The sequence below is a fragment of the Nitrospiraceae bacterium genome (genome assembly GCA_019637075.1).
Classification (GTDB): Bacteria; Nitrospirota; Nitrospiria; order Nitrospirales; family Nitrospiraceae; genus JAHBWI01.
Genome location: JAHBWI010000003.1, coordinates 346029 through 403699, shown reverse-complemented (window position 1 = coordinate 403699; position 57671 = coordinate 346029). Strand labels below are relative to the sequence as shown.

Genomic DNA, 57671 nt, shown 5'->3' with positions numbered 1-57671 from the left:
TTTCTTGGCGCCGCGTCGCAGGCCGGCCAGCGTCTCGATGACCTGTTCCATTCGCATCCCGCGGGACGCTTTCACCAACACGACGTCGCCCTGTCGCACCATCGTCTTGAGCATCGCGCCGCCCGCAGCGGAATCCGGCAGCTCGACGATCCGATCGGACGACAGCCCGGCCTGCCTGGCCCCTTCGGCGATCTCCTTGCCCAACGCACCGCAGGCCAGCAGGCGATTGATCCCCTGTGCAGCCACGAAGGCCCCGACCTCCCGGTGCATGCGCTTGCTTTCTGGCCCCAATTCCAACATGTCTCCGACGACGGCGATCGACCGCTTCCCTCGCCCCAACTCGGCCAGCAGCTGCAAGGCCGCCTTCATCGAAGCAGGGTTCGCGTTGTAACAGTCGTTGATCACCCGGACGCCGTGCATCATGCTGATTTGCGAACGCATGGCTGCCGGGCGAAACTTCCCAAGCCCTTCGGCGATCGCGCTCCCCGAAAGCCCCAAGGCATGCCCGACCGCCGCCGCCGCCAGAGCATTGCCGACGTTGTGCGTGCCTTGCGTACAAATGCGAACCTGCGTCTGACGGCTTTTCCCTGGAAGCACCAGCCCGAACACCGTCCCGCCCTTGGCGTCGGCAGCGATGCCTACTGCGCGCACATCCGCCTTCGGAGACTGGCCGAACGAGACGACCCGGCACTGGGCTCGCGCGGCCAAGTAATCAAAATACTCATCGTCGGCATTCAGGATCACCGCGCCGTCCTCGGGAAGCTGCTCGAGCAACTCCGCCTTGGCCTGCGCCGATCCCTCCATGCTGCCGAAAAATTCCAGGTGATCCGGCCCGATATTCGTAATGAGGCCGACCGTAGGCTCGGCGATCTCGCAAAGCTTGGTGGTCTGCCCCTGCTGGTCCACCCCCATCTCGATCACGGCCGCCTGGTGGCGCGGCGTGAGAAGAAACAAGGTCTGAGGCACCCCGATCCGGTTGTTGAGATTGCCCTCGGTTTTCAAGGTTCGCCAACGTTGCGCCACCACGTGCGCCACCATTTCTTTCGTCGTCGTCTTCCCATTGCTCCCTGTCACGGCGATGACCGGAATCGGGAAGCGGCTCCGGTGGTAGGTGGCCAACTTTTGATAGGCCTCCAGCGTGTCCTTCACGCCTATCAGTACAGGCGACTCGACGGTTCGCTTGGACGGCGGCGGCGTATAGTCCTCCTGCACGATGGCAGCCACAGCCCCCTTCCCGAACGAGGCAGGAACGAAGGCATGCCCGTCGAAGCGATCCCCTTGGAATGCCACGAACAGATCGCCTTTTCCGACGGCCCGGGAATCGCTGATCACCCGCTTGATCCGCTTTTTCAAACAGGCGGGCGACCTGCCGGACAACAGTCTGGCGCCCAGGACCTCCAAGACCTCTTCAACGGTAAACAGCGACGTCATCTCGCGCCTATCACTTGTCCTTTGTTCGACTCATCGCTACAGGGGCGTTCGCCGACGGACAATCGCGTCCCGCGCGACTTCCCGATCGTCGAAATGGTGTTTCGTCGTCCCCACGATCTGATAATCCTCATGCCCCTTGCCCGCAATCAGCACCATGTCGCCTGACTTGGCTTCCACAACGGCCGTCTCGATAGCAGCCTTGCGATCCGCAATCATCCGGTACTGCACATGGCCCCTGACCGCCAGCGCCTCTTTCACGCCGACTTCCACCTCGCGCAGGATCGCGGCTGGATCCTCGGTCCGTGGATTGTCTGACGTCAGCACGACCACATCGCTGTATTGGACCGCCGCGCGGCCCATTTTCGGACGCTTCGTCCGGTCACGGTCGCCACCGCAGCCGAACACCGTGATGATTCGTCCGGTGCGCAACGCTTGTGCGGCAGTCAACAATCGAATGAGCGCATCCTCCGTATGGGCATAATCCACCACGACGGTGAAATCTTGGCCGGCTTCGACACGCTCGAACCGTCCCGGCACGTTGGTGACGCGAGCAACTGCTGAATGCACCTGCTCAAGGGTCATGCCCTCGTGCAACACCACGCCGATCGCAGCGAGGAGGTTATAGACGTTGTGTTCGCCGACCAGACGGCTCTCGATGTCGATATCGCCCACCGGCGTACAGAGCCTGAAGGAGGTGCCTTTCGGCGACAGAGTTAACCGCTCCGCCCGCAGATCGGCAGGGGAATGAAGACCATAGGTCCAGACCGGAGCCGTGCAGGCATCCCGCATCCGTCCTCCCCACGGGTCGTCCAAATTGATGACGGCTCGTTTTCGTCCCGGCTTGGTTTCGCCTTGGCCCAGCTCGGAAAACAGTCGACGTTTCGCCTGAAAGTAACTTTCCATGTCGACATGAAAATCGAGATGGTCCTGCGTCAGGTTGGTAAAGACCGCCACATCGAATTCCGCGCCCGCCGTCCGATCCAGCGCAAGCGCGTGGGAGGACACCTCCATCACCGCACTATCGAGCTTCGCCGTGACCATACGGGCAAACAAACTCTGCAATTCCAGGGCGCCGGGCGTGGTATGGGAAGCGGGAATGGTTTCGGATCCCACCAGATATGCGACGGTGCCGATGAGCCCCACATGCCGGCCGACCGCCTCCAGCATGCTCTTCACCACATAGGTCGTCGTCGTCTTTCCATTGGTGCCGGTCACTCCGATCAGCCGCAACCGAGCGGAAGGATTTCCGTGGAACCGGGCCCCCAGGAGGCCCAACGCCGCGCGTGAGTCCTTGACCATTACGATGGGAATCGATCCGAGCGACACCGGCCGTTGGGCGACGACCGCCGCCGGCTGTTGCTTCGCAACGGCGTCCAGAAAATCGTGGCCGTCAACCCGCTCCCCCTTCACCGCAACGAAGAGTGCTCCCGGCTTCACCTTGCGGGAATCGTCCGTCACATCGGCGATCGTCACGCGCTGATCTCCGGTCCGTCCCTGCACACCAAGGAGCCCCTGGATGGGGCCGATCAATTCATCGAGGGTCATGTCTCACGATTCAAAGCCCGCCATCGCGAGCTTGACAGGTTCGTCCACCGCCACTCCGAGATAGTTGAGGACTTGCTCTCCCACCCGCCGGAATACCGGCGCCGCCACCACGCCGCCCCACCCCTCGCCGTGCGGCTCGTCGATCACCACGATCATGGCCAAACGCGGATCTTCCGCCGGTACGTAGCCCAAGAACGAACCGACCAGCAGCGTTGAGGAATAGGCTCCGGTCCGTGGATCCACTTTCTGGGCCGTTCCCGTCTTGCCTGCGACGCGATACCCGGGAATGGCCGCTTTGCCGCCGGTTCCATTCGTCACGACCCCTTCAAGAAGGTGTGTCAGGGTGCGGGCGGTGTCCTCGGAGATCACGCGGCGTCGAGCCTGCGGCATGGTCTGCGCGATCAATTGCCCTTTGGCGTTGCGAATTTCAGAAACCAGGTGAGGCTTCATCAAGACGCCGCCGTTCGCAATCGCCGAAATGGCCGTGACCATCTGTAGCGGTGTCACCCCGACCTCTTGGCCCATTGAAATCGAGGCGAGCGAACGCTTGCCCCACTCCCGAGGGCTCTTGAGGAGACCGCCGGTTTCCCCCGGCAGATCGATGCCGGTCTTATCCCCGAAACCGAACTCCTTTAAATAATCAAACACACGCCATTCACCGAGCGCCATGCCCACTTTCGCCGCGCCGATATTGCTCGACTTTTGAATCATCTGAGCGAAGGTCATCCATCCCATTTTTTCATGGTCGTGAATGACGGTCTTGGCGATCTGAAATTGCCCGTTTTCACCATAGAGCATGGAGTCGGGCCGCATCACCTTTTCTTCGAGCGCCGCCGCCGCAATTACGGTCTTCATCGTCGAGCCGGGTTCGTACGTGTCCGTCAGCGCCCGGTTCCGCCATCGGTCCGGAACCAATGCACCCACGGTATTCGGATCAAATCTTGGACTCACGGCCATGGCCAAGATGCCGCCCGTTTTGGGATCCATCACGACGATCGTGCCCGACTTCGCGCTGGAGCGGCTCACCGCTTCGTCGAGTTCCTTTTCAGCGATGTACTGAATCACTTCGTCGACGGTCAACGTCAGGCTGTGGCCGCCCGCAGCGCCCTCCTCGTTGAGCCCCTTCGGGAAAACCGCCCGGCCCAAGGCATCGCGTTGCAGCACCACGTTGCGCTTCTCGCCGCGCAGATATTGCTCATACCTCAGCTCGATCCCCTCCAAGCCACGGTCATCCATGCCGGCGAAACCCAGCACGTGGGACAACAGCGGCCCCTTAGGATAGAAGCGTCGTCCTTCCATCACGACCCCGACCCCGTCCAGCGAAAGTTGCTCGAGGCGACGACCCTGCTCGGGCTCCAGTTTGCGCGCGAGCCATACGAAATGCTTTTCCTGCTTCAGTTTCTTTTCCAACTCTGTCGCTTTGACGTGGAGAATCGACGACAAATTCCGGGCGGTGCGGCGAGGATCCTCCAGACTCGTCGGCACACCGAACACGGACGGCACTTCCACGTTCATCGCCAACACTTTGCTGTTCCGGTCGTAAATGGTACCGCGAGCCCCCTCAAGCGTCACGTTCTTTTGATGTTGGCGATCGGCTCGCTGGGTCAGCTCCGCCGACTGCTGCACCTGGAGGTTGACCAGGCGCACGAGCACGACACAGAACCCGGCGGCCAACAGGCCGGCCACCACGAATCGGCGACCTCGGAAGGGGACGGTTGCCACTACCGGTTTCTCCGGAATACGACGTTCTTCGCGAGAGTCATCTCACCCTGCCGCTCGGCCAGCACCGGAACCGTAGGGACTTCCGGCTCCAGATGTACGACCACCACCTGCCCCTTGTCCGGCTGAATCATGCCCAACTTGTCCGTAGCCATCCTGGCGATCCGTTCCGGTGCAGTGAGGGTCGACAGCTTGACGCGCAGTTCGTCACGTTCTCGCTCGAGCACCACTTTCTGCCCTTTCAATCGTTCGATCTGGTATCCGATCCGAACAATGTCCACACGCTCCCACACGAAGAGCAGGACCAAGGACGTGATGGCGGCGAATGCGATGGCTTTCATTGCGTACGCTCCTTAGGAAAGCCGCTCTCCGACCCGCAACTTCGCGCTGCGCGATCGGGGATTTCGGCAACATTCAACCTCAGAGGCCATAACCGGCTTCTTCGTGAGGATCTGCAACGATGCGTCGGGACCAGAGGCCAGAGCACGGAAGGTCGTCTTAACGATACGGTCTTCGAGCGAATGAAACGAGACGGCGCACACGCGTCCGCCCGGCGCCAAAATATCGACGGCATCGCGGAGCGCCGGCTCAAGCACTTCCAGCTCCCGATTCACCGCAATGCGCAGCGCCTGAAAGGTCCGCGTCGCGCAGTGAATCCGTCCGTGACGGTAAAATCCGGGAACGGCGCGCTCCACAATTGCGGCCAGACGCCCCGTCGTCTCAATCGACGCCTCCCGGCGAGCCTGCACAATGGCGCGGGCGATTCGCCGCGAGTATCGCTCTTCGCCGAGGTGGTACAACACGTCCGCCAACTCGCTTTCGGGCAACTCGCGAACCAGATCGGCTGCGGTGCGGCCCTCCGCTCGATCCATCCGCATGTCGAGCGGACCATCTTCACGAAAGCTGAAACCGCGGTCGGCACGATCGAGCTGGGGAGAGGACACGCCCAAATCGAACACGACACCATCCACACGCGAGAATCCGAACTGCGACACGACCGATTTCAGGTCACTAAAGTTTCCGTGGTGCAACCGCGCACGAGACTCAGCCGTCGCCAATCGGTGACGCGCCGCATCCAGGGCATCACGATCGCGATCGATCCCGACCAGCACTCCGGACGGGGCGCTCTGATCGAGTATTCGAATGGCTAGCCCTGCATAGCCGATCGTGCAGTCCACGTAGACTCCACCGGGTTTGCACCGCAGCCAAAAAAGTATTTCTTCAATGAGAACTGGCTCATGGGCAACGCGGGCGACATCTGTTTTTCCATTTTCACCCACTTTTACCCACTCGATGGTCGGAGTATACACCCAACCAAACCCTTGTCAACAGAATTTACCTTGAAATATCAGCATTATTATTTGTTATTCTGCCGAGTAAAATGGAGACGCAAATTCATCACTATCCACAACTGTGGAGAAGTCTGTGGGAAACTATCCCACCTAGCAACAAATCTGATGGAAGAGGGCTGCACAGTCCTGAGAAATGGACAGTCAGGCGTCGGAAACTTTGAAATCTGGGGAATGTCCCCGGCGGCCATTCGCCGGGGACCGTGGAGAGCGATTACGGGTAGAGCCGATAGAGCATGCGGGGGAAAGGGATGGTTTCTCGGACGTGCTCAAGGCCGCAGATCCACGCCACCGCCCGTTCGATTCCCATGCCGAATCCCGCATGAGGAACGGAACCGTACCGGCGCAAATCGAGATACCACTGGAAAGCCTCGAGCGGCAGATGATGTTCGTGAAGTCTCGCCAACAGCTTGTCGTATTCGTGAATGCGCTGCCCACCGCCGATAATTTCACCGTAGCCCTCTGGCGCGAGCACATCCATGCAGAGCGCGAGATCTGTCCGAGCAGGATCCGTTTGCATATAAAAGGCTTTCAACGCCGCCGGATATCGATGCACGATTACGGGCCGATCGAATTCATTCGAGAGAATCGTCTCCTCATCGCCGCCGAAATCGTCACCCAACTTCGCAGGATTACCTCGGCGCTGCAGCAGCGCGATTGCGTCTTCATAGGTTATGCGCGGGAATGGCGCCACCACCCGTTCCAGTTTGGCAATATCGCGCTCAAGAATTTGCAACTCGCCGCGACGATGACGGAGCACGGCCGCCACGATATGCGATAGGAATTGCTCTGCCAACTCCATCATGTCGCTCAGTTCGGCAAATGCAACCTCCGGTTCCACCATCCAAAACTCCATCAGATGCCGGCGTGTTTTGGATTTCTCCGCACGAAAGGTCGGACCGAAGCAGTACACTTTCCCAAACGCCGCAGCCGTGGCCTCGCTGTATAGTTGCCCGCTTTGGGTTAAGTATGCCGTCTCATCGAAGTACTGAGTTTGGAACAGCGTCGTCGTGCCTTCGCAGGCATTCGGCGTGAAAATCGGCGCATCCACGAGCGTGAATCCCCGATCATCGAAAAAATTCCGGCAGGCGCGAATGATTTCGTGACGCACCCGCAGCACAGCGTGCTGGCGGCTGGACCGTAACCAAAGATGTCGATGCTCCATCAGAAAGCCGGTCCCGTGTTCCTTCGGCTGTATCGGGAATGGCTGGGCCACCTGCAGCACGTCGAGACGCCGCACATCCAGTTCGAAGCCGCCTGGCGCACGGACATCCTGACGCAACGTACCGGTGAGGACGACGCTCGACTCCTGCGTCAATTCTGCAGACCGAGCGAATTGCTCGTCACCGACGGCAGCCTTGCTGACCACCGCCTGCAAATCGCCCGTACCGTCTCGCAGGATGAGGAAATGCAGCTTCCCCTTGTCTCGCCGACTGCGCAGCCAGCCGCGGATCGTGACTTCCTGGCCCGCGTGCGCGCCGGCCTCATCGATATAGATCACAGGCATGGATACACCCTTCTGTATTGGTCAGTTGCACGGCTCTCTCGCGGGCGAGCCTAGCGAACAGCGCAGAGGTTTGCAAGGCACGCGCAATTCGCTCGTTTCGTTGACACATCCAGGACCCGGGCGCAGAATCGGTTCACTATGATGAAATCACTCGGCTGGCATACGGCGCCTCTTCTCATGCTGCTCATCGGCTGGTATCTGCTCCACCAACCGTTGGTCGGCCACGCAGGCGAGTTCCGCTCCAACAATCCCTTGAATCAACCGGGCAAGGTCTATTGGTGTCCCGACCGGACATCAGACAAGCAAATTTCCGCCACCGCGGACGGCGATTGTGCCGCCCTCTACGATGCGGAGCGAGACCGCAAAAAGCCGAAACGGTACGGCCGACAGGAAGAAGATGTCCAGCAGGATCCCCCCAAGGAACCGCTCAAAATCCTTGAAATTCAGAACGAAGCCTCAAAGTTTACGAAGGAATATCGGGCGTTCCTCGACTGTTGCGTCACTGACATCGATTCGCTGGAAAAAATCGACGAGCTCCTGGACCATGCCAACCATATTCTCATGTCGGTGCAACAGAAGGGCATCTACAACAGCGCCGGCTTCGGTAGAGGATCGGGACTGAGTGGGCTCGACGGCGGCGCCGGAAAATCTCCCAAACTGGGAACGTTCGCCCGGCAGTGGACGTTGAGCGAGATCGTCGGCACCGTCGCCAGGGCTCGAGACGACCTGCACAAGATCGAAGCTAAACTCACCGACATCATCGGCCGGATGGAAAAACTCGACTCATTGGGCTACGAAGAGCGAGGGATTGAGACCAGGCGTATCGAGGAGGACCGTGACGACCTGCAGAAACAATTCCACAGCCGCAAGCTGCCGAATTCCGCCCCCACCGGCATGGACATTCATGACACCACGCTTCCGGTCCGCATCGGCGGCGATATCGAAAACACCGAGCTGAACCAATCGCTGAATCCGAGCTTCGGGGCCGACATCGGCGCCACCGTGTCTCCCTACAGCAATGTGAATGAATCGCTGAAGCCCAGGCGGGGGGAAGACGCGAGGGATAGCGCGCTGACTGATCGGGTCGGTCCCCGCACCCAGGACACCAACCTGCCGAACAGCTTCGGCTTCGATATCGACAAATCCCAGAACGCGCAAGGCTCCGGGGTGCAAAACCGCGGCGTAGGCCCGGCGATCGGAGACTCTTCCCTCAACAACCCGTCGCGACGGTAGCGTAAACGCGACTCGGTCGGAGTCCCAGCCGCAACCTCGAGCGTCGTTTCATTCTTTCGAAAACGAGGACGGAAGAGGCTCCCACTTCATTCCCCCGTCACCGCTGCGGTAGAGACCACTACCGTTCGTTCCGGCATAAAACAGCTTAGGGTCTATCTGGCTCTGGGCCAGCGAGCGGACATTCGTCGAGGCCAGCCCCTCGTTGAGCGTGACCCAGCTTGCCCCGGCATCCTCACTCCGATGTACCCCATCGCGACCCGCCACATACAACACCCCTTTGCGTGCTCGGTCGACCACCATCGCGATGATCATCTGATCGGCAAGCGACTCCCCGATTCGCGCCCAACTCGCCGCTCCATCAGTCGTCTTGTACAGACCGGCTAGAGTCGCGGCATAGACTATTGAAGAATCGAACGGATCAACCTGGATGGACGTCACATTCAGCGCACGCGAGGTCTTCACCATGTCCGGAGGCACGAGGCCGTTGTTCACCTTCTCCCAATGTCCGGCCTGATCGGTTGATTTGTACACGCCGCCGCTCGTCCCGGCGTAGAGTACGGAAGGGTGGGCCGGATCCATCCCCAAGGTGATGACCATCAACACTTCCTTCATCCCATCCATCCGCTTCGACCAATTCTCTCCGCCGTTTTTGCTCTCATACACCCCCATGGTGGTCGCGAGCAAAATGTGCTGACTGTCCAGCGGATCAAATATGAACTGGTTCACCACAGAAGAAATGGTGGCATCATCGAGGCCGGCCCGCATAGAAGCCCAGCGCTGCCCGCCGTCGTAACTCTTGTAGACGGCGTCACCCTTCGTGCCGGCATAGACGGTGGCTGGATAGGCCGGATCGACCGCCATCGCAATCACTCGCGAATGGCTCATGCCTTTCGTGAGATTCGACCAGGTCTTGCCCCCGTCTCGCGTCTTGAAGATGTAGTCGTTGGTGGCGATGTAGAGGATGTCGGGATTCTTGGGATGGAGTTGAATGACGACGATCGGATCGCTGCCACCGCACCCTGGGAGGGTCAGAACAATGCAGCACAGCAGGCATAAAAGGAAGCGCTTCACACGTGGCCCCTCGTCAGGCCCACCGGACGTAAACCAGTACCGGCAACGGTGCACTCCGTGGGAAATAGCGGGCGCTCGTCAGGCAAGCCAACCGACCGACGCCCTCGCCCGACTCACCGAAAATTCGTGTATTGTAGATCGATGCCGAAATCTTTCCCCTTCAAGAAGGCGATCGTCGACTGCAGTTCGTCTTTGCTCTTGCTCAGCACCCGCACCTGTTCGCCTTGAATCTGCGCCTGCACCTTGAGCTTGGAATCCTTCACGGCCTTCGTAATCTCCTTGGCCTTCTCGGATGCGATGCCACTTTGGATTTTGGCAACCTGACGGACGGTCCCGCCCAGCGCTTGCTCGATGGCGCCGTAGTTGAATGCCTTGAGGGACACGCCGCGCTTCACGCACTTGCCTTTGATGATTTCTTGCACCGCCTTCAGCTTGTACTCGTCGTCTGACACCACCGACAATTCCTTCTCTTTTTCCTTCAGCATGATCTCCGTCTTCGAATCCTTGAAATCGAATCGCTGTTTGATTTCCTTGGTCGACTGATCGACGACGTTCTTCATCTCCTGCATGTTCACTTCAGATACGACATCGAATGAAAATTGATCAGCCACGGTAACCTCCTGATTGTCGTTGTCGGCCATTCGTGAAACACGCGGCGTGGAATGCTTCAGGCACATCATATGAGTAGGCATGAGGAGTCGAGAGCGCCGACGCGTCTATCCGATCAGCAGCATCCCCCGCCCGGAGGAAGCTTGAACCCCTGGTTCGCCCCATGGCGACAAATAGTGGAGCGTCGATGACCGGCCGTTCCACCGCCTGCCGTCACGAACACCTCGCTGCTCGTAAACGGTCTCTTCAGGACGACATAGCCATACCACTGCTTCAGGCTGTCGCTCAAGACGATGACTCCCAACAATGCCACCACCGCCACGAGCACCGCATCTAGGTACAGAGCGAATGCCTGCCCCGCCGCCAAAGTCGCCGCCTTCCTCATGAACATGCCGAACATTTCGTACGAGCCCGTCAGGGTGATGAGTCCCACGAACAGCATCGGCAAGGCCGTCACCCACAGGTACGGAGACTTCCACATCTTGATCAACACCGTCGTCGCGATACAGAGCGCCAAGGTGCCCAGCAGCTGGTTTGCCGCGCCGAACATCGGCCAGATCGTCGAGATGCTGCCCGTCCCGATGAGATAGGCCCAGGAGCCGACCACAAAAGCGCTGCTCAACAGAACGCCGGGCAGCCAATTCATCCGGCGAAACGGCGCATAGACCCGGCCGGCCATTTCCTGAATGAGGTAGCGTGCGACACGAGTCCCGGTATCGATCGTGGTCAGAATGAACAGGGCCTCAAACACCAACGCAAACTGATACCAGTAGGCCATCAATCCCGACATGCCGGGCAATGCGGCGAAGATCGAGGCCATACCCACAGCCAAAGACACCGCGCCTCCGGGACGTCCCGCCACATCCACTTCGACGAGTTGCGAGAGTTCGGCGATTCGGGACGGCGCAAACCCCATGGCGGCCAATTTGTCCGGCGAGAGCGTCGTGTTGATCGCCAAATAGTCGCCGGGAATCAGGACGGAGGCCGCAATCAGCGCCATGACCCCGACAAAGCTTTCCAACAGCATGGCCGCATATCCGACCACAGCTTGGGATTCCTGCTCGATCATTTTCGGCGTCGTTCCGGACGATACGAGCGAGTGAAAACCGGAAACCGCGCCGCAGGCAATCGTGATGAACAGGAACGGGAACAATGTGCCGGGAATGATCGGCCCGCCACCGTTGGCGAATGCGGTAACCCTGGGCATTTCTATCGTCGGAGCCATGAGGATGACTCCGAAGCCGAGCAGAAACACCACGCCCAACTTCATAAAGGTGGACAAGTAGCCGCGCGGAACCAGCAGCATCCAGCCGGGCAACACCGAGGCCAGAAATCCATACCCTGCAAGCAGCCAGACCAGCGCCGGTTTCTCGAACTCGAACAGCCACGCGTAGGAAGACTGACCGACGACCCGGCCGAACATCACAGCCGCGATCAAGAGCACCACGCCCAGAACCGACACCTCTGCCACCGCACCAGGTCGAAACCTCTGAAGGTAGAAGCCCATCATCAAACCGATCGGGATCGTCATCGCAATCGTGAAGGTTCCCCAGGCGTTGTGATGGAGCGCATTGACCACCGCGAAACCCAGCCCGGCCAATGCCACCACCACGATAAAGAGCACCGCCACTGCCGTCGCGGTGCCGGTAATCGACCCCAGTTCGTCGTGGGCGATCTCAGGCAGCGAGCGCCCGTTGCGACGCATCGAGGCGACCAGGATAATGAAGTCCTGCACCGCGCCCGCAAGCACCGCACCGATCACCAGCCAAAGGAACCCGGGAAGAAAACCGAATTGCGCCGCAAGGACCGGCCCAAGAAGCGGACCGGCCCCGGCAATCGCAGCGAAGTGGTGTCCGAAAAGCACGACCCGGTTTGTGGGATGAAAGTTCACCCCGTCGTTCAGCCGCACGGCAGGCGTCACGCGCTGGTCGTTCAGTTCGACGACCCGTCGGGCAATCCAGCGCCCATAGAAACGATAGGCCAGCACATATATGCAGGCGGCAGCCACGACGAGCCACAGACCATTCACTTTTTCGGAAGGGTTGACGAGACCGACGACGTGAGCGAGGGATACGGCGCCGAGAATGGAGAGGACGGCCCACAAGGCCTGCATGACAGCCGACATGCGCGGCATCCTATCACAAAAACCCCGAGGTACGTCCGTCTGGCAGCGCCGAGTCCCCACCGACTTTGCTATACTTCTTACCACTATGTCACTGGACAGGCCCCACTCGCAGCCGTCCGCACAAGATCGCCGCGACTATTACCGCATCACCGTGACACTTCCCGTGAAGCTCGAAGCCGCCAACGGTGGCAAGGAGACGCTCTTCGTCGAGAAATCGATCAACATCAGCGGCGGCGGCATCGGCATGACGGTCGATGCGCCGTACCAACCCAACGACACTCTTACGCTCACGCTGCAGTTGCCGGACCAATCGGTATTCACCTCACCCATCGAGGTGCTACGACTCAACCCCCTCACCGCAGGCGGCTATCGCCTGCATGCCCGCTTTGTGAAACTCACCACGCAAAACCGCGAGTTGCTGATCAGGCACATCACCCGCTTCCAGCGCAGTAATCTCCAAGAGCACTATTCGGCCTGAGTCGAGCGGAGGCCGGTCACTCGCCTCTGGGTACAAGGCCGGCCGTGACCTGAGTGTGAGCGCTCTCGCCCGATTTATTGTTTGACGCAGGTCTGGTTACCGTGGACAACGAGGATTAGATCGGGGCCGGCCGATGCGGCACGGAGGCACATCAAGCGGCTCAGTCGACTACCGGCTGGGGATGCCCGCGAGGCGGACTCTCAACATAGCTACCGCAGACGAGACACACAGTCCCCCCCGTCGGCACTGCTTGCTCATACTCCGGCTCGACGGACGGGTGAAGGCAGAGATCGTTGCCCTGCCGCTTCCAGGCTCGCCTCAGGAGGATTGCCGTCAGTTGCTGCATGGGGGGCAACCTTTCTCGAGAGAAATGGCCCTGACGAAAATCATTATAGACATTTCCCTATTTCTGTAAAGCATTTTTCCTAGGCACCAGCCTGTCGTCCAAACACCTGCATGGCGAAGGTGACGCAAGCAGGAGTTGGGAAGGGACACAATTAAGGAGTCACTGCAGGCACCCGAGCACGCACTCGTTCGTAAACCTGATACCGGCCCACCCGATGGAGCAACTTCAGTTGTCCCTCGTCGACGAGCGATTGGTAGAGGTTGGCCCAGCGACCGAACTCACCCACGACCACGAAGGCCGGATCGGCTTGCAGAGGGTCGTAGGTCAGATGCCGTTGGGCATGCCATCCTTGCCTGATCAAATCTACGTTCAATTCAGCGGGCGGATAATGGTATGGGCGGTCCAAGAGCAGAAACAGTTCGCTTTCGTAAGTTTCGATCATCGCCCCAGTCGGCACATGCTCGTGGAGATACTCGACGACTTGCGGAAGCGCCTGGTCCGCCTCGCGACCTTTGAAATGTATGCGCGCCTGCACCGCCATCCAACAGAGCAATAGCGCGAGCGACACGACAGCCAACGCTCTGGCCTTGCTCCACGGACCGTCGCCTTGCCCCCTCAGTCCACGGCGGACGGCCCGAAGATCGAGGCCATGACTCCATTCGACGATGATCGCGGCAACGAACGGCGATGCCGCAAACCACATGGGGAACGCGTAGCGTGCTCCTCCCAACGAGAGACAAAAGAACCACCCAAACCAACTGACGGCAAATGTGAGCAACATGACACGCGGGACCGCTAAGCCGTGAATCGCATCGCCTGTTCGCCAGTGCGCGACGGTCGACCAGACGGCCACGCCGAGCCCGCAAAGGGTCGGGACCAGGAAGGTGGCGGTAAAGATCACGGCATCCATCCGAACGCGCGGAGCAAATACCAACGCGGAGGCCTGGAGCAAGCCCGTCATCGTCGGTGTGGGCAAGGTGTGTCCCGCCAAGACGAGCGATTTCAGTTCTCCCAAGAGCAAGAACAACCCCCAGGCCGCCGCTCCTGCGCTGCTGACCCAGAAGCTTGTCCGCCAATCCCGTCGCGCAAGGCTCCACATCAACGGCACGGTCAGCGACAAGGTCCAGAATGGACGGACCTGCGCCTTCGTCCAGAGCGCCAAACCCCAACAGCCGACCGCACCGACCCACCAGCCGGGATGGCGGTGCAGAAAGGTCGCGCAGAGGTACCCGGCCAGGAGAAAACACAGCATGGGCATCTCGCCCAACACCTGCCGCCCAAGAATGAGCGGATGCATCTGCCAATTCACGGGCAAGAACAGAGCCAGGACCAACGTGACTGTCGCCACTTTCTGATCGAAGCAGCGCGCCGTCAGCCCATAGAGCAGCGCCAGCGTAAGTACGCTGTAGAGCACCCCGATGAATCTCGCCTGCCACAGCCCGACCCCCAACAATTGAAAACCCGCTGCGACGGAGGCCACCACCGGAAAATGACCGGCCAAAATCGGTGGCGCCGGGCGCCCCTCCAATAAGCAGCCATAGTGACCCGTCTCGACCCATTGCCGCGCCACGCAAAGGGTCCACCCTTCATCCCACCAGGGTGCCGGCGTGCGATCCAGTTCGAAAAGCCCCATCAGGATGGCCGCCGCCGCGAAGACCGTTGCGACGACGCCCCGTCGCCAGGCAGGACCGTCGCGTTTCCCGGGCGTCGGCCCATCCCGACGAGCCACATCAGACAGGGCGCACGGGTCCTCCAACTCCATCCCGCTCGACTCCCGAGAATCTCTGTGTGCAGGCATCGCCTGCCGGGCATCCCTAGTCACGATAGGCATACAACATGACGTTTTGGTAGCGATTGCGCTCGTACAGCGGCATACAGACCGCATCGAGTTGATAATCGAACCCCTGCGATTCCAATACGGACAAGAACGATGCCAACTGTGCGCGTTCTCCGCCGATCTTGTGATGGAACTCGATCAGCAACTCGCGCACAGCCTTGAGGCACCCCTTCCCCGCCAGATCCCGCAACACCTCATCCTCCGCCCCTTCGACGTCGAGCTTCAGGAAATCCACCTGCCGCCCGGCCAACAGGGTCTCGAACAACTCCGATAGGGCGAGGGTGGGGACCGTGACTGTGTCCTTGGGCATTCGCAGCGGATTCAAACTCATTCGTAGCGCGCCGGGATGGGCATGGTCGACGTGAAATTCGGCGGTACCGGACACATCCGACAGCGCAACGTTGTAGACCTGGACCCTGCTCGGATGGTTCGCCGCCACATTCTCCTTCAACAGGGCAAAGGTCGCGGGATCCGGCTCGAACGCATGCACTTCCGCCTCCGGATACAGCCACTTGAAATAGACGGTCGCGAGGCCGATGTTGGCGCCGCAATCCAGCACGAGCGGACGCGGAGTCGGTGCTTCGAAGTAATATTCGTTTCGAAGCCAAATCACCCGGCAAAGGAGGTGGAAGGTTCGATAGTCGAAACAACGAATCGTCCAACCAAACAGGCGCTCACGATCGAGCGGCCGGACCGGATGCAGGAACAGCAACTTGCATGTCAGGCGCGTGTAGGTAGCCAGGATTCGTGCTTTGATCCGCCAGGAAAAGCGCCCCCGAAGCAGGTACGGAGCGAACATCAGCGTATCGAAGATGACTTCGAGCACCAGCCAGATGCCGCGATTCATGCTCAACGCCCTCCCCTTTACGCTTGATCGGCCGCAGGGGCCGGCACAGAATCTACGGCAGCCGATGCCTCAGCCCGATCAGACCCATCCGCCAGAAGCAACGGCGCGCAACGGTACACTGCGACGGTTCTCGGTCCCTCGCCGTGGCGTTCCCGCAACACCGCCGCCAAATCGTTCCACTCACGAAACCATCGGGCGCGCGGAAAGATCCGCGTCACGTCATTCGCTTGAAGACCCGGCGCCATGACCAACAACGGCTCGCGCTTCCGGCGCATCAAGGCTAAGATGGTCTGGATTTTTTCAACCGGACGGCTGAGGTCCGACGGCCCCAAGTGTCGCAGGCGGCGGGCAAGACGGGACCACAAGGGGCTCGCCACCGGAAACAGCTCATGGTTGCCGACGCCCTGCGGGCAAGCAGCGATCACGACCTTCGACGTTCCGGCACCGGTCCGTTCCAGCGGCCAGAGACCGCGATCCTGCGCAAACTGCCAGCTGCCGTCGAAGGGATACATGTCCGCGACCACGACATCCGCTCGAGGCGGCGACGCCACCCGGTAGAGCTGCCGCGCCGCCTGCACGCCGGATTCGAAGGCTTGTTCGACGTCCCCGGCAAACAACCCGCTGATGGCACGATGCCGGTTCAGCGTCACGTTGACGATGAATTCGAGCCCGGCGCGTCTGGCGATGGCCACCATATCCCGCCGTACCTCTGTGTGAATCGAGCCGCCGCGCGCGCGTGCGCCGCGCACATAGTCATGCATCATGCGGGTCGTCTCCGCCCCGCAGAGACCAGGCAACACGATCTTGGCGCCGCCGGAAAACCCGGCAAAGGGATGGGGATAGAGGCAACCGATCCCGATCTTGAGATCGCACTCCATGAATAGGCGATTGATCTTCACCGGCAACCCCGCCGGCGAGGTCCCTAGATCCGCCAGCTCTCCATGACAATCGTGGGGCACTACGCGAAGGGTGGCGGCAATCTGCGCCCCAACCTTCTTCACGACGGCGTCCCCTGAATCGGGCGGATGGGTGCCGCCGGCGACAAAAACCGTAATGGCTGTTTCCGCAATTCCAGCCCGTCGGAGGTCCGCAACCAGCAACGGCAATACATCAGCCGCAGGAGTCGGCCTGGTTAAATCATCGACGACAATGGCGACACGGCGCTTCCCCTTGGCCGATTGCCACAGCGGAGCCGCGCCGATCGGCCGGGTGAAACGATCTCGCATCTGCTCCTGCGTCAAGCCCGGCTCGTCGGGCGGGCCCAGATCGACCACCCGCCACGAATCGGGAAACGTCAGGTTCAGCGGTTCGTCCCCGAACCAGGCCTTCATGCGCAACTCGATGCTCGGCATTCCTTTCCTCCTACCTTCTCTCTCTGCTTACGACTCTCTGCCCGTTTTGGTTTGCAGACGCGACATCGGCGTCCTGAATGCCAACTCCCACACGAATCCGACTGCCTGCGCTTTTTCCCCCAGCCGATAGCTCCAGAAATGCCGGGCGTCACGAAACAGGCGACGCTCGAACGAGCCGAACAGCTTTTTCCACAAGGCCCGCATCCACCGTGGTCTCGCCCTCTGTATGCCTTGCCCCCACAACAGGCTTTCGTGCGGGGCCACGCTGACCTGATCCTGATTCATGATCCGATACAACCGCGCGATCCCCACCCCGCGGTGAAAACTGTGTCGACATAAACTCATCGGGGTGACCTTTCGCAGATGCACCGGGTGGTTGGGGACATAGACCATCCGAGCGCCACGTTTCTGGAATCTCCAAATCAATTCCCAATCCTCGCCGGACCCTGCGAAGCATTCATTGAAGACATAACCGTCCTCTCGTAGGCACCGATCCAACCATTCGCGCCGGAACAGAATATTGGCGCCGTTCCCCACCAATCCGACGTCGTCAACCTGCTCCACCGTGGGCAATGGCTTTCGCCACCGAATGGCATCCAACAGCGGATCTGACTCCTGAAAGGTTCCTCCGGCGGCCGCGGCGTCATGCCGATCGATCGCATTGACAAGCTGCTCAAGCCAATCTTCCCTCGGCACCGCATCATCGTCGGTAAACGCGATCAAATCTCCTTTGCTCTGAAGTAGCCCCTGATTGCGCCCCAAGCCTCCCCGCGGCGAGCATGATCGATGATCGGCAGCACCTCGTCGGGCAGACGCATCTGCCGCGCCAGCGCCGCAAGGGTCAGCTCGAGCGTCTCGCGCCCGAACGTCGGAATCACCACCGACACCACATGACGATCCTGCGTCAACGAAATCTCCTGCCTCAGTTCGGTGCCATGACGCTGAGCCGCCCCAAAAGCGGCTGCAGGTACCCCATCACCTTCACTGCCGTGGGACGAAGCGCCCCCGGAAGGCTGTCGACGATCTGTTCCAGTTCGCGAATGCGGATCAGCCCAAGCCAAAATACGCCTCCCCAATACAATGCGACCGACAACACCACCCCCGTCGTCAGGGCGACGAGCGGCTCGGTGATGAGTAGTCCAATCGGCATCAAGACGGTCACGGTCACGCCGCAGAGGAGGCCGAATCGACCGAAGGGAAACTCCTCAAACGGACGAACCCCCTCGCGGCGCAAGAGGAGAACATAGGAAATCGTCACCATCAGGAATGAGGCGGAGGTGGCGACCGATGCCCCGGCCGCCCCCCATCGCGGCACCAAGACCACATTCAGCACCACGTTCACCAGCGTGGCGGCCGACACCGTCTTGAAGAGGGTGGCGACCCAGCCGTGAGCCTGAATCACCGGCCGCATCACGCGGGCCAAGGAAAAGGCAAATACGCCCGGCACCAATAATTGCAACGGCACGGCCGCTTGCTCAAACTGCGGGCCGAAGTACAAGGTCACGGTTTGGCTCGCAAACACCATCACGACGATGAGCAGATAGGCCGTGCTCACCATCACGTACCTCATCAACCGACTCACCAATCGGGAAAGCTCATCCAGGCGGTTCTCCGCCCACAAACGCGCGGTCGATTGGAGCATCACGCCTTCGATGGCGATCGGCACGAACCAGACGAACTCCGACCATTGCACCGCCGCCGCATAGAGCCCCGTCTGTTGATCTCCGGAGAAGTGTCGCACCAACACCACGTCGACGGAATAGAGCACCATGGCCATGCCCGTATAGCCCATGCTGACCATGCCGAACAGCAACAACTCGCGCCGCGGCACCGGGTCAGCAGTGGCCTCGCCACCCGATTCGTCCAATGCAGCTGCGGCCCGCCGCAACGTCACCACCGCCACCAATACCGTCCCCGTCAGCATCCCGATCAAGACTCCGGCCACGCCGAATCCCAACGCCGCGAGCAGAATCCCGGCAAGGCCCGACAGCGCGATCCCCATCGAGGCAGGAAGTGTTTCTTCATCCTCCCGATGCAAGCCGTGCAGAATCCCGGCGGCATGTTGATGGACCTGCTGCGCCCACAAGGTCCCCACGACTAACAGCATCATGCCGGCTGTCTGGAGTTTCCAGTAGGCGGCACTCACCTGCAGCAACGATGCGACCAGCCCCACCACGAGCGAGCTCACCAGCGTGACACGAGCCGCAAAGCTCGCAAGTCCCCGCGCGCGTGGCCGCTCTTCCGGTCGTTCGGCAATGTGCTTCGTGAGCATCTGCCTCATGCCGAAGTTGGCGGGATGTACGCAGATCATCAACAGCGCCACGTAATAGGCATATTGGCCGTAGCCATCGATGCCCAAGAGACGGGAATACAGCGGCAATGCGAGCCCGGCCACGACGAGTTTCGTCGCGGACCAGGTGCCGACAGAGACGATGCCTTTGGCGATGCGCTTGGCTGACATAAATGGAGGAGGACGCGCTTCCTGCCCTGCGTTCAGTGTCTCGGTTAAATGCTCAAGGACCCCACACGCGCGGGCCCGGTGACCAGAGTGACGATTCGCGACAATTGCCCGTCGTAGGCGGCCGAAAACATCTCAGCGCGCTGTTTCAAGTCAGCTCGAATCTGCCCCTGTTGCGCCAGCGCGTCCAACACCCGGCGGCTCAATCCTTCGCCGGATACCTCCTGAAGCCGCACCAGGCGTTCGCGCTGCCCGAGCAGATCCATGAGGCTTTCGTTCTTCGACGCATACGACACACCGATGACGGGAGTGGCCATCGAAGAGGCCAAGAGCAGCGCGTGGAATCGCACCCCCACGACCACGTCCATTAGCCCGAGCATGGCCTTCATCTCGGCCGCCTGATATTGTTGCAACAGGACCTTCACCCGCGACTGATCCGCACCGCAATCCAACCCCTCCACGACGGCAACCGCCGGTCGGCGATCATCGTCCGGCTCGACGGTGTGCATGGGGACAAACACGATCGTTCGGTCTGTCTCGCGCAACAGCGTCCGTACCAGACACCGGATCGCCTCGAGATACGCGTCAACCTGCTGCGGCGAAAACCGGGAATCGTAGTGGTGCACGCCGAATGCCGAACCGGCCCGGAATCCCCTCAGGCAAATCGCGACCACCCCGCGATCGGTGGAAATTCCCTGCTCCCGCAGCAGGGCCCGCGCCTGCTCCATTGGCAACGGCATCAGTCGCGTGGCCGGGTCTGGAACAAATTCAACGGGGTTCTCTCCCCAAACCAGTTCCGACAACGCGTTCACGGTTTGCATGTCTCGCCCGCTCAGGTACGCCGATTGCCGACAAATCCACCGAACCAGGATGCGACACAGCCGGTTTTCCAAGGGACGCAGCCAAATGGCCCATACGATCACTTTCACGCCCGCAAGCCATGCCACGGCGGTCAGCGCAGCGCAATAGAGCATCTGGGCCACGTGGTCGAAAAACGGGGACCCTCCTGTGAATACCAGGGTATCGACCGACCAGAGGAGACGTACCAACTTGAGTGGGTGTTTGCGTGGCGCTAGGGCAGACAATCCATAGAGCCGCTCGAGCCGAGCAGGATCCGGAGTCAGCACTGTGAATCTCGACGGGGTCGTTCGTCCGAGGCTCTCGACGATGCCCAGCAACAAGGCATTGTCGCCGACGTTTGGACTGTCGAACCAGCCACCGGTCAGGCACCAATGTCGCGGCCGGCCGGTACCGTTCGCATCGCTCACGCGGCGCGCCCCCTCGTACGGGCATGGTGATCGTATTGGGCAACGTGGGCGTTGAGGGCAGCCGAGGTTTCGTAGGTCGCACGCACGTACTCGTACGCCGCCCGCCCCTTTTCCAAAGGCGCATCGGCCAATAGGCGGCGGATGGCGCCGGCATAGTCGTCGTCGTGAACTTGTTGCCCGAATTTCGTGGCGAACTGATCCGGATCCACCCGGCTGATGATCGGACACCCATAGGCGGCGGCCTCCAAGAACGTCAACGGCAATCCCTCGCGAATGGCCGTGCTCACGAGTACCCAGGTGTCGGAGAGCAATCGATGCATACGCTCCGGTTCCGTGAAACGGTTGATCAACCCCGGCATTTCGAGGTTCGGCACGTCGCGATGCCGGCGCCGCAGTTCCTCATCGAATCCCCGCTCAGCCGAGGCGCTCCCCTGGCCCACGGCCACGAAGCGATACTCCGGAAACTGTCTGGCCAATTCGAGAAAAATCCACGGGCGCTTTCGCTTATCCCAGCGAGCGAGGTAGGTGAAGGTCGGCTGGTCGGCCTTTCGGGGCAACGACGGAGGCACGTCGATCAGGTTCGGCAGCAGCGACGGCAATACCGACAGGCGATACAACCGCTTGACCTTTTCCTTCAGAAAATGTGCCGGGCAAAATACACCCTGCGCCCCCTGCACCCCCAACCGCACGAGCAAACTGGCTTCCGTCAGGTAATTGAACGGCGTCATCAGACGGCGCTTGGGAGTCGCATACAGAAACTCGGTCCACCAGTCCTTCAGATCACGCGGATCGCGGCTGGTCACGAGGTGCGTCCGCCTCGGATGAAACCGCTGCGCCAGATAGGTCAGGATGGTCGGATCTTGGGAATGGAAGATGTCCGCGTCGGATTCCCGGATGACGCGGCAGGCTTCGATGATGTTTCTGGCGGAGAAGCTCCGAACTTCGACGCCGCCGATGACCTCCCGCGGCTTCTGGCCCTGCCTCCCCGGCACGATGACGCTCACACGAAATCCATCCCGGGCAAGGCTCTCCGCCAATTTCCGGGACATGCTCCCAAACCCGCCGTAAATGCCCCAATCAAAGTACTGACTGGTGAGAATGCAGACTGCGGCCTTCGTCTTCATGCGCGGGCCCCTCCCGCCATATCGTCACCCATCGCGCGCAATCTCCGCCGATCGTCGATTCCCTCCGACACCCCGGAGCCCTGTGCCACCTGCAAGCAAAGGTCCACATACCGGGCCGCAAGCGCCGGCCAGCCGAACCGCACCGCACGGCGGCGCCCTTCCGCCCCCATGCGCAGGCGCGTAGCGGTTGCGTCCACCAGCGACGCCAGCGCATCGGTCAAGGCGCTCTCATCACCCCAAGGCACGATCTTCCCGTTCTCACCATCCGTCACCAATTCCGCCGTCCCACCGGTATCCGTCACCACCACCGGCAATCCCGACGCCATCGCCTCCAGCAGCGCGATCGACATGCCCTCGTGTTGGGACGGCAACACAAAGATATCCGCCGCATGATACTCGGCCGGCATGGCCGCACGCGGGACAAATCCCCGGAATGTCACGTCATCGGCAAGCCCCAGCCGCTCGGCCAGTTCACGGAGCATCGGTTCCGCATCTCCCGTTCCCACCAACGTCACTTTCACCCGTCGAGCACTTGCCTCGCATAACCGCGCCACGGCCCGCAGGAGATAATGCTGGCCTTTTCGCTCGATGAGGCGAGCGGCGCACACAAGCGTGACCACCTCGGAGGGCGCTTTTGCACGAGGACAGAATCGTTCCGTATCCACACCGTTCGGCACCGTGATCGCTCTGAGTTCCGGCATCGTCCGATGCGCCAGCTCGACTTGTTCACCGCTGATCGCAGTCACCACGGCAGCCGACCGCCAGATTCTGCGGATGATCGGCCGCAACACCGGATAGAGGTAGTCATAGCGCGCCTCAAACCCCGGCACATCCGGCCCCTGCAGCGAGACGAGGTAGGGAAGGCGATGCGTCAGATGTAAGGCATAGCTCATCGCGCCGGCCGGCACTCCCGCGAAGGCGAACGTCAAGTCGTAACGATATTGCTTGACGAGTCGATAGGCCAGGCGAAGCCCTCGACGACTGTAGCGCAGTAATTCGGCGTTGGTCGCGTGATGGATGTTCCGGTTGTCCACCGGAACCTTATGCAGCGTGATGCGATCGGCGAACTGCTCCAATTCGTAGGTTCGCGGGCTTCGCGACGACGTCACGAGGTCAACGGTGAGATCCTGGCGTTTGGCCATCTCGCGCAAGAGATGCTCATTGACCACCCCGGTCCCCCCGCCGAGCGGCGGGAACTCGTTATCAAACATCAGGATGCGAATAGCGCTTATCTCCTAGTGACCCGACGAGCGACATAAAGCGGTCGGCGTTTGACCTCATCCGAGATGCGGCCGATGTATTCGCCGATCACTCCAATCGTCATGAGTTGGATTCCTGCAAGAAAAAAGATGGATACGACCAGTGTCGTGAAACCGGGGACACCGACCCCATAGGTGATCTTCTTCACGAAATAGGTCAGCGCGACGAGGAAGGATAACAGGGACACGGCGAGGCCGAGCAGCGTAATCACCCGCAACGGCATATGGCTGAACGAAACCAATCCATCGAGGGCCAAGTACAGCAGCCTACGGAACGTATACTTGGGAACCCCAGCATGGCGCGCATGGCGCTCGTAGGGGACCCCGATCTGCTTGAAGCCGACCCAACTCCGAATCCCTCGTACAAACCGATTCCGTTCCGGCATGCGTACCAGGAGATCCACCACGCGCCGATCCATAATGCAAAAATCCCCTGCATCCAACGGGATCTGAATATTCGCGACGCTCTGCAGCAGACGATAAAAGCCGGCATAGGCCAGACGCTTCCCCCACCATTCCTTCCGCTCGGTCCGGACGGCATAGACGACTTCCCAACCCTCTCGCCACTTCTCGAGGTAGCGCGGCAGCACCTCGGGCGGATCTTGAAGATCGGCGTCCATGATGCAGACGGCACGGCCACGACTATGTTCCAAGCCCGCACTGATCGCGACCTGATGGCCGAAATTCCTGGCGAACTCCACGACCGTCACGCGTGTATCCTGTTCCTCCAACCGCCGAAGGATCGCCGGGCTTTGATCCTGGCTTCCGTCGTCGACAAAGACAATTTCATAATCGAAACCGAACCCGTTCAAGACGCTCGTAAGCCGGCCATACAGGGCCGGCAGGTTCTCTTCCTCATTCAAGACCGGAATGACGATCGAGAGCATCGGCACCGGAGCGGCAGCCGGCACGGCACTGACGAACCCCAACCGAGGGCCGGTGGATGCCAATTCATCCAATGTGGCGGACGGTTGCAATGCGGCGGCCAGGGCCCGACAAAAACGAAGCGCCTCCGCCGGGTCATCCACTGGAGGAACGGCAAACGCCCCTGTCAGCTGAGGAGTCCCGCCTCCCCCGCCTTCACGAGGACGCTGTTTCGCCGCAGCCGATAGCTCGGGCCGGTATGCCATCCTTGCACTCTTGATCTGGTAATTGGGCCGCTCGCGGCCGAGGAGGCTTGCGCGTTCAACCTACTCTTGCCCAGTGTAGCGCAGAGTGGCCGGGGAGGCCAGTATTACTTAGGAATATGGTGGTAATTCGAAGCAGGGCAGTGAGAGAGTTTTATGCAATTGTAGCAGGAGGGCTCACAGGGCGACCGGACCTGCGGGCGACTCCGGACTCGTGTCGACATGACGTGCCACCAAGGCGAAACAGAGGAGTCCGAGCCCAATCCACACCAACTCACGAAATCGCCGCAGCAAGGCAAAGGTAATTCCGGTTACTTCGCTATACCCGAAGGCTGTCACCAAGAGGAGGTTGCCTGCATCCTGGGCTCCCAGACTGCCCGGGATGAAGAAAGTTCCGCCCTTGATGAAGACAGACAACGCCCCGATGGCAAGCGCCGACAGCACCGTCGCCGGCTGGCCGAGGCAGGCGATCATCACATAGACTTCCAACGCTTCCGCCAACCATCCGAGCAGAAACATCATGGTCGACAGCAGGAATCCCGAGCGGTCGTGCGTATAGAAACCTGCAATCGTGCGATCGAGTTCCCGCAGCTTCTCCTCCCGCGCTTCAAGATACGCCATGCGCAAGCCTACCTTGCGCAGGAGGCCGAGAATCCCGGTGAACATCCCATGGCGCTGAACGAGCATGAAGGCCCCGACTCCGAACACCAACAATCCCACGCTGGCCAGACCAGCCATGATCATTTGTCCCGCGGAGCCTTTCCCCCCGAGCAGCCAAAATCCCAACGCCATCCCTGCCAAGATGAACAGAATTTGGGCAATGGTCATGGTAGTTTTTGCCGTCACGACCGAAGCCATACCCTCGACCATCGGCACACCATGCCGTTTGAGGAGCAACGCCTTGAGCGGTTCGCCGCCCACATAGGCCGTGGGAGTGGTCATATTCACGACTTCACCCGCCGTGCGAATGGCCCAGAGCCGCCAGAATGGAAGTCTGTCGGCCCAATCGCCGAGCGTCACCCGCCAGCCGTAGGCCTCGAGCAGATACATCAGCAGCGACGGGAGCAACACGATGAACAGCGCCACCGGGCCCAATTGGGTCACGGCCTCATAGATGCGCGCGATGCCGATATTCCAGATGAGGGCGGAGAAGGTCAGCGCCCCGAGGACAAGAAGGGTGAGCTTAAGCACGGGCACGCGCCGTCGGGCGAAGCACCCACAGCATGAAGAACCAAAAGAACGTCGACCCGAGGGCGGCCATCCAGAGGAACCAATCAAGCTTGTCGAGCACGGCGAACAGAAATACGATCACGGAGAAGTCGCGGCTCGCGACATTTTTCAGAATGAAATCAGACCAGGCCGCTTGCTTGGGTGAACTCCAACCCTTCGCCGCGCCGATTTTCTGTGCTTTGGTAACCAGCCAGAACGACATGGCGTTACCGAACACCGCAGCCCCGCCGAGAGCCAACGGTACCCACGCCCCCTCGCTTCCGAACTGTCGCAGATACGACCCGCAGGCGATGCCGGCAAAAATGGCAATGTGCACGACATTGTCCATCGCAATATCCAGCCAGGCCCCGAACGGCGATTCGGTGAAGGTCAACCGGGCCACCTCTCCATCGCAGCAATCGATGACCGCCGCGAGTTGGAACAGCAGCGCAGCGAAAATGCCCGCCTCGTAAGTTCCCCAGCCGAATCCGACAGCGGACAACAACCCAATCACTGTCGCCACCATCGTGATGGTATTCGGGGAACACTTCAGCCGCAGAAACCCTTTGGTCAGAGGCCGAGAGAACGTTCGATTGAAATACCGATCGACAAATCCTTCCGCCTCCCCTTTGAGCGAGCGGAACAGGGTGCGTTCGGCGACGCCGGCGCTGGCGTGATCCCACACGTCTCGATACCACAGCCCTGCATTGGATGCCGCGGCCACCACTCGCACCCGCCCATCGGCGGCAGCCCGTTCCAGCCAACGGCGGACAGGAATGGCCCCGGAACCCTCCGCCGGAGTGGCCGCGCCCAATGTCGAAGATCCGCCGGACGGAATTAAAATGTTGGCCGGCAGCACGACCATATCGGCCGCAACCTGATGCCCCTCGAAACCGGTTTGGTTGTGAAAGGATACGAGTCGGCCTTCTTGCAGCGCGACGGCCGGGTTACGGCGACCAATGGGCGGCTCCCCTTGTCCGGATTGCCTCGTCACCACCATCGCCTCTCCGTCCCGCACATTTTGACGAAGATGTTCGATCAATCCCTTTGAGAAGACGGATTGGACGCTCGCGATCAGACAGAACCCCCGCACTTCGGTCGCCAGCGATTCCCAGGTCCGGGGGTCGTCCAGGGGAAACTCCCGCACGGGCATCCACCGTACCGGAATCGTCACGCGGGCGCCGCGCGAGAGCGTCTGTTTGAGCATTTCTTCTTCCGACCCGACCAGCACGATCAGTTGCCTGATCCCGGAGCGCTGGAGTGTGAGCACGGCCCGCTGGAACAGGCTCAGGCCGCCGACCTTCGTCAGCGGACCCACCTCACTCAGCCCGCGCCCGACTCGATCACCGAACAGGCCCGTGCCCGGAAGCAGGATCGCCGTCGACAAACCCTGCAACTCCGCGCCATGCTGTACTGTGCTTTCGCTCATTTCCGCCGCTCGTGTCTCGTCTCTCGCATATTCGTATCTCGGCTACGCGACACCGACCAAACGCTCAGAGTCTCGGCAACACGTCCCGTTCAGCCTTCGTGACGTCTTCGGGAAAATCGATCTCGGTCCAGGGCAAGCCGCCGATTTTTTCATGCCCGACCTTCACGTCTGTGAAGTATTGCAGCAAGCCGTCCTCGTATTCCATATCCCATCGGTCGCGATCGATATAGCCTTTCAAGGAACCGACGACATGCGGGATATCGGATCGGCGCACCTTGAGAAATCCCACGCCTTCCCCCGCGAGGTCATAACGATCGGGCACCTTTTTGCTCAGCGCGATGACACGGCCGCCTTCCACCACCACCATGCATTCCTCGCCGCTCTGCTTGACCGTCTCGTCCATCAGCAGGCAATTCCCATGGTCGGACTCCACGAGGCGACGAAGGATTTCCCGATGAAACAGGACGTCGGCATCCATGACGATTGCGTCGTCGTCCAACGCCGGCCTGGCCAGCCATAACGAAGAAATACTCCCTCGGTGAAATTGATTGTTCACCAGGTATGTGACATCGACGCCGTGGAGCCCGTCCCCCACCGCCGCGCGGATCATCTCCTGCTTGTAGCCGACCACGACCGTGGCCTGCTTCACGCGAAGGGCGGCGAGCGACTCGAGATACCGCGAGATCAACGTCTTGCCGCCGATCTCAATCAGGCACTTTGGCTTGTGCTGTGTGATGGGCCAGAGCCGTTTCCCGACTCCGGCGGCCAGAATGACGGCTTTCATGAGTGAACGGTCGTGCTCTCAAGCACCTGCTCGAACGCGGAAAGAAAATCGTCGATCTGCTGGGATGTCAGAGCCCCCATGTTGGCGATGCGGAAGATCTTCGCCTCCAGTTGCCCCTGCCCGGCATAAATCACAAACCCTCGCTCCTTGAGCCGGTCGTGCAAAGTCGCGTAGCTCAGCCCGGACGGGAGGTGAAATGCCGTAATCGTGTTCGACTGGGAGTCCGCCGGCAACAAGGCTTTCACACCGAGTTGCGCCATGCGCTCCCTGATCCGGGTCGAGGCCTTCTTATAGCGGGCGAGGCGCTGCGGGACGCCCTCCTCCAACAATTCGTCGAGCGCTTCCTCAAACGCATAGTACACCTGCACCGCGGGGGTGAACGGAATGGTTCCGTTCCCCTGATCATCCACATAGTGCGTCAGGTGCAGGTACCAGGAACGCTTGGGATAGCCCCGCATACGGTCGAGGAAGCCTTTCCGAAGGAGCACGAACGACACGCCGGGGAATCCCTGAATGCACTTTCCAGCGGTTCCGGCCACCATATAGATGTGGGAGCCCGGAATGTCGATCTTTTCGCCGCCCAACCCGCTCACGGAATCGACCACGAACACCCGGTTCTGACTGTCGACCACATCGGCAATGTCTTTCACGGGATTGATGAGGCCCGTTGTGGTCTCATGGTGGACCATGGCCACCGCATGGACCTCGGGATGCTGACGTAACGCCAGCCGCAGCCGCTCCGGATCGGGCTTCACGTGCCAATCCAGCTTGAACTCCGAAACGCCCAGGCGGTGCAAACCGATCATGTTCGAGATCCGCTCGCCATAGACACCGTTGTTGATGACGAGCATCCGCTTGCCGGTCGGAAGGCAAGACATGATGGCCGACTCGACCGCGGCCGTGCCGGATCCGGTCAACAAGACCGCCACATACTCGGACTCTGCCCCCGGCACGAAGGCTTTCAGCAGCTTGTGTTGTATGCGATGTAGGAGGTCGTAGAATTCCGACTCACGATGGCAAATGTCCGGACGCAGGAGCGCCTGGCGGACACGCTCGGAAACATTCACGGGACCGGGATTGAGCAATATCACCTGTGCGCTCCGTTCTTCGTGAGGCGAATGGTGTGAGCCGGGAGTAGGACGAGCGGCGCTTCACGAACGACGCCGCTATTCGATGGCCTTCATAAACCGTTTGGTAATATCGGGCGGATCGAGGACGATCCGACCGGCGTCTTCGACGAACTCGTTGACCTTGACCAGCAACAGGCTGGGTCCGTCTTTTTTCAGCATGTCTTTGAATTCATACACGAGATCTTCCCGATCCTTCACCCGCTCGACGTTGAGGTACCCGGCGGCTTTGGCCACCTTTTCGAGCGGCACCACGTTGGAGATGGTCGGCTGATTCCCCGTAGTTCCGTACACCTCGTTATCGAAAACCACATGAATGAAATTCTTGGGCTTCAATGCGGCCACGGTCGCCAACGTTCCCATTCCCATCAACACGTTGCCGTCACCGTCGAACACCACGACCTGCTTCTTGGGCTTGGCCAGCGCGACACCGAGTCCGATGGCCGGCGCATTCCCCATCGAGCCGATCATATAGAAGTGGGTGGGACGGTCGGCGATTTTCTGCGCCTCGCGCGATGGAAACCCGTTGCAGACGATCACCGGTTGATCAGTCAACAGTTCCAGCAACGCCGCCATCGCCTGCGCCCGACTCTGCATCGTCCCTTGTTCAGGCCTCACAACAGTTACCTCGTCGTTTTTCTCTCGAGTTTCGCGGGATCCGGACTCCGCTTTCATGCGGAGCCCTTCACGGCTCTTTACGGATGCAAGGCCTTGACCACACCCTTCTTGATGATCAAGGCGACCGGGATCCGTTGCTTCATGAACGTCTGGCTGACCCATTTCAAATCGTCCAGCATCGTCTGCTCCGACAGGGTCCGATGCGGAATCTTCATCGTATCCAGCAACTGCGGCATCGTTTCGCCCATGACCAAATGCTCCGGGGCATCCTTCCCCTGAAAGCCTCGCCAGGACACGATCAGGATACAGGGCTGCTGATAAATCACGTTGAGCGAAATCAACGCATTGAGCGACGTGCCCAAGCCGGAATTCTGCATCAACACGGCGGGAATCATTCCGCCCATGAAGGCGCCCGCCGCCATCGCCACCGCCTCGTCCTCGCGTACCGCAGGGGTATAGAGCTTCCGGGTCATTAGCTCTTCAATGATGCCGCCCAGAATCGAATCCGGCACCCCGGTGTAAAAGTTCACCCCCATCTGCTGGAGGGCGTCGACAAAGACATCGCTTTCAATCATGGTGTGGCGTTTCGCTCCCTCGCTCAGATCACGCGCATGCAAGAGCGCGCATTATAGCCAAGGCCCCTCGGCATTCTCAAGAAATCGGAAGGGAAAGTTGCCGTCGCCTCCGCGCCCATGGTAGCGTGCCGAGTGACGCGGTTACAGCTCGATGCACACCCGACGACTCACAACAGGCGCACGACCGCCGCTGCGGCTGCTGGTTTTTCTTACCCTCTTCGCCCTCGAGTCGCTGACTTCGGCCTTTGCGGTCACGATGACGAACGACCCCAAGGGTTTTCGGGATTTCCTGTGGGGCGCCAAGCTCGACGAGGTTCCCGCGCTTGCAGTGCTCCGCACGAGCACCCACATCACCGACTATGCGTTTCAAGGCGGGCCATCGCTCTACGGAGATATTCCCGTCGAGAGCGTGCTCCTGTCGACGGTCGACGGCCAGTTTGCGCGCGTCACCATCCGCTACCGCGGCGACAAAACCCACAAACAAGTGATGGCATTTCTAGAACGCTCCTACGGCGCATTGGAACGGATTCCCGGACAGATGACGCGTGGGCTGAACCAGCAATATAATTGGCGGGGTCCTGAGACCGAAATCAATCTGACCTATGAAGCCAACTTGGATCGGGGATTTCTGTTTATCGAGAGCCGGACACTTTCACCGCGTTTCCATGACTACATCACGGATTCAGCCGAATAGGCGGTGCCGAAACACCCCATCTGCGATGGTCCGGCGCATCATCTGTGTGCTGGTCCTTCTTCTATGGCTGCCGTCGCTCCAGGCAGGCGCCGTCCCCATGGCCAACGACCCGAATGGCTTCGAAGGGATCACCTGGGGGGCAAACCTTGCGGATTCCGACAGCTTCGTAAAGGTGGAAGATGCCGGCCGGCTGCGCAACTTCGAGCTCAAGGCCGGAGTCCCGACGCTTGGAAACTCGAACGTCGACTCGATGCGGTTCATGACGATCGACGGCCAATTTGCCCGTGTGACGGTGCGGTACCACGGCAAAGAGGTTCACGACCAGGTCTTGGGATACTTGCAAAACCAGTACGGCCCGCTCGACCGAACCCCGGGGCAAATCGCCGGCGGCGTCGTGAAGTTCCTCTCATGGCAGGGATGGGACAGCGAGATCACCTTGCGCTACGACACCAGAACCGACCAGGGCATCATCTTTTTTGAAAGCCAGACCCTCCGTTCGAAACTCGCCGAAGGCAACAGCGCGACCGTCTTCTGACCGGTTCTCTTCCCGACCCCGCAGCGCACCGTTCCCATCCCCTACTTTTGCTGAATACCGTCACCCTGCCTCGGAATAATGCCGACGCAAAGAGAGTTAGCTAGACTTCTTCATGTCGGTCGCCTCTAGGAAACGAATCCTCTGTCCGCGACGAAAGGATGTCCAGATGAAAGCCAGCAAGGTTGCCTCGGGCTCTGTAGATGGGAATGTGCTCAGCGCGACGGACAATCGCCGGCGCTCCCAGCGCCATCCGGTCGATCTGCGACTCATGTACTCAGGGCTCGTCAATGGAGATCTCATCTTCGGCGACGGACGCGTCATCGACCTGTCCAAAGGCGGCTGCGGAATCCGCGGCAATCAGGCCGTTCGACCGGGCATGGATTTGACGGTCTTCCTGTACCTGCCCCACTCGGAGGAACCGCTGTTCATCGCTGAAATGCGTGTAGCCTGGGCCGCGGGGACTCGCTTCGGTGCCCAGTACCGGCTGATCGCCGAGGAGGAGCGCGCCCGACTCCAGGTCTACCTGGAGAGTCAGTTGCTCCAGTAGGACATCACCACCGGGGGCCGGGCCGCTCAGGCCCGGCCTTCTCCTTCCCGGTCACCCCCACCAACTATTCCCTCAATCCTCCCTACCCATAGCAACGCCGATCCCCCGCTTCAATCTCTCATCTTCTTGTCTTCCCTTTTGTTGGCATGGTAGCCTTTCGGTGAGTGAACACTCACTCACCAACAGCACACCGACAGACCATGCACGCCACCCCGACCGTCTCCCTGCCACGCCCTTCGAGTCACGACCGGCAAGCCAGCCTGATCTCTGCTGCCGCATCGCTCTTTGCCGCCAAGGGCTTCAAAGGGACCACCACCAAGGAAATCGCGAAGGCCGCCGGCGTCAGTGAAGCGCTGGTCTTCAAGTACTTCCCGACCAAACGCGCGCTCTACAGCGCGATTTTGGCGGAGAAGGCTCCGATCAGCCAGTTGGTGGAAGCAGTCGAGGAAGTCGCCCGCAAACGCGACGACCATCGCGTCTTCACGCTGATCGCCAGTTACCGCATCCGTCCCGGCGCCGACCCCACGATGTTGCGGCTCCTGTTGTTCAGCGCGCTCGAGGGCCACGAACTTGCCGACATGTTCTTCGGAAAGCAGCACCGGGTGTTCTACGATTACCTCGCCGGCTACATTCGCACCCGCATCAAAGAAGGGGCATTCCGAAAAATGGACCCGCTGCTCGCGGCCCGCGCGTTCATCGGCATGGTCGTTCACCACCGGCTCCTGCACGAAATCTTCGAGGTGCCGCTGGATCGTTCGCATGAGGACACCGTCTCCACCTATGTCGAGCTGTTCCTGAACGGGCTGCGGGAATCCGTCGCCCGAACCAAACGAGGACCGCGTCGTGTCCGGTAATCCCATCAGCCGCCATCCGATCGTCACCCTCGGGGTCATTCTCTTCTTCGCGGTCACCGCGCTCGTGGTGTTCCGCCTCAGCAGCGGCGCCAAGGTAGACGGACGCAAAGGCCGGGTGATCACGGTCGGGACGATGAACCCCATCAAGCAAGACTTGGATGTCCGCCTGACCTACACCGCGGACTTGATCCCCAATCAGTTGGTCAACATCTTTTCGCGCGTCGACGGCTATATCGCCAAGATCTATGTGGACAAAGGCGATTTGGTGAAGGTCAATCAGTTGCTCATCGAGATCGATCACACCGATTTCGTCCATGCGGTCAATCAGGCGAAGGCGAATTTGGTGTCGGCCAAAGCCAAGGTGGTCCAGCAGGACGCCGCCGTACGAAACGCCAAACTGACGTTGGACCGCATGCAGGCCTTGATCAAGGACCAATTCGTGTCCCAGCAGGACCTGGATAACGCCCAGGTGAATTCGGATGCGGCGATCGCCTTGATGGACTCCCTCCGCGCGCAGGTCAAGCAGATGGAGGTCGCCCTCGCGCAGGCCGAAACCAACTTGGCGTACTCGTACATCCGAGCTCCCTTTGCAGGATATATCGCCGAGCGCAACCTCGACCCCGGCTCCTACGTGAGCGGCACGACGGCCAGCACGTCGACCATGTCGCGTGGCATCCTCAGTCTCCATGACGTCGAGACCGTCCGCACCCTCATCGAGGTCGTCGAAAAGGACGTGCCCTTGGTCAAGCTGGGACAGCGGGCGGATGTCCGGGCCGAGGCGTACCCCAATGAAACCTTCGAGGGCACCGTGACCCGCATCGTGCAGGCCTTGAATCGCGCCACGCGCACCATGACGGTCGAAGTCGACCTTCCCAACAAGGATCACCGGTTGAAGGGCGGCATGTTCGCGCGCGTCGAGCTGCTGGTCGACAAACACCCACAGGCGGTGCAGATCCCGCTGGACGCCGTCAGCCGACTGGAAGAATTCCAGTACGTCTACGTGATCAAGGACGGCAAGGCCCATCAGGTTCCGGTCGAACTCGGCAGCCGAGTAGAGAACCGGGTGGAAATTCTGAAGGGCCTCTCGGGGGATGAACAGCTCATCGTGGCGGGCAAAGACCTGGTCAGCGAAGGAACGCCCGTCCAGGTCAAACTGCTGGGCGACGTGAAGCGTGAATCGTAATTCGTATACGGTCTAACGTCTCACCTCTCTATTATGTGGCTGACGCTCCTCGCCCTCCGGAATCGCATCGGCATCCTGATGCTCTCGCTCGCCATGGTGGTGCTGGGCGTGACTTCCTTACAGCGTCTCCCGGTCGACCTCTTCCCCAACATCCAAGTACCGGTCGCCTTCGTCGGGGTCATTTATAAAGGCGCCCCCCCGCTCGACATCGAGCAGAGCGTCGTCTATCCGATCGAAAAGGCCGTCAGTTCCGCGTCCAACGTCGAGCATGTCGAATCCTTCTCCAAGCAAGGCATCGGGGCGGTCCAGGTCTGGTTCAACTGGGGAGCCGACATCAACGTCGGCCAAATGGAGGTGATGCAGCGCATCACGCAGATCCAGGCCAATCTTCCACCCGGCAGCCTCCAACCGTTTATCGTCAAGTTCGACGTCTCCAACATTCCGGTCTCCTTCGTAACCGTCACCGCGAACGACTTGGACGAGCGCGCGCTCTACGACCTCGCCTATAACACGATCGCTCCGCAGATCGAGCAGATCGCCAACGTCGCGGCCGCGACCGTGGAGGGAGGCAAGGTCCGGCAGATCAACATCAGCCTGGATCCGGCGCTGCTGCAGGCCCGGGGCCTTTCCATCCTCGACGTGGTGAAGTCGGTGAAGGCTGCGAACCTCATTCTCCCCTCGGGAGACATCAAGGCCGGCAACCTCGACTACAACGTCTTCACGAATACGCAGTTCAAGACGGTGGAACCGATCGCCGACGTGGTGGTCAAGATCGACGCGCGCGGCAATCCCGTTCGGATCCGAGACCTCGGCACCCTGTCGGACTCCTCCGATATCCAGACCAACATCGTGCGCACCGACGGCAAGCGCTCCGTCTATCTGCGGGTAAACAAGCAACCGACCGCCAACACAGTCGAGGTGGTAGACGCGCTTCGCCGCGCCTTACCCAAAATGATCGGCATCCCCGCCGGGGTCCAACTCGGGATTTCCTTCGATCAATCGGTCTATATCCGGCAAGCCATTCAAAACCTGATCGAGCAGGCACTGCACGGCTCTCTGTTGGCGGCAGCCGTCATCCTTCTGTTTCTGCGCAACGTCACGAGCACGTTGATCATCTCGGTCGCCATCCCCCTCTCGATCCTGGTGACCTTCATCGTGCTGTATTTCACCAATCAAAGCCTAAACGTCTTCACGATGGGCGGCCTGGCGCTCGGGATCGGGCGGCTGGTCGACGACTCCATCGTCGAGCTCGAGAACATCCAGCGGCATCTCAACAATGACCGAAACCGTTGGGAGGCGATCACTCAAGCGGCCCGCGAAGTGGCCATGCCGATCTTCGCCTCCACCGTCACCACCGTAGTCGTCTTCCTCCCAATGTTTTTTGTCGTAGGGATTGCCCGGCTCTTGCTGATCCCGCTGACGCTGACCATCGCCATTGCCCTGTTCACCTCGTTCTTCGTCTCCCGAACGGTCACGCCGGTGCTGTGCTACCGATTCCTGAAACCCGAACAGGAAGCCCATCGCAATCTCCCCGCGTGGTTCGTGCGCGTCATGGACTGGAGTCGCCGCCGGTACGAAGCCTTGGACGAGGGATACGAGCGGAGCCTCCATTGGGTGCTCGGCCACCGCCGCACCTTGCTTGTGGCCGTCGTCGTGATCTTCCTCGGCTCACTCATGCTGCTCCCCTTCATCGGCACCGAATTTCTGCCGGTCTCAGACGAAAGCCAATTTAGAATCGTCTTGCGGGCACCGGTAGGGCAGCGTGTCGAGAAGACCGAACAGCAGGTCGCGGAAGTCGAACGGGTGCTGCGCGAGAACATCGGCCGGGACGAATTGGAAACGATCGTTTCGAGCACGGGCGTGCTCGCCCAGGGCCGTTCGTCGCTGTTCAATCCCAACACCGGCCCCCACACCTCGGTGATCTCGGTCTATCTCGTGCCGCCGGACAAGCGAAAAAGAAACCAAGTTCAGGTGATGAACGACGTGCGCCCCAAGATCATCAAACTCTTTCCCGGCGTGGCCTTGTTCTTCGATCCGGGCGGACTAGTGAAACGCGTCACCAGCTTCGGGTCGCAGAAGGCGATCGACGTGGAGATCTATGGGTATGAATTGGAGAAGGCCCGCGGGGTGGTCCAGCAAGTACAGGAAGCCATGCACAAGATTTCCGGCATCGCCGATATCGAGGTCAGTCGCGAGGAGAACTACCCCGAGGTCAACGTCGTAGTCGACCGGGAAAAGGCCGCGCTCCTGGGTATCAGCGAAACCGATATCGCCAACGCGGTGCTCTTTTCGTTGAATGGAAACGGCCAGACCGACCCGATCATCTACACTGATCCCCAGACCGGCAACGAGTATTACATCAGCGCCTGGCTGGGGGAGGACCACCGCAAGAGCCTCACCGATCTGGAAAACATTCTGCTCACCACCAAATCGGGAGACCCCGTGCTTCTGAAGAACGTTGCATCGCTGAAGTTGAACGCGGGGCCCGTGAAGATCGAGCGCAAGTACTTCCAGCGGGTGGTGCATATCACCGCCAACCCGGTCGGCCGCGACCTCGGCGCCATCGCCTCGGAGTTGGAATCCGCCTTTGCCGCCATGCAATTTCCACCCGGCTTCACGGTCCGCATGGCAGGGCAAATCCAGCAGCAACGGGAGACCTTCGAAGGACTGATGTTCGCCAGTGTCCTGGCCTTGATCCTCGTCTACATGGTGATGGCGGCCCAATTCAAATCGCTGGTCGACCCCTTCATCATCATGTTCTCCGTTCCGATGGGGATTCCCGGCGTCATCGTCATGCTCTTCCTCACCGAGACCACACTGTCGACCGCCTCGCTCATGGGCATCATTATGATGCTCGGGATCGTGGTCTCGAACGGCGTCCTGTTGGTGGACTATACGAACGTGTTGCGCCGGCGCGGGCTCGAGCTCAAAGAGTCGGTCCTGACCGCCTCCCGCACCAGGTTGAGACCGATTCTGATGACCTCCTTGGCCACAGTGGTCGGGCTGGTCCCCATGGCTTTGGGCTTCGGCACGGGGGGCGAAACGAATGCGCCGCTTGCCCGTGCCGTCGTCGGCGGGCTGACCGTATCGACGATCCTGACGCTGTTCTTGGTCCCGACCGTGTATGTGATGCTGGAAGAACGGTTCCCGCGGCGAGCGGATCAACTGGGCGAGGAACGGCTGGGCACAGACCTAGCCGCGCAAGAAGCGTAGCGCAACCGCTGCATTTGAGGTCTCACATCTTTCGTCTCACGAGATTCGCATCGAAGCGAGAACACATTGGGGAACTGGCGCGTCTTGGTACGCTGGGGGGAGAGAACAGAGGGCTTTTTCAGCCTCCTGCTAGGGACGGAGCGAGGGAAACAGCGACGCCAACTGCAACGCCAACCCGACATCACCGGCAATGCGCAACCGACCGGACATGGCGACGGCCGGTCCGCTGAGTTGACCGTTCAACACACGCAGACAGTCTTCGCCTGACATGGAGAGCGTCACCTGGGGATCCGGGTGGGTGCCCTCCGTAATACGGCAGGCACCCTCCCGGATCTGCAGGTGATACTGGCCCCCATCGTTGCCGCTCAAGTCGAACTGGTACACCGCATCCAGTCCCTCGGCGGCCTCGGGATCCAGCTTGGCCGGAAGCGTCGCAAAGAACTCGCGCACGGATTTCGGTGACGAATCGCCCATCACTGGCTCAGCAGGTCAACCCTCGCCGGACGAACCCGGCTGCCGGTGGCTAATACCGCAACATCGCCCGGTGGCTGGAGCGGCGGGCACCGAAAAACGCTTTCGAGAATTCCTCGACGACGGCCGGATCGTAACCCTTGCAACTGAAGATATCGAGATAGGCGCTGTTGGTATCGTTGGCAAAATGCCCGCTGATCAAGGACGTCTCGATCAACTGGACCATGCTGTAGCCGGCCACGCGTCCCTCGCCGAAATGGACGATCTGGCAGGCACCATAGCGTTTCATCTGAATCAGCTCGCAGAGCTGAACGACATACGCCTCAATTTGCTTGGCATCGCGAATGCGGTCGGGAGCACAATCGTGGAGGTCGACGGAAGTACAAATTCCCCAGGCTTTGCCGGGCCCGACAGAGTCGGGGCTGACCGGTGAATCAGCAAGCCTGGCTGAGGTTGATGAGATATCGTCGGAGGTCGCACCTTCGGCGTTCTGCATATGAGAGACTGCCTTTCTGTTGGGGGTGAGTGGAAGTGAACCGCATATTCTGCAATATACTCAACGTCGCAGAACGTGTAAATGTTTATCTCCAAAAAATCTTCGCCGAACGCGCATTGACAAAACTGCGACCCCTTAGCGAGAATGCCGCCCATGTCTGATCCATCGACTCAGCCCGCCAACAGCCCGGTTTCACCCGCCGCACTGCCCGATCGGCTCTGCACCTGGTGCAAGGTGGCCATGACCAAACGGCTCGTGGCAGGCGGCCAGTTCGTCCATTACACCTGCCCCAAGTGCGTGTTCCAACATACGACCAAGCGCACCGATAAGTAGGTCGCACATCAGCCGTCATTCGTCGTGGGCGTCAGCCTTCGGGTGACTCAAAAAGTCTGTCAGCAAGGCCGCAGCGAGGCCCGCGACGCGACGAAGAAGGAGCGTTACGTTTGCGGGCGGGCGCGAGACGGTGAGCGCCCAGTGTCTTCATCACGTTCGTGGACGCCGGCGAGACGGCAGTGTCCGGAAGGCTCAACATACCGTGAGCAGGGCTTTGAGCCTCTGAACTACGCGAGAACGATGCTGGCAGGCTTGTTCAGCGACCCGTCACTCGTCGTAGTACTTCTCGCGGTAAATCGGACAGAGCCCCTTCTGCGTAAGCGCTTTCGTCACGTCACGGATCATCGCGCTCCCCCCGCAAAGATAGGCGGCCAGGTTGTTCACCACCAGTATTCTTTTCTCCACCAGAGCCGTCACGTACCCGCCGGTTCCCGTCCAATCAGGATCCGGCCGTGAGAGCGTGGTCACCACCGTGAAATTCGAGTGCTGTTCCGCCAATAACCGAAACTCTTCCTGCCAATAGAGGTCCCGCCGGTTGCGCAAACCCCAATAGAGGGTGACCATTTGGGAAGACGCTCGCGCCAATTGCGCCAGAATCATGCTCCGCAGCGGTGCGATCCCGGTTCCGGTTGCCACAAACAACAGATCTTTCGTCGGGTCGTCTCGCAGATAAAAAGCTCCGGCCGCTCCGGTGAACTGCGTGCGGTCACCTTCGCGCAACCCAAACAGGTACGTGGACCCAGGCCCCCCCGGCACCAAGTTCAAAAGGAGGAGAATCCGATCGGTTCGACCCGGTGGTGAGGCAATCGAGTAGGGACGGGTCACCGGTCGTGGAGCCCCCGCCTTCGGTACCTCGAATGAGACGAACTGTCCGGCCTTGAAAGTGATCGTCGAGGGTTCGATCAGCCGCAACTCGATCGTCCGCACGTCATGCGTAAGATCGTCGATCCGTGAAACCTCGGCCGTGTAGCGATCCATTCAAGCCCCCTGCGCTCACCGACCGGCCTCTCTTTTCACCCTACCATCCGATCGCTCGGCCTACCAGTCGCCCCTCGGTCACAAGGCGCGGCTGTGTCGGGTTATGACGCGAATGTTGGCCACCCAACCTCTTTGACGCATACTAGGGAAATGTCCTTCCGTTCGATTCAACCAAAGGCTCCCTTGGCCTGGCTGCTCCTGCCGCTGCTGTTATCCGGAGGCTGCCTCTCCGCTCCGCATGGTCTGACGGGCACCACCCTATGGAACTTTGATCTGAACGGAGACGGCACTCCCGACTCATCCCTTCGCCTCACTTCCTGCAAGGCCGTTCCGGAAACAACCTGTATCGACATTTCGTCACTCCTTACGGAGCAGAAAGAGATTCCCCTGCCGAGCCCCTCGATCCCTTGTCCCGCGCCGGTTCTCTCCGAGCAGATTGCCGACATCGGGGACCATGCCGGAGACCCGCTGCACGAAATCGCCATCGTGTACTGCCACAAGGAGAATCAGGTGCCGAAGACGGTCCTCGGTATCCTGGAGGCTCGGAGTGGGAAGCTCATTGCCCAGACCGAAACGCCGGAAGGACAACTCCACGCCTATTGGAATTGGCCGCGCGGTCCAGCCGAACGGCGGTATCCCTTCCTCGCCCCCAGCTATGGCGATGGTCTACCGACCGCCGATCGACCCATCTGGGGATACCTGTGCCTGTTCCAGCCCTCGCTGCCGTCCGATCCCCAGTGCGGGAACGGATTCGTGGTGGTCGAAACGAAGCCGGCTCCTGAGTTCTTTCGCGAATACGGCGGGTACCTGCAGGACCTGGATGGCGACGGCTGGGAAGATATTCACCTGATCTATCACCGCCTGGTCTACAGCATCTCGACGAGAACCGGGCTTCCCCTCGCCACCACGGAATACGACGTCGCAGCCGCTACGGAACCGAACGCCTCCAAATGGTTCCACGCGGGACGCAACTACGGCGCCCATGTGTCGGTCATCACCCCCGAAGGCGCTCCCCGCACGGTGATGGTGGGGGGCGTTCCCATCGGCGCCTTTCAGGACATGAACTGTAACGTGACCCGCTACATCGGACTCCTCGAAACTCCGCCGGGGCACCCGGCTGAGCGCCGGCTCAAATGGTCACACTATTACGGATTTGCCTCGACGACCTTTGGCGAGGCCTCCCCGGAGCCGGCGGACCAGTTCAGCCCCTTGGTCGCGCGAACGGCCGACTACCTGAACGGCTGTCTCCACTATACGGGCGACGCCAGAAGCCTCATGGACCGTCAGCCGATCATTCTCGTGAATCGTTTCGAGCAGGACAGCCCTGTGGCTCGTTGCCTCTGGGAACAGCACCAGCTCTATCTTCCCCCCGCCTGGACGAAGGAGAAGCAGGCGGCCTGGTACGGCTGTTTCAACCAAAACCTCCATGCCTCCGGCACCTGGTCCGTCCACATCCTGCGGGAAGAAGACGGGACGGTGGTCATGAACAGTCCCTCTCGGTACCTCTGGGGCATGTCGAACCGTCTGTTCCCTTCGGGAGAGCCGATCTACCTGGTCGAACCTCTCCCGGCAGAGGCGCACCCGTTCGATCTTCGGCTTCTCCCGACGCCACGACTTGCCATGCGCTCGCTCGAGGACGGGCGCTGGGTCGAACGCGGCAGCCTGCCGATCGAAGGACGGCCAACATTCCAATGGCTCAGGGGAACCGGCCCCCGAGGTCACGGCTCATCGAGCTATTTTCTGGAGTTGATCGAACAGGACCTGGACGGCGACGGACTCACGGAATTCCAACTGGAAGGCGGCACCTGGGTAGGATGGTCCCAGCAATCAGCTAACTGGGCGATCAAGCAGCCCCCAGGCCCACCTACACTAGCAATAGAATCGAAATCGCGTTGAGACTTGAGATCTTCTGTGGAAATTTGCGGAATGATCACAAAGGCCGTCCGGCAAGGCCGCAGCCGACGAAAGCACCGGAGGCGTACTAATTCTCACCCGCCTCCCCGAGCTGCCGAGCCAGCTCTGTCTCCGTCTGGCTACGTTGAGGGCGTTTTCAAGGCGAGAACGCGGCTTGGTGCGGAGCGCGACTTGGCGCGCAGGGTGGGTGGATGAGACGGTGGCTTTTTCATCATCCCGCTACTTAGTCCCTGGGAGCATCAAATGCGTCTCATAACTCATTACCCCAAGAAACGCCGCCAACCCCAGATAGTAGAGCGCATAGCTCAATCGGGTGGAAGTCGGCACGTCGTAATAACGAGAAAATTCGGCCCCATCGCCACCGCGGAAGGTCGACATGAGGTGCGGGACCGCCATGATTGCGACGAGCAACAGCATCGGACTCTGGTTCATCATGAACAGCCCGATCAGGATCGGCACCCCCAGCCACCAGACTTTCGGGGAAATGATCGCCGTAATCCGACCACCGTCGAGCGGGGACAACGGAATCAGATTGAACAGATTGATCATGAACCCGGCGTAGGCCAGAGCAAGCAGTAACTGACTGTGCACGGATTCGGCGGCATAGTAACAGGCCATCGCCGCAATCGTCCCGGCCACCGGACCGGCAATGCCGACATAGGCCTCGGTTTCCACGTCCATCGGTTGGTCCTTCAACTGGATCCAGGCCCCGACGAAGGGGATGAAGGTCGGCGCGCCGACATCGAGGTTCCGCTGTCGAGCCGCGACGTAGTGGCCGAGTTCGTGGAACAGGATCAACAGCACGAAGCCCACGGCATACCACCAGCCGAAAATGAAACTATAGACGACCATCGAGAGGAGCATGGTCCCGCCCGTGAGCGCGACCTTGCCCAACTTGAGCCCTGTGAGCAAGAGCAGCAGCGCCTTCACGTCGACAGCCCCTCCGGCTGCTCAGGCTTTTTCTTCAAGAAGTACTTCCGGATCAACCCGCCCACCACGAGCACAAGAAGCACGAGCAATTTCTTTCCTGCCAGCAACAACGGCACGATGAAGGCCCACAACTTGGCCAACAACCCGGACTTGATGGCCGCTCCGGCGATCAACGCGGTCAGGCCGACCGCCGCAACCTTGTCCGTCGCACTGTTAAAGTCGCCGTACCGCTTCCCCTCGACGAAGGCCACGTTGGCCAGCAATTGGTTCGCGTGCGGCTTGAGCATCGGCAGCTCTTCGAGCGAGCCGACCATGTTCATACTCAAATACCCCTGCCGACCCAGCGCCATCGTGTTGTAGTTCACCCCGACCTGATCCTCTTCCTGAGCGGCGATCGCCCACACGACCTTGTTCGCCGCCTTGTCGTATCGAGGCGGCTCCTCCCAGCCCCGAATCACGAGCGGCGGATGCCCCTGTGCCTGCCGACGCTTGTTATCTTCCTCTGTGCCCTCCTTGATCGAGGCGAGCAGTTCGTCGGCATTCCAATTCGCCGCATCATCGTCTTTCACGTAGCCGGCGTCGATATAGCGAATGACCATGAACCATTTTTCCCCAGGCGTCGCAGAGGCAATGAGCCCGAGTTCGGCGCCGGAAGGGAAATTGCCCATCTCTCGAAGTACCCGCTGTGTTTCCTCCGCCCCCAGGAACCGATACCCTTTAGGAAGGGTCAGCTTCGCCTGATCGCCCAAGGCAGCCTCGGTCGGGCCCATCTGCCAGGCAAGCGGCACCGGCTTCGGCTCTTCGGCATGCGTCGGCGACAGGGGCAACCAGGCCACGAAATACAGCACTACCAGCAGCAGCCGAACAGGGCGACAGATCATACCGAAACCTCCCTGGGCAGTGGCGAACAGGACGCGCGGGTTCTTACAACTTACCATCCAGCAGCGACCGGATATCTTCCATGCGGCGGCGGTTCACGCCGAGATCGCCGTAGCCGACACGGGAAGCCGAGCGGAACTGAATGGTCTTGCCGTCCTCATCGAACAGGAACTCCACGTCGTCGACGAATCGAAGCAAGAGGCTGGTGAATTCGTAATGGAGGTAGGCATCGTCTTCTTCCACCAACTTCGTGCGCGGAAGCCCGGCAATGGCAGCCTTCAACGCCTCCTTCGCCTCCGCACGGCTCTTTCGATAGCGGAACGGCGCAATCGCATGGCGCTCTTCCTGCGCAGCGGTGGAAACACAGTTGGGCTTATCGGGACAGGGGGATAAGGTTCTCATTGTTGCATTATGCCGGAAGACACACGGTTACACTTATCTATTTTTCGCTGACAGGCGGCGAAATCTCCCGCAGCCACAACTCCGCCACCAACAGGGCATTGGGCGGAATGAGGCCTGGTAGTCCCTTGTCTCCGTAGGCCAGGTGTGGACCGATGCGGACCTTGCGATAGCCGCCGACCTTCATCCCGGTCAACGCCTGCTCGATCCCCGCAACGGCCTGGCGACGCCCCAGGACAATCCGGTGATCAACCAACGTTACACCCTCCACCACCCGAACCATGTCCGTTGGGAGTTGCTCGGCCTGCCGCTTGTTGAACGATACCTCCTCCCCGCGATTGAGAAAGAGGCGCATATTGAACAACAGATGATCGCCCTTCTGGGCCGGCGTCCCCTCTCCCTCGCGCTCTTCGAGTATCTCCACGCCGCGACCGGACTTCATGAGCGCTCGTCCCTCCCCCGAATTGGGATCAGCTGCCAAGCCGATCGGCGGCCAGCCTGAGACACCCCATTGGGTCAATACACGACCGTTTTCAGCGCCAGCGGTCCTTCCGACGCTTCGGCCGTCACCTTCACCGAGACGCGACCGATCACCCTCCCGTCCTCGGCCTCGACATCGACGCGCCAATCGCCGACATCCAACCCCTCCTTGAATGTGTAGGCCCGATAGCCGCCCTCCCGCCCTCCGGCGATTTTGAGGGGAATCCGGTCCGCATGGACATAGGGTTTGCTGCCATCCGGGCGGTAGTGCCAGTGGTGATAAATCGTCGTCCTGAGGGTCACGGGCGCGAAGACAGCGGTGAAGCAATACACGGGGTCGTTGGTTGGGATCACATCGTCCGACGCTTTCCAGACCTCATACCACCGTTTCTCGAACGAAAGTTCGAAGCGATCCCCCGACCGTTTGATCTCGTGATACATGCCGCCGTACTTGAGCGACAGCGGCACCGGCGGAATCCAGTTGAGGAAGTAGAACCCGACCAGCAGACCCACGATCGCCAGGGCCGGCGCTCCGGCCAACAGCGCTTCGCGCCTGGTGCGGGCGGAGTTCCGCCAATAGATCAACTGCACGACCCGAAGCACAACCAGCACCGTCAGGACAGCCCCGGCAAGAAAAATCGCCGCATTCATCCATCCGGTCATCACCGGCAGGAAGAAGGTGAAAAACGCGAAACATACCAAGGCATACAGGCTCACGAGCAACTGCACATTAGACAGCCGGCTGCGCAGGAACTCGTTCGCAACCAGGAATCCGACCAACACGCAGAAAAATACCGCCGTGCCGGCGAAGGTCGCGCTCTTGGAATAGAAGATCGCATAGGCGCTGAAGAGACCGCCCAGCAGAAACTGAATCGCCATCGGCGCATAAGGCTTGGCTTGCAGCACCCAACGCAGATAGGCGGGCGCGTCGGGTGGAAGGTCTTCAGGGCGCGCTTCGCTGGTGCCTAACCGGCCGGTGAGGACGATCAGAAAGCCCAACAGCGCCAGGTACAGCAGCAGGAGCAAATTGTCGAGCAACCGGTCGATCCTGGTCAGCGTCACCGTGTCGTAGGTGACCCCGCTGAAAAAGAACAATGGCGGGAGATAGGGCTTACCCAGCACCGACTGGAACCGCTGCATCGAAACCATGGCACAAGACTTCAGGAGTCAGGCAGGAATGTCAAACAAGAAGTGATTCGGAGGGAATCCAAGAGACAATCGAACAGCAACGTTTGCGGATCAGGCAAGCCGCATGCTCGTCTCACGTCTTCCGTCTGCCGTTTCACGTCTCACGAGTCCATGGGGCGGGTATCTTCAGCCGTCGGCCCTAGATGAAGGGGGGCAGCGGCGCATAGACGACCCCATACCCCAACAACCGCTGGAGCCATCCGGCCATTTGGTCTTCCGGCAGCGGCGCGCGATTCAAGCGGACCTCCAACTGAAAGCCGCCCGCCGCGCCGACAATACCCACGATGGCCGATGCATCCTCCCCGTCCGGCAACAACTCCTGCGTCTGGAATTCACAGAGCGTCGTATAGAGCCGCCCTTGCGGCGCGATGGCTTCCAGCACCTCGGGCACTTCGTCGAGCACGCAATGGACGGAACAGCGATAGAGCTGCTTGGCGCGGGGCGGCACGTCGGCGAAATCGGTCAAGGCTTCCTCGGAAAACCCCGTCAGGTAGGCACGGACATTCGCGGCTTGCGGAATGAACGTGGAGGCGAGTTTACTGGCCGGCACGAGGAACTCGTACGCGTCGGAGGTGTTGTATTCAAACTGGCAGGGGCCGAAAGCATCGGGCCAGGAGCAGAAGAACGGCGTCGCAGGGTCCGCCGGCCTCAACACGACCTGCTTTTTCTCCACCGCCGTCTCCACCGGCAACTCCAGCGTGGTGATCGCCTCCAGGAACGCCGCCCGCCGCTCATCGATCCAGTCGAGGCGCTTTGCGTCCTCCCTGGTCTCGCCCGGTGTCACAACCTCAGTGGTGTGGAGTCTGACACGGATGAACGCGTGTGTGTGGCGAAACCCCAGCCAGAGCATAGCGATGGGCTGATGAAAACGCAGGGGGCCGCGAATGCGCCAGGGATGGCTGATGGAGCAGTAGGTTCCGACGTCCTGATACCGCTGATAAATCGTGTGGTACCCGCCGGAAAGGAGAAAGAAATCGCCTTTCCACGCGTCCCGCGCGTGGATCAATGTCACGTCTTCCGTGGCCCAGGGATCAAGCCGGTCGAATTCCTCGGTCGATTCGACCGCCCATTCCTCGACATAACAGATCACGTCCTTGGCGGGGTGGGTGGGCTTCAGCCCCAACGCGCCGAGGCGCTCCCCCACCGCCAAGAGATCGCTGAACTTCAATCGGGCCGGGGTTTCCCACCGTCGCTCACGCACCACTGCCTCCTATGGGGTCCGAGGCCGGCACCGATGATCTGTCCGTCACTTGGCCGACTTCAGGGCGCGATCTTCAACCTTGGTGTCGGTGAGGAACCGATCGAGGCCGTCCTTCAGGGTCGCGGAGAGCAGATCCCGAATATCGTCGCTGTCGAACCAGAACACGGTCTGCGTCTGCTCGCCCTGAATGTTGCGCGTCGTAGTACTCCCGTCGGCAACGTTCTTCGCGGTAATCACGATGCGGCTCTCGGCCCAGATCTTGGTATTCATGAACCGGGCCTTGGCGTTGGCGCTGAACTCCCGCACTTCGCCGGTAATGACGATGTCCGCACCCGACACGCCCACGCCCGATTGCACCACTCTGGCATCCCAGCCCTTACCGTTCCATCCCTTCTGGCGCAACCGTTCGGCGAGGGCCTCCGCCACCGTGACACCCGGCTTTCCACCGGTCACGTTGAAGAAGGTCAGCCCACCCCCGATGAGATGCGACCGCTGGCCGATCTTCGTTTTCTCCGCGCGCAAATCCTCAAACGGCTCGATCACAATCTTGAGCGGCTCCGGCTGTCCGGCCGGCACCGGCGCCACTACCGGCTGAGGCTGGACATTGACCAAGACCATTTCTCCCTTGCCGGCGCAGCCCACCGTCAGCGCCAATGCCGCCACCAGACACATGCGTCCTGCGATTTTGATCCCCTGTGCAATCACACCGTCCTCCATGGAAAAATGACGTCAGCGTAGTGGATGAATCCGTTCCGAGTTGCTCTACAAATTCCGCAACCCCGACGCTGTGACAGAATGACACAGGCCGGCGGAACAACGCGGGCTAGTCTACCCAACTCGCCCTCCGAATGACAAACCGCAGAATGAAAAACGTTACGAGGAGTTCAGCAGCGGGAGCAGCCGGCGGAAGGTGTCCCGAGCCCAGTCGGAAAGGCGGCCTTCAGCCATCACCGGTGAGTCCAGGGGAAGAAACCGCAGGATCTTGAATCTCATCCGGCCGGAAAGCACGGCGGCAATCTGCGCCTTGCGGTCATGCGTGATCGGCAGGGTATAACCTTCTCCCCGCTTCCACTCCCACAAGGTCGGGGCCAAAGACAGTTCCAGTTCCTGTCCGGCCAGCTGGTGGAAGCGGTCGACGAGGTTCTTCTTGTACGATTTGACCTGCCCGCCTTCGACAATCAGCGCGGTGGCCGCATGGTGCCCCCACCAGAACAACGTCCTAAAGGTAAACTTCTCGTCCCCCACGTAATGTTTGGGAAAATCCAGATACTGGTAGGGACAATCTTCCAGGTGTTCGCCCTTCACGAGTTGAAATTTACTGGGGTCGAATTGCGGCGGCAGCAGCAGCGCCCGGCTCCCAAGGTCTTCCGCCAAGCCTCCATGGAGTTGCTCCAACCAACCCCGGACTTTGTGGGTGATCTGCTGCTTGGCCTTGAAGAACCCGACATCCGCAACCAATCTCACTTGGTCGGGTGTCAGGGATGGATCAGGAAGAGGCGTCGGCATGGCGGGAGTTGTAATACCTCGGCATGAACGAGAGACGCTTCATGAACGACGCTTAACAGGGCTTATGCCCGGCGGCGAAGGGAACGGCACAATGCCGAAGTTCTGCAGGATGTTCAAAGGCGTTTTCAACATCCTGTTACGATTTTTGATGAGATTCGAATGAGGCCGCCCTCACTTCAAAGATGCGGCGACATTCGGCGCAGCGCAATCCTACAGTGTCACGGATCACGTCCATTTCACGAATGGTCACAGCCACGGGATGGCGCGCCGCGCAGCCCGACAGCACCTCGCGCGCCGTCGCGACCGGGCCCTCCCTCGATTCCGCCGCGCCAGCCGGTACGGCTGCGACGCGAGTGGCGACGTCGTCGGCCACGATGTGGTGAACCATGCGGCAGGACGTGCAGGTGAAAATCAAGCGGCCCATCGTCTCGTCTATGCGCTTCAGCGCCAGACAGAGCGGGTGAACCGCAAAACATTGTTGAATGAAGGCCCCGCTTTGATAAACCTGCCCCATCTCCACCTCGGGGACGAGAGAAACAGCATTTCGTTTACATGCGGACTACGGAAGCGAGAACGAAGCTGGAAGCCTGATGTAACAGTCTCACCAGAGCTTCGCGAGACCCAGCATCAGCAGCACCCCCACTGCGTATGGGGCAGCGCAAGAATAGATCATGGCTTGGAGCGCCCGATCAGGAGTGCCGGCGCGAACCGCCTGCTCTTTGTAGACGAACTCATAGGCAAGGATGAGGAGCGTGACCGATAAGACCAGCACACGGCTAGTCCGAGGCCAACTATAGTGCCCACTGACCACGAAGTTAGCGGTGAAGAACCCGCTGGAAATGAACAGTAACGGTGCCAGGCCGTAGAGGACCGCTTGCGAAAAAAAGACATGCCACGCCGGCCTTGCCGAACGTTGGTGCGGGGGAACCAGAGTGGTCATGACCCGATGGCGGCCGGTTCGCGGGGAGAGAGATGGACGGTGCGCGAGGCCTGAGCCTTGGCTTCCCGGCAAGCCTTGCAGATCCTCGGGCGCGCCTTCAGAAACGAGACTTTCCCGCTGGCCAGGCAGCTGTAATGGACGAACTCGTCGCAGACGGTGCAACGGGACCAACCGCCCCGGAAGAGCGTCTTATCCCGGTAGAGCCCCTGCTGACAAACTTTGCAATGACGCGGCTCGATCGGGAGCAGCATCGGCGCCCAATCACCACCGGCTTTTCTGATACTCATGGGGGCGCAGTATAACGGGGCATCAGGCTTAAAAACAAGAAGGGGAAAAGGGAGAAAGTCACCTGGCGGTCCTTCACTATGCGCATCGGACGAACACATTCCGATCGTGCGCGTTCCGCGACCACGGGGAGACTCCCCTGCCCCCGGTTTGACACTCCTTTGACCCATTTGCTACTCTCCGCGCCGGTTCTACACCATTCCTGATCTTCACCCTATATACCCATGAACATTAAGGACTATCTCGAACATAACCGGCTTGCGGTAGACCGATTTCTGGATCAGGTCAGCCCCCCGGCTGCCACCCCACCGACCACACTTCACGAGAGCATGCGCTATAGCCTTATGGCAGGTGGCAAGCGGGTCCGCCCGATCTTGACGATCGCCGCGGCCGAAGCCGTGGTAGGGACGACGCCGCCCGGCTTGATGGCGGTCGCCTGCTCGCTGGAATTCATCCATACCTATTCCTTGATCCACGACGACTTGCCGTCGATGGACAACGATGATTTTCGCCGGGGTAAACCGACCAACCATAAGGTCTATGGCGAGGCGATGGCGATTTTGGCCGGCGATGCGCTGCTGACCATGGCCTTCGACCTGATCAGCCGACCCGACCTGATGAAGGGCTGCGAGCCGTCTCGACAAGTCCGCATCATTCAAGAATTGGCCTACGGCTCCGGCAACATGGGCATGGTCGGCGGCCAGGTCTTCGACATTCAGGCCGAGAACCAGGATATCGACCTGGCGACGCTGCAGAACATTCACAAACACAAGACCGGCATGCTGATCCGGGCGGCCGTCCGCATGGGAGCCATCGCCGCCGGCGCTTCTGACCGGCAACTCGACGACCTCACCGGCTATGCCGAGGACATCGGGCTCGCGTTCCAAATCGCCGATGATGTGCTGAACGTGACCGGGACCCGCGAGGAGTTGGGCAAGAACCCGAACACCGACGCGGAGCGCGGCAAAAAGACGTACCCGACGTTCTACGGCGTCGAGGGCGCGCGCAAGTTGGCGGATGACTGTGTCACCCGCGCGATCGGACGGCTGAATTCCTTCGGTGCCGCCGCCGATCCACTCCGCGACATCGCGCGCTACATCACCTCCAGAAAAAACTAGGAGCGTATGGCTTATAGCCTATGGCTAGGAACAGACCACATCGTGTCCGTGCCCTACGCTATACGCCATTAGCCATACGCCATTCCCCATGAAGGTTCTCGTCACCGGAGCAACCGGGTTTGTCGGCGGGGCCGTGGCCCGGGCACTGGTCGCCTCCGGCGCCGAGGTGCGAGTCCTGGCTCGGCAAGGCGCAGACCTGCAGAACCTGAACGGCTTGAAGGCCGAACGGGTTGAAGGCGACCTGCGAGACCGGGAGTCGCTCAAGCGGGCGCTGACCGGATGCCGGCAGCTCTACCACGTGGCGGCCCACTACGCCCTGTGGGCCAAAGATCCCGCCATCTTTTACGACGTCAATGTCACAGGCACGAGGAACATTCTCGAAGCCGCGCGCGAGGTCGGCGTGGAGCGCAGCGTGTATTGCAGCACGATCGGCGCGATCGGCTTGCCACCGGGCGGCGGCCTGGGCACCGAACAGACTCCCGTCTCGCTGGACCAGATGGCCGGCCATTACAAGCGATCCAAGTACTTAGCCGAACAGGAAGTCCTGAAGTTGGCCAAGGAAGGCCTCCCGGTCGTGATCGTGAATCCGAGCGCCCCGGTCGGGGCAGCCGATGTCCGGCCGACTCCTACAGGCCAGGTCATCGTCGATTTCATGAAAGGCCGCATGCCCGCCTACATCGAAACCGGCATGAACATCGTAGACGTGGACGACGTGGCCGCGGGGCACCTGCTCGCGATGGAGAAAGGCCGCCTGGGCGAACGGTATATCTTGGGCTGCAAGAACCTCATGCTACGCGAGGTATTCGAGATCCTCAGCCGGCTCACAGGCGTGAACGCACCGTCGATCAAACTGCCCCGCCTGGCCATCCTTCCCCTCGCCTACGCCAACCAATGGATCGCCGACCTCACGGGCCATCCTCCGCGGATCCCGCTCGAAGGCGTGAAAATGGCCAAATACAAAATGCACTACGACTGCTCGAAAGCCATCCGCGAGCTCGGGATCCCACAAACACCGCCTGAGGTTGCGCTCGAAAAGGCGGTGAAGTGGTTCCGCGAGCATGGCTATGCCTAATCGGATGCTGAAATAGGCCTCCAGCCACGTTCTCGGCTCGGCACGATCCTCAACGTACCCGATGGAACTTCTCCTTCTTTTTGTAAAGACGATCCTCCTCCGCCCCTACGTGTTCGCCTTTCTGGCGGCGTTCTTGTTTTCTGCAATCATGCTGATCGGTTGGCCGCGGACGTGGCGGTTCTGGCTCATCAGTTGGATCACCGCGTTCGTCTGCGAGTTTTCTTCCACGCGCAACGGCATCCCCTTCGGCTGGTATCACTACAATGGATCCACGGTCGGGCTGGAACTCTATTTTTCCAATATTCCCTTCATGGATTCGATCTCGTTTTCGTTTCTGCTCTTCGCCAGCTACTGTCTCGCGCTGCTCTTACTCCTTCCCATGCAAGCCGGGACGCGCCACTCCGGTCTGCCGAACCTGTCCTTCGCTCCCGCCGAGCGCACCTCTTGGCCGGTGTTTATCTTGAGCGTGCTGTTCTTCGCCTTTATCGACATGGTGATCGACCCCGTGGCGCTGCGCGGCGACCGCTGGTTCCTCGGCAAGATCTACTACTATCCCGACCCCGGCGTGCACTATGGCGTGCCGATAGCCAACTATGTCGGCTGGGCGGTGGTCGGAGCGATTTCACTCCTTTTCTACTTTCCCCTCGACCGGCGGCTCGCCGATCCGCTCCCTCCGCATACACCTTCGACGACGCACAGACTCCTTCTGGGTACCGGTCTGTATTATGGAGTGCTGATCTTCAACTTGGCAGTCACCTTCTGGATCGGTGAAGCGCTCCAGGGCACGACCGGCCTTCTGATGTACGTGCCGGTCACGGTCCTCCTGCTCCTGCGCTTGCTCACGCCTGCCACGCAATCGGCACGCTAATCACCCTCCTACCGACAACTGGGCGGCTTGTCCGGCAATCGCCCCTTCCGCTCAGCGCCGGTGCACCCCGCCTCCCTTCCCCATTGTGGCTTTCAGGGGGTCTAGTCTGTATAGTGTAAAAAAGGCCGTGGCGAGGGGACAGAGACGGAGCATGCGAAAGTTTTGCGCATTGGTGATCTTGGGGATGTTGGCCGGCCTCGGTATCCTGGGCTGGTTTGGCTACCAATCCTTCTCAACCGGTTTCAGCGCCAAGGCCGAGCCGAATGAACTGGAAGTGCTTGCGGCCCGCCAACTCCGCCACCTTGCCATTCCCTATGAGAATCGAAACCTGCGGAATCCGCTGCCGCTGACGCAAGACCTGCTCGCGGATGCGCGCGCCCATTTCGCCGACCACTGTGCCATCTGCCATGCGAACGACGGCAGCGGTCAGACGGCCATCGGCAAGAACGTGTACCCCAAGTCTCCCGACCTGCGCCTGCCCGACACGCAAAAGCTGACCGACGGCGAAATGTTCTTTGTGATTCAGAACGGCATCCGCTTCACAGGCATGCCGGCCTGGGGCACCGGCGATCCGGCGAAAGACCGGGCGAGCTGGGAATTGGTGCATTTCATCCGCCATCTCCCCAGCCTGACCGAGGAAGAACTGCAGGAAATGAAGTCGCTGAACCCGAAATCCAAGAAGGATCTCGAGGAAGAGGCCATGATCAACCAGTTTCTTGAAGGCAACGATGCGGCGGGAAGCGCGGCCGGTGCCCACCACCACTAACGTATAGCGAAAGGATCGTCCCGTGAACGCTTTGCGTGCAGGTTTGGCAGCCTTGATGTTTCTCCTGGTTCCTGTCGTGGCATCCGCCCATGGAACAGGACAGCATGTGTTCGGCACCGTCACAGTCATCGACGCCACCCATATGGAAGTGAAAACGCAGAAGGGCGACCTGGTGATCGTCCAACTGACGGACAAGACGAAATACACCTCGAAAATCCTGCGCCGGCCCAAGGGCCCCCCCCAAGTCGGGGACCGGGTGGTCGCGGAAGTTGAATCCGGAACCGGCGGGCTGGTCGCCAGTGAGGTCCATTATTCGAACCCGCCGGCGAAAGGGAAACCCTAGGCCGCGATGCCTGTCTTCCAAATTCATGGATCGCAGCAGATGAGCGCGGGCGGAGACGGCCTTCGGCCGGTGTTTCTGCGGATCATCGTCATGGGCGTTGCTGTGTTCCTCGCCGTGACGATCGTCCCAGGGATCGAGTCCGACAGCCTCGGTGCAGGCCTGGCCGCCGTGCTCGTGCTGACCCTCCTCAATACCGTCATCCGACCTCTGCTCTACCTGTTGTCGATGCCGCTGATTCTTGTCACGCTCGGACTGTTCATGGTCCTGATCAATGCGCTGTTGCTGCAGGTGACGGCGGCAATCGTGAAGGGATTCACCGTCACCGGATTCTGGCCCTCGTTCTGGGGTGCTCTGGTCATCAGCATCGCGAGCGGCATCCTCAACATGGTCCTGGCGGTCGAACATCAGCGTGGCGAAAGCTTCCAGCAACCCCGCCGACCGCCGACGATCATCAATCCGTGAACAGGCGCAGAGCTGATAGCCTATGGCTTAGGGCCTGAGCCACCGGCAGAGCCATTCCGCTGCTTCTGCCGTAGGCCATTTGCCATAAGCGATGTGGCTTCGATACATTCCTTGAGTTACGAATGGCTCGCTGCTACAATGCGCCCAGATTTCACCGGCCTCTGCAATACACTGTGCCCGTGATTGCAACCCCCGCGTCCGCCGTCAAGTTTGCTGGCGTCGCGGGCATCAGCCGAATGACGGCAACGAACTGAGACCGCCAAGCGCGATCGCTCCACTGAGGTCGATGAGCCCCGCTCCCGAACAAGCCAAAGCCGCCACGGAAACCCATCTCCAACGGACCCTGACGTCGGTCATCAACGGACTGCCGGCGGATGCCGCGTTGGCAGCGGTTTTCCACCAAGAGAAGGGCCCGCTCACGGCGCACGTGCATCGCGGCTTCACTCCGCGCGACGTCCAGGCGATCGTCCGAACGCTCTCGTCCCAGAAAGTGCTCGCGACGGCGCCGAACAGCAACGACGCCGAAGCCTCGCGCACGCTTCGCCTCCAGTTGGTCATGCCTGGCGCCAAATCACTCCTGGGCGTGCCGCTGCGCCATCGCCAGCAGGTCTATGGATTCCTCGTCATCGGCCGCAAAGACAACGCCACCTTCGCCAAGAAGGACAAGGTGATGATGGAGCAGGCCGGCGACGACATCACCAAGGCGCTGGAGCGGGAATCGCTGTTTGACACCAACGTGCTGCTCGGCCGCTCGATGGTCCACCACGAACCGCTGCCCACGACCTCGCCGGCCGACGTGTTTACCACCACGCCGTCCCATGCGACGCCGGAAACCCAAGCGCAGGTTGTCGCCCTCTTGAACGAACTCGGGCAAACCCTTCCCTTCGACCGTGCCTGGATCGGCGCCTATGATCCGTTGGCCGGCAACGTGGAGGTGTTGGGCATCGCGGGAGAGATGAAGACCGACGCGAAGGACCAGAAAAAGGATCTCAAGCCGGGACAACGCCTGGCGCTGGATGCATCCGCCGCCGGTTGGGCTGTTCGCCACCGCAAGCCCCGCGTCGACCACGACCTAGCCTCGACCCAGGGCCGGTTTCTAGACCACAAGTACCTGTACAAGGATCGCTATCTCTCGTCGCTCGTCGTGCCCTTTTTCCTCCGCGGCCAGGTGGGCGGTACCATCACCCTGGGCTCGAAGGAAGCGGACCGGTACGCCATCACCGATGCCCGGAGCGTCGAACCGATCAATCTCAAACTCGTCGAACTGCTCCAGGCGGCGCCTGCGACTCCCTCGCCGACCACACCAGCCGGCGGCGAATCCAACGCGGAGACCGGCACCGCAGCCCTCGCCTCCGCTGAGCCGGTCATCCGGAAACAGGAACGGCAAGCGGCCATCGGCGAGTTCAGCGCCTTCCTGGCGACCGAGGTCCGGGAACCGTTGGCCTCGATTCGCGCGCAGTTGGAGGAAGTGACCGGGGAAGGCATTCTGGATTTCGATCCCCAGACCCGTGTGGAGAACGCCATGCGGGACTTGATCCGAATCGAAGCCATCCTCAACGAGATCCTCGACTTCGCCAAGCCGCTGGAACTGAATCGGCGACTCTGCCGCGTCCCGGAGATGGTCGAAAACGCGCTGACCGTCGTCGGTACCGAATTGGAAGCGACCAGGGTTCAGGTCGTGAAGGAATACGCCGGCATGATCGCGCCGGTTCGAGCCGACGAAGCCAAGATGTTGCAGGTGTTTTTGAGCATCTTCAAGAACGCCATCGAGGCCATGACCCCCGGTGGTATCTTGACGATCTCCATGAGCAATCAGCGGTCAGGCCGTCATTTCGAAGTGCAGATCCTCATCAAAAACAACGGCGCTCCGATCCCGGCCGAGCATGTGGACAAGGTGTTCGAGCCCTTCTTCACGACCAAGCGTTCCGGCACCGGCTTAGGCCTTGCCACGGTCAAGAAGATCGTCGAGGAGCACCAAGGCAGCATCGCCATCGCCAGCGCTCCCGGCGAAGGGACTACCGTCACCATTCGCCTCCCCGGCGTCAGCCGCGGTCCATCACACCGTTATCGCGGTCGTGGCCGCCGCCCCCCGCGCCGTCCCAACTGATCCGTCCTGCGACGTTTCTGTCCAATCACGCAGCTACATCCGCTCACTGCTTCATAATTAGACACGTCCGAACGCGACCACCATCGAACAACCACCAACCGTTCCGCGAGCAAAGCCCCCCTGGCAATCTGCCGTGTCCCTTGCTCCGGTGCCCGCTATCCCTCTCAAGCCAGGCCGCATGCCGATCCCATTGCGACCGTCGAGCGAGACCCTTCCGAGGGCGCGCGCTCCGGGAGCAAGGGATCGGCATGGGGGCTGGCGCACCCCCCTTTGTGCTTGACAGGGCTCCCGTCGGCAGCTAAGATTCCCCCGCTCATACGGCTTTAAATGACTACATACTCAGCCACCATACTTTCACATTCTTTCAAAGGAGTAGGGGCATGAAACTCGTCATCGGCACCGCGGCGACCCTTGCAGGCATCTTTTTCACTCTCTCGCTGGCCTCTGCGAATCCGGCACTGCTGCCGAAGCACGAAGGCTATCCCATGAAGAACGATGGCAGTCCCGTGACCGGACAGCCGACGGCGAATGATCCGGGGCAGAGCGATGCCCGCGGTGAAGCGACCCTCCTGAAGTCCGCCGGTTCCATCAAGCATGCCGAACAGAACCTGACGAAGTCCGACAATGCCCGCATCACTGAAGGGCAAGGCGCCGGCCGCTTGCCGAACGTCCAGGGTCCGCAGATCAAGATCGAGCCTCCGGTGACCTCTGCCACGAAGATCACGGGTGATCGCAAGATCGAATAGTTCTCGAACCCGAGAAACTTGATTCCCAAACGGGGGAAGCCGCCAACCGGCTTCCCCCGTCTTATTTTTAGAGAAGAGGGCGCTTGCTGGAAGGACGGCGGGGCGTGGAGTTCTCTGTCCTCAGGCGAAATCGCCAGGGTTTGTGGGCCCACTCACCGGCGTAATCCACCCCGATGCGCGGGTAGGTGTGCAATGCACCGGCCTGCAATCGCTCCTCGCGGTCCTCGAACCAAAGGGCCTCGCCGACCGTCAGGTCACAGCGATTCAAGCGGCGGTCGATACCGAAGGCCCGAGTCAGCCGCCCCGGCCCATCGATCAGGTTCCCCGAGCACTCCACCGCCCGTAAAAGGATTGCGGCCGGAAAACCTTCCTGCTCCGTGACCACGTTGAGCATCTCATACATCCCGTAGCACAGGTAGACGTAGGCATGTCCCGGCGGACCGAAGAGCACGTCCGTCCGAGCCGTCCGCCCCTTCGAAGCGTGGCAGGCCTTATCCTCTTGGCCGATGTAGGCTTCGACCTCGATGATCTTTCCGGCAGTCAGCAGGCCATCCTGCTCCCGCACGAGATACTTTCCAACCAAGGAACCGGCGACCTCGAGCGTGGGTCGGTTGAAGAAGTCACGAGGGAGAATCATGGACATGTGGGTTCGACGAAGTAAAGCGCTGCTGGATGGTGAATTGAAATGGAGCCGGCTGTCAAATCCTTAGTCTTCGCATAGGAAGATCGGGCGGGA

General features: G+C 60.5%; 58 protein-coding genes (1 of these 58 only partly in view). 18 read left to right on the top strand and 40 right to left on the bottom strand.

Annotated features, from left to right (window positions below):
- From murF to asnS, 6 genes are all read right to left on the bottom strand, one after another.
- On the bottom strand, nt 1-1431 hold the 5' portion of the coding sequence (gene murF / locus KF814_10010) for a UDP-N-acetylmuramoyl-tripeptide--D-alanyl-D-alanine ligase (protein MBX3236477.1). 9 nt of this gene lie to the left of the window's left edge; only the first 1431 of its 1440 coding nucleotides appear in the window; its start codon is at nt 1429-1431; its stop codon lies beyond the left edge, outside the window.
- Nucleotides 1432-1467: 36 nt separating this feature from the next.
- Nucleotides 1468-2976, bottom strand: a complete 1509-nt coding sequence (locus tag KF814_10005; protein MBX3236476.1) for a UDP-N-acetylmuramoyl-L-alanyl-D-glutamate--2,6-diaminopimelate ligase — start codon at nt 2974-2976, stop codon at nt 1468-1470.
- A gap of 3 nt (nt 2977-2979) precedes the next feature.
- Nucleotides 2980-4698: a penicillin-binding protein 2 gene (locus KF814_10000; protein ID MBX3236475.1), complete on the bottom strand. Its 1719-nt coding sequence runs from the start codon at nt 4696-4698 to the stop codon at nt 2980-2982.
- Entirely contained in the window at nt 4698-5036 is a 339-nt protein-coding gene (locus KF814_09995) for a cell division protein FtsL (GenBank protein MBX3236474.1), read from the bottom strand. The genes KF814_10000 and KF814_09995 overlap by 1 nt, the downstream gene beginning before the upstream one ends.
- A gap of 12 nt (nt 5037-5048) precedes the next feature.
- Complete coding sequence (gene rsmH, locus KF814_09990) at nt 5049-5975, bottom strand: 16S rRNA (cytosine(1402)-N(4))-methyltransferase RsmH (GenBank protein ID MBX3236473.1); 927 nt, start codon at nt 5973-5975, stop codon at nt 5049-5051.
- A 283-nt stretch (nt 5976-6258) separates the two neighbouring features.
- On the bottom strand, nt 6259-7551 hold the full coding sequence (gene asnS / locus KF814_09985) for an asparagine--tRNA ligase (GenBank protein MBX3236472.1): 1293 nt from the start codon (nt 7549-7551) through the stop codon (nt 6259-6261).
- A gap of 138 nt (nt 7552-7689) precedes the next feature.
- On the opposite strand from asnS, the gene KF814_09980 reads away from it, so the two are divergent.
- Nucleotides 7690-8784: a hypothetical protein gene (locus KF814_09980; protein ID MBX3236471.1), complete on the top strand. Its 1095-nt coding sequence runs from the start codon at nt 7690-7692 to the stop codon at nt 8782-8784.
- A 48-nt stretch (nt 8785-8832) separates the two neighbouring features.
- Here KF814_09980 and KF814_09975 read toward each other — a convergent pair whose 3' ends face one another.
- From KF814_09975 to KF814_09965, 3 genes are all read right to left on the bottom strand, one after another.
- Nucleotides 8833-9855 (bottom strand): hypothetical protein, encoded by a 1023-nt coding sequence (locus KF814_09975; GenBank protein ID MBX3236470.1) that lies wholly within the window; start codon nt 9853-9855, stop codon nt 8833-8835.
- 113 nt (nt 9856-9968) lie between these two features.
- The gene (locus KF814_09970) at nt 9969-10496 is read right to left on the bottom strand and encodes a YajQ family cyclic di-GMP-binding protein (GenBank protein ID MBX3236469.1); all 528 of its coding nucleotides are present in this window, start codon (nt 10494-10496) and stop codon (nt 9969-9971) included.
- A gap of 83 nt (nt 10497-10579) precedes the next feature.
- Nucleotides 10580-12589 carry a carbon starvation protein A gene (locus tag KF814_09965; protein MBX3236468.1) on the bottom strand — a complete coding sequence of 670 codons (2010 nt, stop codon included), beginning with the start codon at nt 12587-12589 and terminating at the stop codon, nt 10580-10582.
- Here KF814_09965 and KF814_09960 point away from each other — a divergent pair.
- Nucleotides 12576-13067 carry a PilZ domain-containing protein gene (locus KF814_09960; protein MBX3236467.1) on the top strand — a complete coding sequence of 164 codons (492 nt, stop codon included), beginning with the start codon at nt 12576-12578 and terminating at the stop codon, nt 13065-13067. The genes KF814_09965 and KF814_09960 overlap by 14 nt on opposite strands.
- Before the next feature lie 497 nt (nt 13068-13564).
- Here the strand turns inward: KF814_09960 and KF814_09955 are convergent, their stop codons facing one another.
- From KF814_09955 to KF814_09880, 16 genes are all read right to left on the bottom strand, one after another.
- Nucleotides 13565-15211, bottom strand: coding sequence for a glycosyltransferase family 39 protein (locus KF814_09955; protein ID MBX3236466.1), 1647 nt, complete (start codon nt 15209-15211; stop codon nt 13565-13567).
- A gap of 16 nt (nt 15212-15227) precedes the next feature.
- A complete protein-coding gene (locus KF814_09950) occupies nt 15228-16097 on the bottom strand; it encodes an FkbM family methyltransferase (GenBank protein ID MBX3236465.1) in 870 nt (289 codons plus the stop codon).
- Nucleotides 16098-16114: 17 nt separating this feature from the next.
- Complete coding sequence (locus KF814_09945) at nt 16115-17449, bottom strand: DUF2088 domain-containing protein (GenBank protein ID MBX3236464.1); 1335 nt, start codon at nt 17447-17449, stop codon at nt 16115-16117.
- Between the two features lie 27 nt (nt 17450-17476).
- A complete protein-coding gene (locus tag KF814_09940) occupies nt 17477-18172 on the bottom strand; it encodes a glycosyltransferase (protein ID MBX3236463.1) in 696 nt (231 codons plus the stop codon).
- On the bottom strand, nt 18169-18357 hold the full coding sequence (locus KF814_09935) for a hypothetical protein (protein ID MBX3236462.1): 189 nt from the start codon (nt 18355-18357) through the stop codon (nt 18169-18171). Before KF814_09935 ends, KF814_09940 begins: the two co-directional genes overlap by 4 nt.
- A gap of 14 nt (nt 18358-18371) precedes the next feature.
- Nucleotides 18372-19910, bottom strand: a complete 1539-nt coding sequence (locus KF814_09930) for a polysaccharide biosynthesis C-terminal domain-containing protein (protein ID MBX3236461.1) — start codon at nt 19908-19910, stop codon at nt 18372-18374.
- A gap of 44 nt (nt 19911-19954) precedes the next feature.
- Entirely contained in the window at nt 19955-21175 is a 1221-nt protein-coding gene (locus tag KF814_09925) for a polysaccharide pyruvyl transferase family protein (GenBank protein MBX3236460.1), read from the bottom strand.
- Nucleotides 21172-22299, bottom strand: coding sequence for a glycosyltransferase family 4 protein (locus KF814_09920; protein ID MBX3236459.1), 1128 nt, complete (start codon nt 22297-22299; stop codon nt 21172-21174). Before KF814_09920 ends, KF814_09925 begins: the two co-directional genes overlap by 4 nt.
- Nucleotides 22296-23510, bottom strand: a complete 1215-nt coding sequence (locus KF814_09915; GenBank protein ID MBX3236458.1) for a glycosyltransferase — start codon at nt 23508-23510, stop codon at nt 22296-22298. Before KF814_09915 ends, KF814_09920 begins: the two co-directional genes overlap by 4 nt.
- A gap of 17 nt (nt 23511-23527) precedes the next feature.
- Nucleotides 23528-24688 (bottom strand): glycosyltransferase family 2 protein, encoded by a 1161-nt coding sequence (locus tag KF814_09910; protein ID MBX3236457.1) that lies wholly within the window; start codon nt 24686-24688, stop codon nt 23528-23530.
- Between the two features lie 174 nt (nt 24689-24862).
- Complete coding sequence (locus KF814_09905; protein MBX3236456.1) at nt 24863-25882, bottom strand: flippase-like domain-containing protein; 1020 nt, start codon at nt 25880-25882, stop codon at nt 24863-24865.
- Entirely contained in the window at nt 25869-27323 is a 1455-nt protein-coding gene (locus tag KF814_09900; GenBank protein MBX3236455.1) for a CDP-alcohol phosphatidyltransferase family protein, read from the bottom strand. Before KF814_09900 ends, KF814_09905 begins: the two co-directional genes overlap by 14 nt.
- A gap of 64 nt (nt 27324-27387) precedes the next feature.
- Entirely contained in the window at nt 27388-28107 is a 720-nt protein-coding gene (locus tag KF814_09895; GenBank protein MBX3236454.1) for a phosphocholine cytidylyltransferase family protein, read from the bottom strand.
- Nucleotides 28104-29198, bottom strand: a complete 1095-nt coding sequence (locus KF814_09890) for a 2-aminoethylphosphonate aminotransferase (protein ID MBX3236453.1) — start codon at nt 29196-29198, stop codon at nt 28104-28106. Before KF814_09890 ends, KF814_09895 begins: the two co-directional genes overlap by 4 nt.
- A gap of 75 nt (nt 29199-29273) precedes the next feature.
- The gene (locus tag KF814_09885; protein MBX3236452.1) at nt 29274-29852 is read right to left on the bottom strand and encodes a sulfopyruvate decarboxylase subunit beta; all 579 of its coding nucleotides are present in this window, start codon (nt 29850-29852) and stop codon (nt 29274-29276) included.
- Between the two features lie 77 nt (nt 29853-29929).
- Complete coding sequence (locus KF814_09880) at nt 29930-30427, bottom strand: hypothetical protein (protein MBX3236451.1); 498 nt, start codon at nt 30425-30427, stop codon at nt 29930-29932.
- Nucleotides 30428-30578: 151 nt separating this feature from the next.
- Here KF814_09880 and KF814_09875 point away from each other — a divergent pair, with 151 nt between their 5' ends.
- The 6 genes from KF814_09875 (at nt 30579) to KF814_09850 (ending at nt 37453) form a co-directional block, all read left to right on the top strand.
- Entirely contained in the window at nt 30579-31121 is a 543-nt protein-coding gene (locus KF814_09875) for a hypothetical protein (protein ID MBX3236450.1), read from the top strand.
- Between the two features lie 97 nt (nt 31122-31218).
- Nucleotides 31219-31656, top strand: a complete 438-nt coding sequence (locus KF814_09870; GenBank protein MBX3236449.1) for a hypothetical protein — start codon at nt 31219-31221, stop codon at nt 31654-31656.
- A gap of 166 nt (nt 31657-31822) precedes the next feature.
- Nucleotides 31823-32203 carry a PilZ domain-containing protein gene (locus KF814_09865; protein MBX3236448.1) on the top strand — a complete coding sequence of 127 codons (381 nt, stop codon included), beginning with the start codon at nt 31823-31825 and terminating at the stop codon, nt 32201-32203.
- Nucleotides 32204-32403: 200 nt separating this feature from the next.
- Entirely contained in the window at nt 32404-33057 is a 654-nt protein-coding gene (locus KF814_09860; protein ID MBX3236447.1) for a TetR/AcrR family transcriptional regulator, read from the top strand.
- Nucleotides 33047-34240 carry an efflux RND transporter periplasmic adaptor subunit gene (locus KF814_09855; protein ID MBX3236446.1) on the top strand — a complete coding sequence of 398 codons (1194 nt, stop codon included), beginning with the start codon at nt 33047-33049 and terminating at the stop codon, nt 34238-34240. Before KF814_09860 ends, KF814_09855 begins: the two co-directional genes overlap by 11 nt.
- A gap of 33 nt (nt 34241-34273) precedes the next feature.
- A complete protein-coding gene (locus tag KF814_09850; protein MBX3236445.1) occupies nt 34274-37453 on the top strand; it encodes an efflux RND transporter permease subunit in 3180 nt (1059 codons plus the stop codon).
- Nucleotides 37454-37582: 129 nt separating this feature from the next.
- Here the strand turns inward: KF814_09850 and KF814_09845 are convergent, their stop codons facing one another.
- Entirely contained in the window at nt 37583-37927 is a 345-nt protein-coding gene (locus KF814_09845) for an SCP2 sterol-binding domain-containing protein (protein MBX3236444.1), read from the bottom strand.
- Between the two features lie 49 nt (nt 37928-37976).
- A complete protein-coding gene (locus KF814_09840) occupies nt 37977-38420 on the bottom strand; it encodes an S-adenosylmethionine decarboxylase (GenBank protein ID MBX3236443.1) in 444 nt (147 codons plus the stop codon).
- 153 nt (nt 38421-38573) lie between these two features.
- Here KF814_09840 and KF814_09835 point away from each other — a divergent pair, with 153 nt between their 5' ends.
- The gene (locus KF814_09835; GenBank protein ID MBX3236442.1) at nt 38574-38753 is read left to right on the top strand and encodes a hypothetical protein; all 180 of its coding nucleotides are present in this window, start codon (nt 38574-38576) and stop codon (nt 38751-38753) included.
- A 267-nt stretch (nt 38754-39020) separates the two neighbouring features.
- Here KF814_09835 and KF814_09830 read toward each other — a convergent pair whose 3' ends face one another.
- Nucleotides 39021-39731 (bottom strand): hypothetical protein, encoded by a 711-nt coding sequence (locus KF814_09830; protein MBX3236441.1) that lies wholly within the window; start codon nt 39729-39731, stop codon nt 39021-39023.
- A 150-nt stretch (nt 39732-39881) separates the two neighbouring features.
- Between KF814_09830 and KF814_09825 the strand changes: the two genes are divergently transcribed.
- Nucleotides 39882-41627: a hypothetical protein gene (locus KF814_09825; GenBank protein ID MBX3236440.1), complete on the top strand. Its 1746-nt coding sequence runs from the start codon at nt 39882-39884 to the stop codon at nt 41625-41627.
- Between the two features lie 237 nt (nt 41628-41864).
- Here KF814_09825 and KF814_09820 read toward each other — a convergent pair whose 3' ends face one another.
- The 11 genes from KF814_09820 to KF814_09770 all read right to left on the bottom strand — a co-directional run bounded on the left by KF814_09820 (nt 41865) and on the right by KF814_09770 (nt 49455).
- Nucleotides 41865-42575 carry a site-2 protease family protein gene (locus tag KF814_09820; GenBank protein MBX3236439.1) on the bottom strand — a complete coding sequence of 237 codons (711 nt, stop codon included), beginning with the start codon at nt 42573-42575 and terminating at the stop codon, nt 41865-41867.
- Complete coding sequence (locus tag KF814_09815) at nt 42572-43456, bottom strand: DUF2167 domain-containing protein (GenBank protein MBX3236438.1); 885 nt, start codon at nt 43454-43456, stop codon at nt 42572-42574. Before KF814_09815 ends, KF814_09820 begins: the two co-directional genes overlap by 4 nt.
- A 43-nt stretch (nt 43457-43499) precedes the next feature.
- Entirely contained in the window at nt 43500-43856 is a 357-nt protein-coding gene (locus tag KF814_09810; protein ID MBX3236437.1) for a DUF1499 domain-containing protein, read from the bottom strand.
- Nucleotides 43857-43893: 37 nt separating this feature from the next.
- Nucleotides 43894-44295 carry an FKBP-type peptidyl-prolyl cis-trans isomerase gene (locus KF814_09805; GenBank protein MBX3236436.1) on the bottom strand — a complete coding sequence of 134 codons (402 nt, stop codon included), beginning with the start codon at nt 44293-44295 and terminating at the stop codon, nt 43894-43896.
- Nucleotides 44296-44369: 74 nt separating this feature from the next.
- Complete coding sequence (locus tag KF814_09800; GenBank protein MBX3236435.1) at nt 44370-45482, bottom strand: DUF2914 domain-containing protein; 1113 nt, start codon at nt 45480-45482, stop codon at nt 44370-44372.
- A 178-nt stretch (nt 45483-45660) separates the two neighbouring features.
- Nucleotides 45661-46722 carry a hypothetical protein gene (locus tag KF814_09795; GenBank protein MBX3236434.1) on the bottom strand — a complete coding sequence of 354 codons (1062 nt, stop codon included), beginning with the start codon at nt 46720-46722 and terminating at the stop codon, nt 45661-45663.
- 45 nt (nt 46723-46767) lie between these two features.
- Complete coding sequence (locus KF814_09790; protein MBX3236433.1) at nt 46768-47427, bottom strand: hypothetical protein; 660 nt, start codon at nt 47425-47427, stop codon at nt 46768-46770.
- 168 nt (nt 47428-47595) lie between these two features.
- Complete coding sequence (locus tag KF814_09785; protein ID MBX3236432.1) at nt 47596-48228, bottom strand: hypothetical protein; 633 nt, start codon at nt 48226-48228, stop codon at nt 47596-47598.
- A gap of 136 nt (nt 48229-48364) precedes the next feature.
- Nucleotides 48365-48742 (bottom strand): hypothetical protein, encoded by a 378-nt coding sequence (locus tag KF814_09780; protein MBX3236431.1) that lies wholly within the window; start codon nt 48740-48742, stop codon nt 48365-48367.
- A gap of 87 nt (nt 48743-48829) precedes the next feature.
- On the bottom strand, nt 48830-49168 hold the full coding sequence (locus KF814_09775; GenBank protein MBX3236430.1) for a hypothetical protein: 339 nt from the start codon (nt 49166-49168) through the stop codon (nt 48830-48832).
- Nucleotides 49165-49455, bottom strand: coding sequence for a hypothetical protein (locus tag KF814_09770; GenBank protein MBX3236429.1), 291 nt, complete (start codon nt 49453-49455; stop codon nt 49165-49167). Before KF814_09770 ends, KF814_09775 begins: the two co-directional genes overlap by 4 nt.
- Nucleotides 49456-49677: 222 nt before the next feature.
- Between KF814_09770 and KF814_09765 the strand changes: the two genes are divergently transcribed.
- From KF814_09765 to KF814_09730, 8 genes are all read left to right on the top strand, one after another.
- Entirely contained in the window at nt 49678-50571 is an 894-nt protein-coding gene (locus tag KF814_09765; GenBank protein MBX3236428.1) for a polyprenyl synthetase family protein, read from the top strand.
- Nucleotides 50572-50659: 88 nt separating this feature from the next.
- The gene (locus tag KF814_09760; protein MBX3236427.1) at nt 50660-51643 is read left to right on the top strand and encodes an SDR family NAD(P)-dependent oxidoreductase; all 984 of its coding nucleotides are present in this window, start codon (nt 50660-50662) and stop codon (nt 51641-51643) included.
- Nucleotides 51644-51704: 61 nt separating this feature from the next.
- Nucleotides 51705-52511 carry a carotenoid biosynthesis protein gene (locus tag KF814_09755; protein MBX3236426.1) on the top strand — a complete coding sequence of 269 codons (807 nt, stop codon included), beginning with the start codon at nt 51705-51707 and terminating at the stop codon, nt 52509-52511.
- A gap of 151 nt (nt 52512-52662) precedes the next feature.
- Nucleotides 52663-53277: a c-type cytochrome gene (locus KF814_09750; protein ID MBX3236425.1), complete on the top strand. Its 615-nt coding sequence runs from the start codon at nt 52663-52665 to the stop codon at nt 53275-53277.
- A 22-nt stretch (nt 53278-53299) separates the two neighbouring features.
- On the top strand, nt 53300-53620 hold the full coding sequence (locus KF814_09745) for a hypothetical protein (protein MBX3236424.1): 321 nt from the start codon (nt 53300-53302) through the stop codon (nt 53618-53620).
- Nucleotides 53621-53659: 39 nt separating this feature from the next.
- Complete coding sequence (locus KF814_09740; GenBank protein ID MBX3236423.1) at nt 53660-54082, top strand: phage holin family protein; 423 nt, start codon at nt 53660-53662, stop codon at nt 54080-54082.
- Between the two features lie 286 nt (nt 54083-54368).
- Complete coding sequence (locus tag KF814_09735) at nt 54369-56189, top strand: GAF domain-containing protein (GenBank protein MBX3236422.1); 1821 nt, start codon at nt 54369-54371, stop codon at nt 56187-56189.
- A gap of 380 nt (nt 56190-56569) precedes the next feature.
- Complete coding sequence (locus KF814_09730) at nt 56570-56935, top strand: hypothetical protein (protein ID MBX3236421.1); 366 nt, start codon at nt 56570-56572, stop codon at nt 56933-56935.
- Between the two features lie 67 nt (nt 56936-57002).
- On the opposite strand, the gene KF814_09725 is transcribed toward KF814_09730, so the two are convergent.
- Nucleotides 57003-57578: a DNA-3-methyladenine glycosylase gene (locus tag KF814_09725; GenBank protein MBX3236420.1), complete on the bottom strand. Its 576-nt coding sequence runs from the start codon at nt 57576-57578 to the stop codon at nt 57003-57005.
- Between the last annotated feature and the right edge of the window lie 93 nt (nt 57579-57671).

Excerpts from the sequence above, each read along its gene's own strand:
- KF814_10005 (MBX3236476.1), bottom strand. The coding sequence starts at position 2,976 with ATGACCCTCGATGAATTGATCGGCCCCATCCAGGGGCTCCTTGGTGTG.
- KF814_09995 (MBX3236474.1), bottom strand. The coding sequence starts at position 5,036 with ATGAAAGCCATCGCATTCGCCGCCATCACGTCCTTGGTCCTGCTCTTC.
- asnS (MBX3236472.1), bottom strand. The coding sequence starts at position 7,551 with ATGCCTGTGATCTATATCGATGAGGCCGGCGCGCACGCGGGCCAGGAA.
- KF814_09980 (MBX3236471.1), top strand. The coding sequence starts at position 7,690 with ATGATGAAATCACTCGGCTGGCATACGGCGCCTCTTCTCATGCTGCTC.
- KF814_09970 (MBX3236469.1), bottom strand. The coding sequence starts at position 10,496 with ATGGCCGACAACGACAATCAGGAGGTTACCGTGGCTGATCAATTTTCA.
- KF814_09960 (MBX3236467.1), top strand. The coding sequence starts at position 12,576 with ATGACAGCCGACATGCGCGGCATCCTATCACAAAAACCCCGAGGTACG.
- KF814_09965 (MBX3236468.1), bottom strand. The coding sequence starts at position 12,589 with ATGTCGGCTGTCATGCAGGCCTTGTGGGCCGTCCTCTCCATTCTCGGC.
- KF814_09955 (MBX3236466.1), bottom strand. The coding sequence starts at position 15,211 with ATGCCTGCACACAGAGATTCTCGGGAGTCGAGCGGGATGGAGTTGGAG.
- KF814_09950 (MBX3236465.1), bottom strand. The coding sequence starts at position 16,097 with ATGAATCGCGGCATCTGGCTGGTGCTCGAAGTCATCTTCGATACGCTG.
- KF814_09945 (MBX3236464.1), bottom strand. The coding sequence starts at position 17,449 with ATGCCGAGCATCGAGTTGCGCATGAAGGCCTGGTTCGGGGACGAACCG.
- KF814_09930 (MBX3236461.1), bottom strand. The coding sequence starts at position 19,910 with ATGTCAGCCAAGCGCATCGCCAAAGGCATCGTCTCTGTCGGCACCTGG.
- KF814_09920 (MBX3236459.1), bottom strand. The coding sequence starts at position 22,299 with ATGAAGACGAAGGCCGCAGTCTGCATTCTCACCAGTCAGTACTTTGAT.
- KF814_09915 (MBX3236458.1), bottom strand. The coding sequence starts at position 23,510 with ATGTTTGATAACGAGTTCCCGCCGCTCGGCGGGGGGACCGGGGTGGTC.
- KF814_09910 (MBX3236457.1), bottom strand. The coding sequence starts at position 24,688 with ATGGCATACCGGCCCGAGCTATCGGCTGCGGCGAAACAGCGTCCTCGT.
- KF814_09900 (MBX3236455.1), bottom strand. The coding sequence starts at position 27,323 with ATGAGCGAAAGCACAGTACAGCATGGCGCGGAGTTGCAGGGTTTGTCG.
- KF814_09895 (MBX3236454.1), bottom strand. The coding sequence starts at position 28,107 with ATGAAAGCCGTCATTCTGGCCGCCGGAGTCGGGAAACGGCTCTGGCCC.
- KF814_09880 (MBX3236451.1), bottom strand. The coding sequence starts at position 30,427 with ATGATTGAAAGCGATGTCTTTGTCGACGCCCTCCAGCAGATGGGGGTG.
- KF814_09875 (MBX3236450.1), top strand. The coding sequence starts at position 30,579 with ATGCACACCCGACGACTCACAACAGGCGCACGACCGCCGCTGCGGCTG.
- KF814_09870 (MBX3236449.1), top strand. The coding sequence starts at position 31,219 with ATGGCCAACGACCCGAATGGCTTCGAAGGGATCACCTGGGGGGCAAAC.
- KF814_09865 (MBX3236448.1), top strand. The coding sequence starts at position 31,823 with ATGAAAGCCAGCAAGGTTGCCTCGGGCTCTGTAGATGGGAATGTGCTC.
- KF814_09860 (MBX3236447.1), top strand. The coding sequence starts at position 32,404 with ATGCACGCCACCCCGACCGTCTCCCTGCCACGCCCTTCGAGTCACGAC.
- KF814_09850 (MBX3236445.1), top strand. The coding sequence starts at position 34,274 with ATGTGGCTGACGCTCCTCGCCCTCCGGAATCGCATCGGCATCCTGATG.
- KF814_09845 (MBX3236444.1), bottom strand. The coding sequence starts at position 37,927 with ATGGGCGATTCGTCACCGAAATCCGTGCGCGAGTTCTTTGCGACGCTT.
- KF814_09840 (MBX3236443.1), bottom strand. The coding sequence starts at position 38,420 with ATGCAGAACGCCGAAGGTGCGACCTCCGACGATATCTCATCAACCTCA.
- KF814_09835 (MBX3236442.1), top strand. The coding sequence starts at position 38,574 with ATGTCTGATCCATCGACTCAGCCCGCCAACAGCCCGGTTTCACCCGCC.
- KF814_09830 (MBX3236441.1), bottom strand. The coding sequence starts at position 39,731 with ATGGATCGCTACACGGCCGAGGTTTCACGGATCGACGATCTTACGCAT.
- KF814_09825 (MBX3236440.1), top strand. The coding sequence starts at position 39,882 with ATGTCCTTCCGTTCGATTCAACCAAAGGCTCCCTTGGCCTGGCTGCTC.
- KF814_09815 (MBX3236438.1), bottom strand. The coding sequence starts at position 43,456 with ATGATCTGTCGCCCTGTTCGGCTGCTGCTGGTAGTGCTGTATTTCGTG.
- KF814_09810 (MBX3236437.1), bottom strand. The coding sequence starts at position 43,856 with ATGAGAACCTTATCCCCCTGTCCCGATAAGCCCAACTGTGTTTCCACC.
- KF814_09805 (MBX3236436.1), bottom strand. The coding sequence starts at position 44,295 with ATGAAGTCCGGTCGCGGCGTGGAGATACTCGAAGAGCGCGAGGGAGAG.
- KF814_09800 (MBX3236435.1), bottom strand. The coding sequence starts at position 45,482 with ATGGTTTCGATGCAGCGGTTCCAGTCGGTGCTGGGTAAGCCCTATCTC.
- KF814_09785 (MBX3236432.1), bottom strand. The coding sequence starts at position 48,228 with ATGCCGACGCCTCTTCCTGATCCATCCCTGACACCCGACCAAGTGAGA.
- KF814_09780 (MBX3236431.1), bottom strand. The coding sequence starts at position 48,742 with ATGGGGCAGGTTTATCAAAGCGGGGCCTTCATTCAACAATGTTTTGCG.
- KF814_09775 (MBX3236430.1), bottom strand. The coding sequence starts at position 49,168 with ATGACCACTCTGGTTCCCCCGCACCAACGTTCGGCAAGGCCGGCGTGG.
- KF814_09770 (MBX3236429.1), bottom strand. The coding sequence starts at position 49,455 with ATGAGTATCAGAAAAGCCGGTGGTGATTGGGCGCCGATGCTGCTCCCG.
- KF814_09765 (MBX3236428.1), top strand. The coding sequence starts at position 49,678 with ATGAACATTAAGGACTATCTCGAACATAACCGGCTTGCGGTAGACCGA.
- KF814_09760 (MBX3236427.1), top strand. The coding sequence starts at position 50,660 with ATGAAGGTTCTCGTCACCGGAGCAACCGGGTTTGTCGGCGGGGCCGTG.
- KF814_09755 (MBX3236426.1), top strand. The coding sequence starts at position 51,705 with ATGGAACTTCTCCTTCTTTTTGTAAAGACGATCCTCCTCCGCCCCTAC.
- KF814_09750 (MBX3236425.1), top strand. The coding sequence starts at position 52,663 with ATGCGAAAGTTTTGCGCATTGGTGATCTTGGGGATGTTGGCCGGCCTC.
- KF814_09740 (MBX3236423.1), top strand. The coding sequence starts at position 53,660 with ATGAGCGCGGGCGGAGACGGCCTTCGGCCGGTGTTTCTGCGGATCATC.
- KF814_09735 (MBX3236422.1), top strand. The coding sequence starts at position 54,369 with ATGAGCCCCGCTCCCGAACAAGCCAAAGCCGCCACGGAAACCCATCTC.
- KF814_09730 (MBX3236421.1), top strand. The coding sequence starts at position 56,570 with ATGAAACTCGTCATCGGCACCGCGGCGACCCTTGCAGGCATCTTTTTC.
- KF814_09725 (MBX3236420.1), bottom strand. The coding sequence starts at position 57,578 with ATGTCCATGATTCTCCCTCGTGACTTCTTCAACCGACCCACGCTCGAG.